Source organism: Variovorax sp. MSC1_012 (assembly GCF_023667525.1).
In the GTDB taxonomy this organism is placed as follows: Bacteria; Pseudomonadota; Gammaproteobacteria; order Burkholderiales; family Burkholderiaceae_C; genus Variovorax; species Variovorax beijingensis_B.
Genome location: NZ_CM174443.1, coordinates 3,260,852 through 3,314,831, shown reverse-complemented (window position 1 = coordinate 3,314,831; position 53,980 = coordinate 3,260,852). Strand labels below are relative to the sequence as shown.

General features: G+C 68.6%; 58 protein-coding genes and 1 riboswitch (2 of these 59 cut by a window edge). Of the genes, 23 read left to right on the top strand and 35 right to left on the bottom strand.

Translation table 11 applies throughout. The annotated features are described in order from the left end of the window. The 4 genes in view from L1081_RS15720 to L1081_RS15705 are tightly spaced (at most 57 nt apart) and all read right to left on the bottom strand, a layout consistent with a single transcriptional unit that may run on beyond the window. On the bottom strand, positions 1-252 hold the 5' end (the start) of the coding sequence (locus tag L1081_RS15720) for a DUF4136 domain-containing protein (RefSeq protein ID WP_489413013.1). 369 nt of this gene lie to the left of the window's left edge; the window shows 252 of its 621 coding nt (coding positions 1-252); it begins with the start codon at positions 250-252; the stop codon falls past the left edge of the window. A gap of 46 nt (positions 253-298) precedes the next feature. Continuing rightward, the gene (ttcA, locus tag L1081_RS15715) at positions 299-1,231 is read right to left on the bottom strand and encodes a tRNA 2-thiocytidine(32) synthetase TtcA (RefSeq protein WP_489413012.1); all 933 of its coding nucleotides are present in this window, start codon (positions 1,229-1,231) and stop codon (positions 299-301) included. Between the two features lie 57 nt (positions 1,232-1,288). Next, complete coding sequence (locus L1081_RS15710; protein WP_012746124.1) at positions 1,289-1,663, bottom strand: dihydroneopterin aldolase; 375 nt, start codon at positions 1,661-1,663, stop codon at positions 1,289-1,291. An 8-nt stretch (positions 1,664-1,671) separates the two neighbouring features. Beyond that, positions 1,672-2,460 (bottom strand): SDR family oxidoreductase, encoded by a 789-nt coding sequence (locus tag L1081_RS15705; RefSeq protein WP_489413011.1) that lies wholly within the window; start codon positions 2,458-2,460, stop codon positions 1,672-1,674. Between the two features lie 26 nt (positions 2,461-2,486). Between L1081_RS15705 and L1081_RS15700 the strand changes: the two genes are divergently transcribed. Together L1081_RS15700 and L1081_RS15695 are read left to right on the top strand one after the other, a co-directional pair. Further along, the gene (locus tag L1081_RS15700; protein ID WP_489413010.1) at positions 2,487-3,602 is read left to right on the top strand and encodes an SAM-dependent methyltransferase; all 1,116 of its coding nucleotides are present in this window, start codon (positions 2,487-2,489) and stop codon (positions 3,600-3,602) included. 613 nt (positions 3,603-4,215) lie between these two features. Beyond that, positions 4,216-5,079: a TauD/TfdA family dioxygenase gene (locus L1081_RS15695; RefSeq protein WP_489413009.1), complete on the top strand. Its 864-nt coding sequence runs from the start codon at positions 4,216-4,218 to the stop codon at positions 5,077-5,079. Positions 5,080-5,105: 26 nt separating this feature from the next. Here L1081_RS15695 and L1081_RS15690 read toward each other — a convergent pair whose 3' ends face one another. Beyond that, positions 5,106-5,609: a DUF5329 family protein gene (locus L1081_RS15690; RefSeq protein ID WP_489413008.1), complete on the bottom strand. Its 504-nt coding sequence runs from the start codon at positions 5,607-5,609 to the stop codon at positions 5,106-5,108. Here L1081_RS15690 and hisN point away from each other — a divergent pair. The 3 genes from hisN (at position 5,608) to L1081_RS15675 (ending at position 7,826) form a co-directional block, all read left to right on the top strand. Then, the gene (hisN, locus tag L1081_RS15685; protein WP_489413007.1) at positions 5,608-6,396 is read left to right on the top strand and encodes a histidinol-phosphatase; all 789 of its coding nucleotides are present in this window, start codon (positions 5,608-5,610) and stop codon (positions 6,394-6,396) included. The genes L1081_RS15690 and hisN overlap by 2 nt on opposite strands. A 265-nt stretch (positions 6,397-6,661) precedes the next feature. Beyond that, on the top strand, positions 6,662-6,856 hold the full coding sequence (locus L1081_RS15680) for a DUF2905 domain-containing protein (RefSeq protein WP_281147626.1): 195 nt from the start codon (positions 6,662-6,664) through the stop codon (positions 6,854-6,856). Positions 6,857-6,899: 43 nt separating this feature from the next. Continuing rightward, entirely contained in the window at positions 6,900-7,826 is a 927-nt protein-coding gene (locus L1081_RS15675) for an ROK family protein (protein ID WP_489413006.1), read from the top strand. A gap of 49 nt (positions 7,827-7,875) precedes the next feature. Here L1081_RS15675 and L1081_RS15670 read toward each other — a convergent pair whose 3' ends face one another. Continuing rightward, entirely contained in the window at positions 7,876-9,396 is a 1,521-nt protein-coding gene (locus L1081_RS15670) for an aminotransferase class I/II-fold pyridoxal phosphate-dependent enzyme (protein ID WP_489413005.1), read from the bottom strand. Between the two features lie 173 nt (positions 9,397-9,569). Here L1081_RS15670 and L1081_RS15665 point away from each other — a divergent pair, with 173 nt between their 5' ends. Continuing rightward, a complete protein-coding gene (locus L1081_RS15665; RefSeq protein ID WP_489413004.1) occupies positions 9,570-9,905 on the top strand; it encodes a hypothetical protein in 336 nt (111 codons plus the stop codon). Positions 9,906-9,918: 13 nt separating this feature from the next. Here L1081_RS15665 and otsA read toward each other — a convergent pair whose 3' ends face one another. The 4 genes from otsA to L1081_RS15645 form a co-directional block, all read right to left on the bottom strand. Further along, a complete protein-coding gene (gene otsA / locus L1081_RS15660; protein ID WP_489413003.1) occupies positions 9,919-11,304 on the bottom strand; it encodes an alpha,alpha-trehalose-phosphate synthase (UDP-forming) in 1,386 nt (461 codons plus the stop codon). Continuing rightward, entirely contained in the window at positions 11,301-13,223 is a 1,923-nt protein-coding gene (locus tag L1081_RS15655) for a glycoside hydrolase family 15 protein (protein ID WP_489413002.1), read from the bottom strand. Before L1081_RS15655 ends, otsA begins: the two co-directional genes overlap by 4 nt. Continuing rightward, entirely contained in the window at positions 13,220-13,996 is a 777-nt protein-coding gene (gene otsB / locus L1081_RS15650) for a trehalose-phosphatase (RefSeq protein ID WP_489416793.1), read from the bottom strand. Before otsB ends, L1081_RS15655 begins: the two co-directional genes overlap by 4 nt. Before the next feature lie 75 nt (positions 13,997-14,071). Then, the gene (locus L1081_RS15645; RefSeq protein ID WP_489413001.1) at positions 14,072-15,331 is read right to left on the bottom strand and encodes a multifunctional CCA addition/repair protein; all 1,260 of its coding nucleotides are present in this window, start codon (positions 15,329-15,331) and stop codon (positions 14,072-14,074) included. A gap of 161 nt (positions 15,332-15,492) precedes the next feature. On the opposite strand from L1081_RS15645, the gene L1081_RS15640 reads away from it, so the two are divergent. Next, a complete protein-coding gene (locus L1081_RS15640) occupies positions 15,493-16,218 on the top strand; it encodes an OmpW family outer membrane protein (RefSeq protein ID WP_489413000.1) in 726 nt (241 codons plus the stop codon). A gap of 21 nt (positions 16,219-16,239) precedes the next feature. On the opposite strand, the gene L1081_RS15635 is transcribed toward L1081_RS15640, so the two are convergent. From L1081_RS15635 to L1081_RS15625, 3 genes are all read right to left on the bottom strand, one after another. Beyond that, positions 16,240-16,923, bottom strand: coding sequence for a glutathione S-transferase N-terminal domain-containing protein (locus L1081_RS15635; protein ID WP_489412999.1), 684 nt, complete (start codon positions 16,921-16,923; stop codon positions 16,240-16,242). Positions 16,924-17,034: 111 nt separating this feature from the next. Next, positions 17,035-17,610: an MgtC/SapB family protein gene (locus L1081_RS15630; RefSeq protein WP_489412998.1), complete on the bottom strand. Its 576-nt coding sequence runs from the start codon at positions 17,608-17,610 to the stop codon at positions 17,035-17,037. A gap of 1 nt (position 17,611) precedes the next feature. Next, complete coding sequence (locus tag L1081_RS15625; RefSeq protein WP_489412997.1) at positions 17,612-19,615, bottom strand: transglycosylase SLT domain-containing protein; 2,004 nt, start codon at positions 19,613-19,615, stop codon at positions 17,612-17,614. Positions 19,616-19,651: 36 nt separating this feature from the next. Here L1081_RS15625 and L1081_RS15620 point away from each other — a divergent pair, with 36 nt between their 5' ends. Continuing rightward, positions 19,652-20,269 carry a 5-formyltetrahydrofolate cyclo-ligase gene (locus L1081_RS15620; RefSeq protein ID WP_489412996.1) on the top strand — a complete coding sequence of 206 codons (618 nt, stop codon included), beginning with the start codon at positions 19,652-19,654 and terminating at the stop codon, positions 20,267-20,269. A 117-nt stretch (positions 20,270-20,386) separates the two neighbouring features. Here L1081_RS15620 and L1081_RS15615 read toward each other — a convergent pair whose 3' ends face one another. Beyond that, positions 20,387-21,370, bottom strand: coding sequence for a LysR substrate-binding domain-containing protein (locus L1081_RS15615; RefSeq protein WP_489412995.1), 984 nt, complete (start codon positions 21,368-21,370; stop codon positions 20,387-20,389). Positions 21,371-21,535: 165 nt separating this feature from the next. Here L1081_RS15615 and L1081_RS15610 point away from each other — a divergent pair, with 165 nt between their 5' ends. Next, positions 21,536-21,856, top strand: a complete 321-nt coding sequence (locus tag L1081_RS15610) for a DUF2917 domain-containing protein (RefSeq protein ID WP_489412994.1) — start codon at positions 21,536-21,538, stop codon at positions 21,854-21,856. A 51-nt stretch (positions 21,857-21,907) separates the two neighbouring features. On the opposite strand, the gene L1081_RS15605 is transcribed toward L1081_RS15610, so the two are convergent. Beyond that, positions 21,908-22,312, bottom strand: coding sequence for a BLUF domain-containing protein (locus L1081_RS15605; RefSeq protein ID WP_489412993.1), 405 nt, complete (start codon positions 22,310-22,312; stop codon positions 21,908-21,910). 168 nt (positions 22,313-22,480) lie between these two features. On the opposite strand from L1081_RS15605, the gene L1081_RS15600 reads away from it, so the two are divergent. Then, entirely contained in the window at positions 22,481-23,173 is a 693-nt protein-coding gene (locus L1081_RS15600; RefSeq protein WP_489416792.1) for a cyclic nucleotide-binding domain-containing protein, read from the top strand. A gap of 24 nt (positions 23,174-23,197) precedes the next feature. Here the strand turns inward: L1081_RS15600 and L1081_RS15595 are convergent, their stop codons facing one another. Further along, positions 23,198-24,052: a DUF6279 family lipoprotein gene (locus L1081_RS15595; protein WP_489412992.1), complete on the bottom strand. Its 855-nt coding sequence runs from the start codon at positions 24,050-24,052 to the stop codon at positions 23,198-23,200. Between the two features lie 31 nt (positions 24,053-24,083). On the opposite strand from L1081_RS15595, the gene glmU reads away from it, so the two are divergent. After that, a complete protein-coding gene (glmU, locus tag L1081_RS15590; protein WP_489412991.1) occupies positions 24,084-25,514 on the top strand; it encodes a bifunctional UDP-N-acetylglucosamine diphosphorylase/glucosamine-1-phosphate N-acetyltransferase GlmU in 1,431 nt (476 codons plus the stop codon). 24 nt (positions 25,515-25,538) lie between these two features. On the opposite strand, the gene L1081_RS15585 is transcribed toward glmU, so the two are convergent. Then, positions 25,539-26,024: an Lrp/AsnC ligand binding domain-containing protein gene (locus L1081_RS15585; RefSeq protein WP_489412990.1), complete on the bottom strand. Its 486-nt coding sequence runs from the start codon at positions 26,022-26,024 to the stop codon at positions 25,539-25,541. A 140-nt stretch (positions 26,025-26,164) separates the two neighbouring features. On the opposite strand from L1081_RS15585, the gene glmS reads away from it, so the two are divergent. Then, positions 26,165-28,045: a glutamine--fructose-6-phosphate transaminase (isomerizing) gene (gene glmS, locus L1081_RS15580; protein WP_489412989.1), complete on the top strand. Its 1,881-nt coding sequence runs from the start codon at positions 26,165-26,167 to the stop codon at positions 28,043-28,045. 28 nt (positions 28,046-28,073) lie between these two features. On the opposite strand, the gene L1081_RS15575 is transcribed toward glmS, so the two are convergent. After that, positions 28,074-29,414: an amidohydrolase gene (locus L1081_RS15575; protein ID WP_489412988.1), complete on the bottom strand. Its 1,341-nt coding sequence runs from the start codon at positions 29,412-29,414 to the stop codon at positions 28,074-28,076. A 198-nt stretch (positions 29,415-29,612) separates the two neighbouring features. Between L1081_RS15575 and L1081_RS15570 the strand changes: the two genes are divergently transcribed. The 3 genes from L1081_RS15570 to L1081_RS15560 are packed head-to-tail and all read left to right on the top strand — an operon-like array spanning position 29,613 to position 31,510. Then, on the top strand, positions 29,613-30,737 hold the full coding sequence (locus L1081_RS15570) for a 3-deoxy-7-phosphoheptulonate synthase (RefSeq protein ID WP_489412987.1): 1,125 nt from the start codon (positions 29,613-29,615) through the stop codon (positions 30,735-30,737). Positions 30,738-30,745: 8 nt separating this feature from the next. After that, positions 30,746-31,102 (top strand): DUF2200 family protein, encoded by a 357-nt coding sequence (locus tag L1081_RS15565; RefSeq protein WP_489416791.1) that lies wholly within the window; start codon positions 30,746-30,748, stop codon positions 31,100-31,102. A gap of 36 nt (positions 31,103-31,138) precedes the next feature. Continuing rightward, positions 31,139-31,510 carry a DUF2845 domain-containing protein gene (locus tag L1081_RS15560; RefSeq protein ID WP_489412986.1) on the top strand — a complete coding sequence of 124 codons (372 nt, stop codon included), beginning with the start codon at positions 31,139-31,141 and terminating at the stop codon, positions 31,508-31,510. Positions 31,511-31,590: 80 nt separating this feature from the next. On the opposite strand, the gene L1081_RS15555 is transcribed toward L1081_RS15560, so the two are convergent. Next, on the bottom strand, positions 31,591-31,881 hold the full coding sequence (locus tag L1081_RS15555; protein ID WP_319429825.1) for a DUF1330 domain-containing protein: 291 nt from the start codon (positions 31,879-31,881) through the stop codon (positions 31,591-31,593). A gap of 55 nt (positions 31,882-31,936) precedes the next feature. Further along, positions 31,937-32,248, bottom strand: coding sequence for a hypothetical protein (locus L1081_RS15550; protein ID WP_489412985.1), 312 nt, complete (start codon positions 32,246-32,248; stop codon positions 31,937-31,939). A 156-nt stretch (positions 32,249-32,404) separates the two neighbouring features. On the opposite strand from L1081_RS15550, the gene L1081_RS15545 reads away from it, so the two are divergent. The 4 genes from L1081_RS15545 to L1081_RS15530 all read left to right on the top strand — a co-directional run bounded on the left by L1081_RS15545 (position 32,405) and on the right by L1081_RS15530 (position 36,275). Beyond that, positions 32,405-32,683 carry a GIY-YIG nuclease family protein gene (locus L1081_RS15545; protein ID WP_489412984.1) on the top strand — a complete coding sequence of 93 codons (279 nt, stop codon included), beginning with the start codon at positions 32,405-32,407 and terminating at the stop codon, positions 32,681-32,683. A gap of 101 nt (positions 32,684-32,784) precedes the next feature. After that, positions 32,785-34,026, top strand: coding sequence for a thiamine pyrophosphate-dependent enzyme (locus tag L1081_RS15540; RefSeq protein WP_489412983.1), 1,242 nt, complete (start codon positions 32,785-32,787; stop codon positions 34,024-34,026). After that, the gene (locus tag L1081_RS15535; RefSeq protein WP_489412982.1) at positions 34,023-35,045 is read left to right on the top strand and encodes a transketolase C-terminal domain-containing protein; all 1,023 of its coding nucleotides are present in this window, start codon (positions 34,023-34,025) and stop codon (positions 35,043-35,045) included. Before L1081_RS15540 ends, L1081_RS15535 begins: the two co-directional genes overlap by 4 nt. Continuing rightward, entirely contained in the window at positions 35,046-36,275 is a 1,230-nt protein-coding gene (locus L1081_RS15530; protein ID WP_489412981.1) for a 2-oxo acid dehydrogenase subunit E2, read from the top strand. It begins immediately after the preceding gene. Between the two features lie 21 nt (positions 36,276-36,296). Here the strand turns inward: L1081_RS15530 and L1081_RS15525 are convergent, their stop codons facing one another. The 14 genes from L1081_RS15525 to L1081_RS15460 form a co-directional block, all read right to left on the bottom strand. After that, on the bottom strand, positions 36,297-36,653 hold the full coding sequence (locus tag L1081_RS15525) for an NAD(P)H-dependent oxidoreductase subunit E (protein WP_489412980.1): 357 nt from the start codon (positions 36,651-36,653) through the stop codon (positions 36,297-36,299). Continuing rightward, positions 36,650-37,630 carry a precorrin-3B C(17)-methyltransferase gene (gene cobJ, locus L1081_RS15520; protein WP_489412979.1) on the bottom strand — a complete coding sequence of 327 codons (981 nt, stop codon included), beginning with the start codon at positions 37,628-37,630 and terminating at the stop codon, positions 36,650-36,652. Before cobJ ends, L1081_RS15525 begins: the two co-directional genes overlap by 4 nt. Beyond that, the gene (locus tag L1081_RS15515) at positions 37,627-38,421 is read right to left on the bottom strand and encodes a CbtA family protein (RefSeq protein ID WP_489412978.1); all 795 of its coding nucleotides are present in this window, start codon (positions 38,419-38,421) and stop codon (positions 37,627-37,629) included. The genes cobJ and L1081_RS15515 overlap by 4 nt, the downstream gene beginning before the upstream one ends. A gap of 14 nt (positions 38,422-38,435) precedes the next feature. Further along, on the bottom strand, positions 38,436-38,636 hold the full coding sequence (locus tag L1081_RS15510) for a CbtB domain-containing protein (protein ID WP_124960888.1): 201 nt from the start codon (positions 38,634-38,636) through the stop codon (positions 38,436-38,438). A 35-nt stretch (positions 38,637-38,671) separates the two neighbouring features. Beyond that, entirely contained in the window at positions 38,672-39,076 is a 405-nt protein-coding gene (locus L1081_RS15505; protein WP_489412977.1) for a cobalamin biosynthesis protein, read from the bottom strand. Continuing rightward, positions 39,073-39,810: a cobalamin biosynthesis central domain-containing protein gene (locus tag L1081_RS15500; protein WP_489412976.1), complete on the bottom strand. Its 738-nt coding sequence runs from the start codon at positions 39,808-39,810 to the stop codon at positions 39,073-39,075. The genes L1081_RS15505 and L1081_RS15500 overlap by 4 nt, the downstream gene beginning before the upstream one ends. After that, the gene (gene cobI, locus L1081_RS15495) at positions 39,800-40,600 is read right to left on the bottom strand and encodes a precorrin-2 C(20)-methyltransferase (protein ID WP_489412975.1); all 801 of its coding nucleotides are present in this window, start codon (positions 40,598-40,600) and stop codon (positions 39,800-39,802) included. The genes L1081_RS15500 and cobI overlap by 11 nt, the downstream gene beginning before the upstream one ends. Beyond that, a complete protein-coding gene (gene cbiE, locus L1081_RS15490; RefSeq protein ID WP_489416790.1) occupies positions 40,597-41,904 on the bottom strand; it encodes a precorrin-6y C5,15-methyltransferase (decarboxylating) subunit CbiE in 1,308 nt (435 codons plus the stop codon). Before cbiE ends, cobI begins: the two co-directional genes overlap by 4 nt. Before the next feature lie 14 nt (positions 41,905-41,918). After that, the gene (locus L1081_RS15485) at positions 41,919-43,016 is read right to left on the bottom strand and encodes a cobalt-precorrin-5B (C(1))-methyltransferase (protein ID WP_489412974.1); all 1,098 of its coding nucleotides are present in this window, start codon (positions 43,014-43,016) and stop codon (positions 41,919-41,921) included. Next, entirely contained in the window at positions 43,013-43,702 is a 690-nt protein-coding gene (locus L1081_RS15480) for a precorrin-8X methylmutase (protein WP_489412973.1), read from the bottom strand. Before L1081_RS15480 ends, L1081_RS15485 begins: the two co-directional genes overlap by 4 nt. After that, a complete protein-coding gene (locus L1081_RS15475) occupies positions 43,699-44,634 on the bottom strand; it encodes a CbiX/SirB N-terminal domain-containing protein (protein WP_489412972.1) in 936 nt (311 codons plus the stop codon). The genes L1081_RS15480 and L1081_RS15475 overlap by 4 nt, the downstream gene beginning before the upstream one ends. Then, the gene (cobM, locus tag L1081_RS15470; RefSeq protein ID WP_489416789.1) at positions 44,631-45,476 is read right to left on the bottom strand and encodes a precorrin-4 C(11)-methyltransferase; all 846 of its coding nucleotides are present in this window, start codon (positions 45,474-45,476) and stop codon (positions 44,631-44,633) included. Before cobM ends, L1081_RS15475 begins: the two co-directional genes overlap by 4 nt. Before the next feature lie 158 nt (positions 45,477-45,634). After that, positions 45,635-45,897, bottom strand: a riboswitch (cobalamin riboswitch). Positions 45,898-46,211: 314 nt separating this feature from the next. Further along, entirely contained in the window at positions 46,212-47,210 is a 999-nt protein-coding gene (locus L1081_RS15465) for a tripartite tricarboxylate transporter substrate-binding protein (RefSeq protein WP_489412971.1), read from the bottom strand. 66 nt (positions 47,211-47,276) lie between these two features. Beyond that, the gene (locus L1081_RS15460; protein WP_489412970.1) at positions 47,277-48,341 is read right to left on the bottom strand and encodes a tartrate dehydrogenase; all 1,065 of its coding nucleotides are present in this window, start codon (positions 48,339-48,341) and stop codon (positions 47,277-47,279) included. A 110-nt stretch (positions 48,342-48,451) separates the two neighbouring features. Here L1081_RS15460 and L1081_RS15455 point away from each other — a divergent pair, with 110 nt between their 5' ends. Beyond that, a complete protein-coding gene (locus L1081_RS15455; RefSeq protein ID WP_489412969.1) occupies positions 48,452-49,381 on the top strand; it encodes a LysR substrate-binding domain-containing protein in 930 nt (309 codons plus the stop codon). A gap of 26 nt (positions 49,382-49,407) precedes the next feature. Here L1081_RS15455 and L1081_RS15450 read toward each other — a convergent pair whose 3' ends face one another. Continuing rightward, complete coding sequence (locus tag L1081_RS15450; RefSeq protein WP_489416788.1) at positions 49,408-49,737, bottom strand: four-helix bundle copper-binding protein; 330 nt, start codon at positions 49,735-49,737, stop codon at positions 49,408-49,410. Between the two features lie 146 nt (positions 49,738-49,883). Between L1081_RS15450 and L1081_RS15445 the strand changes: the two genes are divergently transcribed. The 3 genes from L1081_RS15445 to L1081_RS15435 form a co-directional block, all read left to right on the top strand. Further along, entirely contained in the window at positions 49,884-51,191 is a 1,308-nt protein-coding gene (locus tag L1081_RS15445; protein ID WP_489412968.1) for a lytic murein transglycosylase, read from the top strand. A 113-nt stretch (positions 51,192-51,304) separates the two neighbouring features. Continuing rightward, positions 51,305-52,564: a putative Na+/H+ antiporter gene (locus L1081_RS15440; RefSeq protein WP_489412967.1), complete on the top strand. Its 1,260-nt coding sequence runs from the start codon at positions 51,305-51,307 to the stop codon at positions 52,562-52,564. A 43-nt stretch (positions 52,565-52,607) separates the two neighbouring features. After that, positions 52,608-53,980 carry the 5' portion of an alpha/beta fold hydrolase gene (locus tag L1081_RS15435; protein WP_489412966.1) on the top strand. The gene runs 292 nt beyond the window's last position, so only the first 1,373 of its 1,665 coding nucleotides appear in the window; it begins with the start codon at positions 52,608-52,610; its stop codon lies off the right edge, out of view.

The following is a 53,980-nucleotide window of genomic DNA, read 5'->3' as shown; positions in this document are numbered from 1 at the left end:
CGCGCTGTACTGCGGCCTGGCGTCGTCGCGGCGCAGTCCCACTTTTTCGAGCGCGGCGGCGGCCATGGCCTCGAGCGATTCCTGCCGGGCGGGGTCGGCCTGCTGCGAAGGCAGGCGCTCGAAGCGGTAGCTGGCGCCCGGCGCCACGGTGCTGAGCGACGAGAAGCTTTTCACGTCGCTGTCGACCACCCAGGAGGTGGCGCAGCCGCTCAGGCTTGCTATCAGAAGAAGAGCTGAAAACGCACGTTTCATGAGGATCTCCGGGCCCTGCGGCCCAAAATTCCCCTGGGTTGCCCGCTCAGCCCTGGAGGATGCGCAGGGCTGCAGGTGCCTGGGAGAGCAGGTCGAAAGAGGGCGTGTCGAAGGCCTTGTCGCCGTCTTCGTCGGCCACGCCGGTCGCCTTCAGACCCTTGAAGTCGTGCCGCGTTCCGTCGAGCAGGTGCGAGGGCACCACGTTCTGCAGCGCGGTGAACATGTTCTCCACGCGGCCGGGGTGCTTCTTGTCCCACTCGCGCAGCATTTCGCCGACCTGCTTGCGCTGCAGGTTTTCCTGGCTGCCGCAGAGCGTGCACGGAATGATCGGGAATTCGCGGTGCTGCGCCCAGCGCACCAGGTCTTTCTCGGCCACGTAAGCAAGCGGGCGGATCACGATGTGCTTGCCGTCGTCGCTCACCAGCTTGGGCGGCATGCTCTTGAGCTTGCCCGCGAAGAACATGTTGAGGAAAAAAGTCTGCAGCATGTCGTCGCGGTGGTGGCCGAGCGCGACCTTGGTGGCGCCCAGTTCGTCCGCCACCCGGTACAGGATGCCGCGGCGCAGCCGGCTGCACAGGCCGCAGGTGGTCTTGCCCTCGGGGATCACGCGCTTGACGATGCTGTAGGTGTCCTGGTTCTCGATGTGGAAGTCCACGCCGAGCTCGCTCAGGTATTTGGGCAGCACCTCTTCGGGGAAGCCGGGCTGCTTCTGGTCGAGGTTGACCGCGACGATGTCGAAGTGGATCGGCGCGCGGGCCTTGAGCTTGAGCAGGATGTCCAGCATCGCGTAGCTGTCCTTCCCGCCCGAGACGCACACCATGACCTTGTCGCCCTCCTCGATCATGTTGTAGTCGACGATCGCGCGGCCGACCTCGCGGCACAGGCGCTTCTCGAGCTTGTGCGTCTCGCGTTCGATCTTCAGGGAATTGGTGGTGGCGGCGCCGGCGACGGGCGCCTCGTCGATCCAGACGGCGTTCATGGGTGGGCTGCTTCGGTCAGGCAAATCGGGGGGAGGAGCACCCGATTTTGCCTTGGTTCACCATTCCCCGGCTTCCATGCGGATAGCCACCTCGCAGTCGTCGAAGATCTCGAGCTTGGCGATCTTCACCCGCACGCCGACCACACCGGGCAGCTGCAGCAGCCGCTGTGCGAGCTTGCCGATGAGGGTTTCGAGCAGGTTCACGTGCTCGGCCGTGCACTCGTCGATGATGATGCGGCGCACCTTGCGGTAGTCCAGCACGTGGTAGATGTCGTCGTCCTTCGGCAGCAGCGGCTGCGCGCCCAGGTGCAGCTCGGCATCGACCTGGATCGGCTGCGGCGCCGTCTTTTCCTGGTCGAGGATGCCCAGATTGGCGTCGAAGCGCAGCCCCTGCAGCGTGAGTGTCTGGCGGCCGATCGGGTTGGAAGGCATGGTGGGGCTCACATCAGCGAGAAGTCGCGGTCGAATTTCATGAGGTGCTGGCCGCCGTCCACCACGAGCGTGGTGCCGGTGATCGAGTTGTTCTCCAGCGCGAACTTCACCGTGGCCGCCACGTCGGCCGGCGTGGAAGAACGGCCCAGCGGCGAGAGCTTGTGCAGCTTCGAGAACCTGTCTTCGTCCAGCATGTGGCTGGGCAGCGTGAGGCCGGGCGCGACGCCCACCACCCGCACGCGCGGCGCCAGCGCCAGCGCCAGCATGGGCGTGGCCGCCTCGAGCGCGGCCTTGGAAAGCGTGTAGCTCAGGAAGTCGGGGTTGGGGTTCCAGAGCTTCTGGTCGAGCATGTGCACCACCGCGCCCTGCGCGTCGCCACGCAGCGCCAGGTGGTCGTGCAGCGCCTGCGCCAGCACGATGGCCGCACCGGTGTTGCTGCGCGCATGGCGCTCCATGAGCGCGTAGCTGAAGCTCGCGGCGTCGTCGTGCTCGAAGAGCGCCGCGCTGTGGACCACGGCGTCGACGCTGCCGAAATGCGCCGCCACGTGCGGCAGCAGGGCGCGGGTGGCGCCTTCGTCGAGCAGGTCGGCCTCGAACGGCGCCGAATTGCCCGACAGGGCCGCGCAATCGGCCGCCGTTTGCTCGGCCTCGGCGCGCGAGCTGCGGTAGTGCACTGCCACCTGCCAGCCGCCCGCGGCCAGCGCCAGCGCGATCTCGCGCCCCAGCCGGCGGCCGGCACCCGTGACGAGGACGGTGCGGCGGGCCGGCGTAACAGGAGGAAGGGGCGCTGTGCTCATGCGGGCAGAGAAGGGAGAATCGGCGGGTGACGACAAAAACGACGACAAACAGTTTACCCATCGCCCTCGATATCCTGATCGCCCGCTCGGTGGAACGCGCGGGCGGATGGATCGGCTTCGACCGCTTCATGGCGCTGGCCCTGTATGCGCCGGGGCTGGGCTACTACGCCAACAGCTCGGCCAAGTTCGGCCACATGCCGTCTTCGGGCAGCGACTTCGTGACGGCGCCGGAGCTCACGCCCATGTTCGGGCAGGCGCTCGCGGCGCAGGTAGCCGAGGCGCTTGAGAAGACCGGCACCGACACGGTCTGGGAATTCGGCGCCGGCACGGGCGCGCTCGCCGTGCAATTGCTGCACGCGCTCGACGAGATGGGCCGCGGCGACGTGCGCTACCGCATCGTCGACCTGTCCGGCACCTTGCGCGAGCGCCAGCAGCAGGCTCTGGTGCGCTACGCGGACCGCGTCGAATGGCTCGGCGAATTGCCCGAGGCGATGCAGGGCGTGGTGGTCGGCAACGAGGTGCTCGACGCGATGCCGGTGCAACTCTTGGCACGCGTGGGCGGCCAATGGTTCGAGCGCGGCGTGGTGCGCAATGCGCGCGCCGATGGCTGGGCCTGGGCCGATCGCGAAACCGCGCTGCGGCCGCCGTTCGAGGTGCCCGGCGAGCACGACTACCTGACCGAAATCCATCCGCAGGCCGAGGCCTTCGTCGCGACCCTGGCGGACCGCCTGAAGAAGGGTGCGGCCTTCTTCATCGACTATGGCTTTCCGGAGCGCGAGTACTACCACCCGCAGCGCCACATGGGCACGGTGATGTGCCACCGCGCGCACCAGGCCGATGGCGATCCGCTGTCGGATGTGGGCTACAAGGACATCACGGCGCACGTCAATTTCACCGGCATCGCGCTCGCGGGGCAGGAGGCTGGGCTCGAGGTGCTGGGCTACACCAGCCAGGCGAGGTTTCTGCTGAACTGCGGGCTGCTCGAACGGATGGGGCAGGGCAGCACGGCCGAAAGAGGAATGGCGGCTCGGCTCGTTCATGAGCATGAGATGGGGGAGCTGTTCAAGGTGGTGGGGTTTGCGGTGGGGGAGGGGTGGGAGGCGATGGGATTCCTGGAGGGGGATCGGAGTCACACGCTTTGAATTGTTTGTGTTCCGGGGCCGGGATTCCGCCCGGCGGCGGGCTCACTTTCTTTTGCTTCGCCAAAAGAAAGTAAGCAAAGAAAAGTCGACCCCACTGTCTGCGACCCCTTCGCTGCGCTACGGGGCAACCTGCGGTGCTCGGGTTTCGCGGGGTCTCGCAGAACTCGCTTCGCTCAAACAGCTGCGAGCCCTGATCCGCGAAACCCTGCGCTCCTCGGCGCAGCCAGAGGGGAGGGCAAGCCGAACGGGCCTTTGCTGCGCTCGTTGGTATTGGCTGTTGGTGTTGGTCTTGGGGCCGAGCGAAGCGAAGGCTGCCCGCTCCCACCCCTTCTGTATGCGCCGAGGAGCGCAGATGGAGGCGGGATCAGGGCCGCAGCTGTTTGAGCGAAGCGAGTTCTGCGGACCCCCGCCGGAATCGAGCACCGCAGGTTGCCCGCAGCGAAGCGGAGGGACGCAGACAGCAGGGGTCGCCTTTCTTTGCTTACTTTCTTTGGCGAAGCAAAGAAAGTGAGTCGCCCGCCGGGGCGAGTCCCGGCCCCGGAACTCAAAAGAACCATAAGCAACCAACAAAGATTTCTTTGAGAAAACCCTCGTCAAAACCTACATTGGCGCAATGACCGCCCCCCAGCACTTCGAAGTGCGCCCCTTCGATGCCCCCGTAGGCGCAGAAATCGTCGGCCTCGACATCTCCAAGCCCATCAGCGACGAAGACTTCGCACGCATCCACCGCGCGCACCTCGAGCACCACGTGCTCGTGTTCCGCAACCAGCAGATCACCCCCCCCGAGCACATCGAATTCAGCCGCCGCTTCGGCCCGCTCGAGATCCATGTGCTGCACCAGTTCCATCTGAAGAACCATCCCGAGATCCTGATCGTCTCCAACATCAAGGAGAACGGCGAACCCATCGGCCTGGGCGATGCGGGGGTCTACTGGCATTCGGACATCTCGTACAAGCCCCAGCCCAGCCTGGGCTCGCTGCTGCATGCGCAGGAGTTGCCGAGCGAAGGCGGCGACACGCTCTTTGCCGACCAGCATCTCGCGTGGGAAACGCTGTCCCCCGAGCTGCAGCAGCGCATCCTGCCGCTCAAGGCCGAGCACAGCTACCTCGCCAAGTACGAGGAGCTGCGCGCGAAGAACCCGTGGCGGCCCAAGCTCTCGCAGGAACAGATCGACCAGGTCGCGCCTGCGGTTCAGCCGGTGGTGCGCACGCATCCCGAAACGGGCCGCAAGGCGCTGTTCGTCAGCGAGCATTTCACGACGCGCATCGTCGGCCTGCCGCAGCAGGAAAGCGATGCGCTGCTGGCCGAGCTGTTCGCGCACAGCGTGAAGCCGCAATTCGTATATCGCCACCAATGGGCGCCGCACGACCTGGTGTTCTGGGACAACCGCTCGCTGATGCACCTGGCGGCCGGCACGCCCGACCATCTACGCCGCCGCCTGAACCGCACGACCATCGTGGGCGACACGCCCTTCTGACTGCTTTTTCCGCCGATGCAACGGGCTCAACCCGCGCCGGGCTTGCCGCCGCCCCGGCGCAACGCGCGCAACTCGGCGTTCAGGAATTCGTTGGCATCGCGCATCGAACCGTTCGGCATCTTGATCTTGTAGGCCTTGCCCGTCACTTCCGAGCGGGAGGCGCAGCGGTCGATGAAGTCTTCCGCCGTGGCGATCTCGTCTTTGAAGTGGTCGAACTTGGCCTGCATGTGCTTGGCGGCATCGGCGGCGTTGTGCTCATTGCCGTTGCGCATGAAGGTCATCGTCGTCATCTTCGAGACGCGCAGGATCAGCGTGTCGATGAGCTTTTGCTCCGACGGGGAAGGGGCGGCCTGGGCCGCTGCGGCCGCAAGGCCGAGCACAAGCGCCAACAGGGCGCGACGCGGAAGTCGAAATGAAGCCATGTGGTCGATGTGGCAATTTCCGGACCATGCTAGGGCGGTGGCCCCATGCGTGTCAAACCGGGCCCGGCTCGGGTCTAATCGCAGGTTTTGGCACGCTTGGTTTCCCATGAGCTCTTCCGCCCCCGATCTGCTGTCGATCGCCCATTCCCTGGCCGATGCCGCCGCCGCGCAGTCGATGCGCTATTTCCGCACGCCGCTGGACATCATCACCAAGGCCGACGAGAGCCCGGTGACGCTGGCGGACCGCGCCGCCGAAACGGCCATGCGCGAGATCCTTGCCGTGCGCGCCGCGGCGGACGGCATCTTCGGCGAGGAGCACGGCCTCGAGCGGCTCGACGCCGAGCGCGTCTGGGTGCTCGACCCGATTGACGGCACGCGCAGCTTCATCACCGGATCGCCGCTCTGGGGCACGCTGATCGGTGTGCTGCAGGGCTCGCGCGTGGTGCTGGGCATGATCGACATGCCGGTGCTCAAGGAGCGCTGGGTCGGCCAGGCCGGGCAGGGCGCCACGCGCGACGGCCAGCCGGTGCACGCGAGCAGCTGTACCGACGTGGCCAAGGCGCGCATCGTCACCACCTCGCCCGATATCTTTGCGCCGGCCGACTGGCAGGCCTTCGACCGGCTGAGCCGGCAGTGCGCAATGCGGCGCTTCGGCGGCGATTGCTACGGCTATGCCCAGCTGGCGGGCGGCACCATCGACCTCGTGGTGGAAACCGGCCTGCAACCCTACGACTACCTGGGCCCGGCCGGCGTGATCGAGGCCGCGGGCGGCGTCATCACCGATTGGCAGGGCCAGCCGCTCGGGCTGGAATCCGACGGCCGGGTGATTGCGGCCGCAACGCCCGAACTTCACCGACAAGCCATGGCCATCCTGGCGGCCTCTAGGGCCTGTTAACGCTATGGAAGGGGTCGCGAAGCTCGCCACAGCCCGCCCATCAAGGCGCGTGACGCCGTGCGTGCGTGCGCACGCACAAGGAACGCAACGCCGAGGGGCGGGCTGTGGCGAGCTTCCCTGCGGGTTGCTTCGCCAAGGGGCCGTCTGCGGCGTTGCCCGCGCTTGCAAGGCCAAAGCCTTGCTGCGCCCGGGCGCCTTGCATCCAGCCCCTTGGCGAAGCAACGCGATCCCCTTCCATAGCGTTAACAGGCCCTAGACTGTTCCCATGATCCGCTGGCTGATCGTCGTCGTCCTTGCCCTGGTGCTCATGAGCGGCCTCACGGCCTGGCTGCGCCGGTTCGGCTTCGGACGGCTGCCTGGCGATTTCGAATTCCGTGCCTTCGGCCGCGAATGGCAGCTGCCGATCTCGAGCACGCTGGTGCTCAGCATGATCGCGGCGCTGGTGGCGCGCTTCATCTAGCGCCGTTGATGAACCCAGAGACCCCAGAGAGAAGAACCACGCGATGAGAGCCTGCGTTGACATCGGCGGCACCAAGGTGGCCGTGAGCCTTTCCCCTTCGAGCGAGGCGCCGCTGGTCGGCCGCCGCAGCGAGCCGACGGCCAAGACCGGCGACAACGACGCCGTGGCGGTGCAGATCATGCGCATGATCGACGAGGTCTGCGCCGAGCAGGGCATCGCGCCGGCCGACATCGACCGCGTGGGCGTCTCCTCCACCGGCCCCTTCGAGCTGCGCGACGGCATGGTGGAACTGGCCACGCCCAACATCTGCGGCGGCATTGCCGGACCGGCGCGCGGCCTGCCCAACAACTGGATGACGGCGATCATCGAAGCCCCGCTGGTCCGGCGCTTCGGCCGCGTGCGGGTCGAGAACGACGCCGTGGCCGCGCTCGAGGCCGAGCGCCACTGGGGCGCGCTGCAGGGCATGGACCACTGCGCCTACGTGACCTGGAGCACCGGCGTGGGCGTGGGCCTGTGCGTGGACGGCCGCGCGTTGCGCGGCAAGAACGGCAATGCCGGCCATGCGGGCCACAGCTTCGTGGCGGACGACGCCAGCGGCGCGCTCTGCGGCTGCGGCAACCTCGGCGACGTGGAGGCGCTGGTGGCGGGCAACTCCATCGCCCGCCGCTTCGGACAGCCCGCGCCAGACCTGTTCGCGGCCGCCTCGGGCGGTGAACCGCATGCCATCGAGGTTGTCGATGCGCTGTGCCGCGTGATGGGCCGGTTGATCTACAACCTGATTGCCACGCTCGACCTCCAGCGCATCAGCCTGGGTGGCAGCGTGTTCTGGCACCACCGCGACTTTCTGCTGCCACGGCTGCAGGCGCAGGTCGACGGCAAGCTCAAGCCGCTCACGCGCGGCGTGCTGCTGGTGCCCGCGGGGCTCGGCGAAAAGGTCGGCGACTACGCCGCCCTGGCACTGCTCGACTGAGAAGGTGCGAATGAACCTGCTGCGCACCCCGATCTCGCACCTGCGGTCCTCACCGTACGCGAGTACGGTTCCGGTCCTCGACGCAAGCTCGGGGCGCTCGCGACGGTTCCTTCACACCTTCTGAGGCACTGCGGCTCATCAGCGTCTCGACGATCTGGCCCAGGCGGCGCAGACCCGTGTCGACCGTCTCGCCATACGGCCAGCCGCAGTTGATGCGCAGGTAGTGATCGAAGCGCGAGGAGTTGGAGAACAGCGTGCCGGGCGCCACCACGATCCGCTCCGCGAGCGCCGCATCGAAGACCCGCGACGACGACAGGCGCTCGGGCAGTTCCACCCACAGCTGCAGTCCGCCGGGCGGCAGGTTGATGCGCGTGCCGGCCGGAAAGTAGCCGGCGATCGCGTCGGCGGTCTGTTCACGCTGCGTCTTCAGGCAGCCGCGCAGATGGCGCAGATGGCGGTCGTAGGCGCCGGTGGCCATGAACAGGCCGGCCCCGCTTTGCGAGAGGCCTTCGTTGTTGCGGGTCTGCGCGTACTTGAGCATTTCCACCCGCGCATGCCAGCGTCCGGCCGTGATCCAGCCCAGGCGCAGGCCGGGCGCGAGGATCTTGTGCAGCGAGGCGCAGTGAATGACGTTGCCGCTGGCGTCCCAGGACTTGAGTGCGCGCGGCGGCGTCTGGGCATCGACGAGCTCGCTGTAGGTGTCGTCCTCGATCAGCGGGATCTCATGCCGCTCGCACAGCTGCGCGAGCCGCGCCTTGTGAGCATCGGGCATCACGCTGCCCAGCGGGTTCTGCAGGTGCGGCACCACCACCACGGCCTTGATGTTGTCGTAGGTGCGGATCGCGAGCTCCAGCGCTTCGATCGAGAGGCCGGTCTGCGGGCTGGTCGGGATCTCCAGCGCGCGCATGCCCAGGCTCTCGAGCACCTGCAGCAGGCCGTAGAAGGTGGGCGACTCCACCGCCACCGTGTCGCCCGGCTGCGCCACTGCACGCAGCGCGAGGTTGAGCGCCTCGATGCAGCCGTTGGTGACCAGGATGTCTTCCGGCGAGATCGCCATGCCTACGCGCAGGCTGCGCTGCGCGAGCACCTCCCGGAACTGTCGGTGGCCCTTGAGCGGCGCCGCGACCGTCAGCATGTCGGGCTGCTGGCGCAGCATGCGCGTCATCGCATTGCGCAGCGCCTCGGCCGGATACAGCTCCGGCGCGCCGCGCGCGATGGAAAAGTTGAGCTTCTCGGGAAGCTGCCGGCGGCGCGCCACGAAGTCCGACACCTTGGCGTGGATGCCCACGTACTGCGCCGGGTCGGGCGGCACGCCGGCCGGGGGCTCCTCCATCGGCGCGATGGCGAGGCGCCGCGGCCGGCGCACGAAGTAGCCCGAGCGGTCGCGCGCCTCGACCCAGCCGTCGCTTTCCATCGTGCGGCACAGCTGCAATGCGGTCGACAGGCTGATGCCGTGCAGGCGCATGAGGCTGCGTAGCGAGGGCAGCTTGTCGCCCTGCTTGAGCGAGCCGGTGTGGATCGCGTCCACGTAGTGCGCTGAGAGCTGGCGGTAGAGCGGTAGCGAGTCCATGGCGTCGATGCTCCCCTTATCGCGCATCCGAAAACAGATGCAGTTGCGAAGGAAAATGACCATAACAGATGCGCCGCGCTCACCGCTGTTCCGGTGCGAATCGCCTGGGCGTGTGCCTGTTTTCCGGGCGCCCGAATTCCTACGATGGGCGCACCCACTCCAGAAGGCGCGCCATGTCCCCCACCACTCTCGACCGACTGCCCGATACCGTCGTCCTGCAACCGGGCGAGGCCCTGCGCGCGGCGCTCGACCCCGCCACCTGGCTCGAGATGCTGGAGGGCCGTGCGCTGCTCGTGTCGCCGCCCTCGTGGTTCGGCGACACCGTATTCACCGCGAAGACCGTGCTGAACGAGGGCGACGTGCACCGGCTGGAACGCGGCGGCTGGATCGAACTGTCGGCGCTGGCGCCGGTGCGGCTGCGCGTGCATGCGCCACAGCAGGCACCGGCGGCTCGGCCCGCCGAGCCCCGGCCGGTGATGCGCCTCGTGCGGCTGTTGACCGGAAGCTAGGCCGCGGTTCTATTCACCGCTGCGTCGCGGCATGGCGCAGCGCCTCGAGAAAGCTGCGCCGCCACCAGTGGATGTCCTGCTCGCGGATGCGCGACAACAGCTTCTGGTGCCGCTCGCGCCGCTCCTCGAGCGGCATCTGCAGCGCCTGCTGCACGGTTTCGGCCGTGCCGTGCGTGTCGTACGGGTTCACCAGCAGCGCTTCCTTCAGCTGCTCGGCCGCGCCGGCAAAGCGCGACAGCACCAGCACGCCCGGGTCGGCCGGGTCCTGCGCCGCGATGTATTCCTTGGCGACCAGGTTCATGCCGTCGCGCAGCGGCGTCACCAGTCCGACCGCGGCGGCGCGGCACAGCCCCGGCACCCGCTTGCGCGCCACCATGCGGTGGATGTAGCGTACCGGCATCCAGTCGAGTTCGCCGTAGTCGCCGTTGATGGCGCCGCACAGCGATTCGAGTTCGCGCCGGATGTCGCCATAGGCATCGACCGTCTCGCGCGTGGGCGAGGCAATCTGGATCAGCGTGGCGCTGCGGCGGTTCTCGGGGTAGTTGGCGAGCAGTTCGCGAAAGGCGCGCACGCGCTGGGGAATGCCCTTGGAGTAGTCGAGCCGGTCGATGCCCAGCAGCAGCCGGCGCTGCGAATATTCGCGCTTCATGGTCTCGAACATGTCGCGCGACTCCTTCGCGTGCGTGAGCGCCGCGAATTCGTCGACGTCGATGCCGATCGGGAAGGCGCTGCAGCGCACCGTCTGGCCGTAGGCGCGGTACATCTCGTCGCCCAGGTATTCGCCGTGCGCCTCGTTGCGCACGTAGTGCTCGAAATGCTGCACGTCCTGCTGCGCCTGGAAGCCGATCAGGTCGTAGGCGAACAGCGAGCGCATGAGCCATTCGTGCTGCGGGACGGCCGCGATGATGATCTGCGGCGGCAGCGGAATGTGCAGGAAGAAGCCGATGCGCTGCCTGCAGCCCATGGCGCGCAGCTCGGCTGCCAGCGGCATCAGGTGGTAGTCGTGAATCCAGATGATGTCGTCGTCCTTCAGCATCGGCTTGAGCTTGCGCGCGAACAGCTGGTTCACGCGCCGGTAGCCGCCGATGAAGCCGGCTTCGAAGTGGGCGAGGTCGAGGCGGTTGTGGAACACCGGCCACAGCACGTCGTTGCTGTAGCCCAGGTAGTAGCTGTCGTGGTCCTCGCGGCTCAGGTCGATGGTGGCGAGGGTGACCTTGCCGGCCTGCAGCATGTGCAGTTCGCCTTCGCCCGTGGGGCCGTTCTCGACGATCTGGCCGCTCCAGCCGAACCACATGCCGCCGCTTTGCTGCAGGCTTTCGCCGAGCGCCACGGCCAGGCCGCCGGCCGCGGGCTTGCGCGGGTCGGCCACGCGGTTGGAAACAACGACCAGTCGACTCATATACAGGAGTCCCAGGGCGCCGAAAGCCGCACGGCCGCATTGATGATGCCGACCATCGAATAGGTCTGCGGAAAGTTGCCCCACATCTCGCCCGTGACCGGGTGCGTGTCTTCCGACAGCAGGCCGAGCGGGTTGCGCGCCGCCAGCATGGTCTCGAAGATCTGGCGTGCCTCGGCCCTGCGGCCGATCTTGGCGAGCGCGTCGATGCGCCAGAAGGTGCAGATGTTGAAGGCGGTCTCGGGTTTGCCGAAGTCGTCGGCCGCCTCGTAGCGGCGCATGTAGGGGCCGTCGCAGAGCGATTTTTCCATGGCGTCGACGGTGGAGATGAAGCGCGGGTCGCGTGCGTCGATCAGCCCCACCTCCACCATCAGCAGGATGCTGGCATCGAGCTCGTGGCCGCCGAAGCTTTCGGCAAAGGCCTGGCGCTCCTCGCACCAGGACTTGGCGAGGATTTCCTCTTTCATGCGCGCGGCGTGGCCGTGCCAGTAGGCGGCGCGTTCGGGCAGCGCCAGCGCGCGCGCGATCTTCGCGAGCCGGTCGCAGGCGGCCCAGCTCATGAGCGCGGAGCTGGTGTGCACGCGGGCGCGGGTGCGCAGCTCCCACATGCCGGCATCGGGCGTGCCGTAGACGCGGATCGCCTGCTCCCCCACGGCCTCGAGGTGCGGAAACTCGGCCGCACCCGCGCGGCTCAGCAGCCGGTGGTCATGGAAGGCCTGCGCCGCGCCGAGCACGATGTTGCCGTAGACGTCGTGCTGGAAGTGCTCCTGCGCCTGGTTGCCCACGCGCACCGGCCCCATGCCGCGGTAGCCTGCGAGGTTCTCGACCATCGACTCGGGCAGCTCGCGCTCCAACCCGATGCCGTACAGCGGCTGGATGTGCTCGCCGTGCGAGCCGATCACCACGTTGCCGAGCCAGCGCAGGTAGTCTTCCATGGTGCCCACCTCGCTCAGCGAATTGAGCGCCCGCACCACGAAGAAGGCATCGCGCAGCCAGCAGTAGCGGTAGTCCCAGTTGCGCTGGCTGCCCGGCGCCTCGGGAATGCTGGTGGTCATGGCGGCGACGATGGCGCCGGTGTCCTCGTAGAGCGAGAGCTTGAGCGTGATGGCTGCGCGGATCACCGCGTCCTGGTATTCGAACGGAATCGCGAGCCGCTTGCTCCAGGTGCGCCAGTAGGAAATGGTTTCCTGCTCGAAACTGCGCGCGGTGTCGGCAATGCCGTCGAGCAGGGTTTCGTCGACGCCGAACATGAAGTTGTACTCGCGCGAGAGCACGAAGGGCTGGCGCGAAAGGATGTGCGAGATCGATGCGTCGGTGTTGAGCCGCAGCGTCACATCGGGCCCCACGTAGCGGATGTGGTTGCTGCCGCGCGTGACCTCCAGCGGCCCCGAGGCGCCCCACTGAAAGCGCGGGTCGAGCGCCACGCGGACGCGCGGCGCGCCGGCAATCGGCCGCACGCGGCGCACCATCATCAGCGGGCGGAAGTAGCGCGAGCGGCTGTAGAAGCGCGGCGCGAAGTCGGTGATCTCGATGCCCTGGCCGGCGCTGTCGAACAGCTGCGTGCGCAGCACCGCGGTATTGGGCTCGTACCACTGCTTGCTGGAGGCGAAGTCCTCGATCTCGATGGCCCAGGCGCCGGCCTCTTCGCCCGGGTGCAGCAGCGCATTGAAGACCGGGTCGCCGTCGAAGCGCGGCAGGCAGCACCACACAGCGCGCCCGCGTGCATCGATGAGCGCGCTGTAGGCACAGTTGCCGATCACGCCCACGTTGAGCGAAGGCTCGGCCGGCGGCCCGAAGCCGCGCGGCGCACCAGAAGCTGCAACGCGCGGGTCGATCGGCGCGTGGTCGGCGGGCCCGGCCGCGCCGGAGATGGAAATGCCTGCGCGATCCTCGGGGGCCTTCGACAATTGCAGCTCGCTCATCCATCGCTCCTGGGGGATTCGTCTTTCTTGCGGGCCGGCGCGGCCAGCTGGTCGCGCAGCTGCACCAGCCATTCGTAGACCGCGCGCGGCGATTCGAGCCGGTGCAGCGCCAGGCTCGGACCCGAGCCGACCTTGATGCCGATGCCGCCGCGCGGCTGCACGACCGCGAAGCCGCTCTCGTCGGTGGTGTCGTCGCCGGCAAAGACCGGCAGGCGCCCCGCGAACGGCGCCTCCGTCATGAAGGCCTCGATGGCAATGCCCTTGTTGACCCCGGTGGGCTTGACCTCGAACACGAACTTGCCGTGCAGCAGCTCGAGCAGCGGCCGGCCCGCAATGGCGCGCGACATGGCATCGCGGCACACGGCTTCCAGCTGCGGTGCGAGCCGGTAGTGCAGCGCGATGGCCGCGTGCTTGCGCTCCACCAGCAGGCCTTCATGCACGCGGGCCAGTTCGTTGGCGATGTCCAGGATGGGCATGAGATCGGGTGCATGCTGCTCCTGCATGCGGCCTTGCGCGTCGCGCCGCTGCACGCCGTGCTCGCCCGCGGCGGGCAGGCGCAGCGGCGCGAGGAAGCGGTCGATGGCATCGATCTGGCGGCCCGACACCACGGCCAGCGCGCCGCCGAGCTGGTCGCGCAGGTCTTCGAGCAGGGCCACCAGGGCGGAAGGAACCTCGATCGCCTCGGGGGTGGGTGCGAGCGCGACCAGCGTGCCGTCGAAGTCGAGAAAGAGGGCTGTATCTCGGCCCAACGGAGGTGGCAACTGGGAGGACATTGGCATCGGTGAAAACCATAACACGGGCCTGGCATTTCCCGTGTCGGCCAAAGTCGGACGTCTGCGGCGGCGGCGTCAGTCCAGCGAGGCCGCCACGGCCTCCACGCGTGCGCGGCGGATCGCCTCGCCGATCTGCGGCCCGGCGGCGCCGGATTGCTGCGCCGCGCGCGCCACGGCCTCGGTGGGTACGCCCGCCGCGGTGGCGAGCACGGCAAGCAGCCGCTCGCGCTGCGGATAGGGCCGGTCCTCGAAGCCGAGCCGACCGCGCGCATCGCACTCGCAGGCCAGCAGCACGTCGGCAAAGCGCGCCGGCTTGCGAAACGCATCGCAGCGCTCCAGCAGGCGCACCAGCGCCGCGGCCGCGAGTTCGCCGCTGCGATGGATGTTGCCGTGCTCGCGCGCCACCACCTCGGCGAGTTCGCGGATCTCGACCGGCACGCGCCAGCGGTCGCACACCGCGTGCAGCAGCTCGGCGCTGCGCTTCTCGTGGCCGATGTGGCGCGGCAGCATCCCGGGCTCGGTCGTGCCCTTGCCGAGGTCGTGCATCAGGCAGGCAAAGCGCACCGGCAGCGAGGCCTGCAGCCTGGCGCTGGTGTCGATGACCATCATCAGGTGCACGCCGCAGTCCACCTCGGGGTGGTGGGCCTCGGGCTGCGGCACGCCCCAGAGCCGGTCGACCTCGGGCAGTAGCACCTCGAGCGCGCCGCAGGCGCGCAGCACCTCGAACATGCGCGACGGGCGGGTTTCCATCAGCCCGCGCGCGAGCTCCTGCCAGACACGCTCGGGCACCAGCGCATCAGCTTCGCCGGCTTCGACCATCTCGCGCATCAGGGCCATGGTCTCGGGCGCGACCGAGAAATCGTCGAAGCGCGCCGCAAAGCGCGCCACCCGCAGGATGCGCACCGGGTCTTCGCGAAAGGCGTCGGTGACGTGGCGCAGCAGCTTTTGCTCGAGGTCGCGCCGGCCATGGAAGGGGTCGGCGAGCTTGTCGGCGTCGGGCTCGAAGCGGCCGTCGGCGTCCACGAATTCCGCGGGCAGCGCGATCGCGTTGACCGTGAGGTCGCGCCGCGCCAGGTCCTGCTCGAGGGTGACGTCGGGCGAGGCGTGCACGGTGAAGCCGCGGTAGCCCGGCGCGCTCTTGCGTTCGGTGCGGGCCAGCGCGTACTCCTCGCGCGTCTGCGGATGCAGGAACACCGGAAAGTCGCGCCCCACGGGCAGGTAGCCGCGCGCCGCCATTTCCTCCGGCGTGGCGCCCACCACCAGCCAGTCGTGGTCCGACACCGGACGCCCGAGCAGCCGGTCACGCAGCGCGCCGCCGACGAGATAGGTTTTCATGCGCCCAGTGTAGGGATTACGCCAGATGGAAAAAATAGAACGACCGTTCGATAATTTCCAGGCGAATCGCACGATCGTTCGCCGATTTGCCCGAAAGGTAGCCGCTGTCGCAGTGGAGGCCGCGTGCTGCAGATTTTTAAACCAAAAGGAGTAATAACGTCATGAAGAAAACAATGCTTGCGCTGACGGCAGTGGGCGCGCTGGCGTCCGGAAGCGCCTGGGCGCAGAGCGCTGGAGACTGGGTGGTCGGCGCGGGCTGGCTTCATCTGGCGCCGCAGGACTCGAGCAAGCCGCTCACGCTGACGGCGCCGGTGCGCAGCGTGATGACGGGGTCGGGCGCATCGGTCAATGATTCGGACACGCTGGGCCTGAGCGCCGTCTATTTCATCGACAGCCACTGGGCCGTCGAAGGGGTGCTCGGCATTCCGCCGAAGTTCAAGCTCGACGGCACCGGCACGCTGGGCCGCGTGGGCGAACTGGGCGAAGCGCGCCAATGGAGCCCCACCATCCTCGGCAAGTATTACTTCAACGAGGGCACCGCCGCCTTTCGTCCGTTCGTGGGCCTGGGCGCGACCTACGTCTGGTACAGCGACATCGAGCTGACGCCGGGGCTGCAGGGCGCGCTGGGCAGCCAGCTGCGCCAGCGGCCGCTCTCCACCTCGACCACCGCCAAGCTCGACAGCTCGTTCGCGCCCGTGCTCAACGCCGGCGTGGCCTACCAGATCGACAAGCACTGGGGCGTGTCGTTCTCGATCTCCTACATTCCGCTGAAGACCAAGGCCAAGCTCACGACCACGACGCTCACCGGGCTGCCGGTCGCCACCAGCGAGGCCAGGCTCAAGCTGAACCCGATCGTGACCTACCTCTCGGCGACCTACCGCTTCTGAGGCGCCTGGATTCGAGGAGCTTCAGCGCCCCGTGCGGTAAGGCTCGTCGAACGCCACGAAGTCCTTCTCGGCCAGGGCATCGTCGATCCATGCCTTGACGCCCGGCAGCGCCTGCACGCGCTCGATGTAGGCGCTGATGGCCGGCGGCACCGGCAGCCCGTAGGTCTTGATGCGTGTGCCGACCGGTGCGAAGTAGCTGTCGGCAATGCTGAAGCCACCGAACAGCAGGGGGCCGCCGTGAGTATCGAGCAGGCCGCTCCACATCTGCACGATGCGCTCGAGGTCGGCCTGCAGGCCGGGGTTGTCCTTCAGCAGCCGTGCGCCGACCTCGGCCAGCGACGCCTCGATGTTCATGCCGCAGAGGCTGCGCAGGCTGCCGAAGCCCGAATGCATTTCGGCGCAGATGCTGCGCGCTCGGGCCCGGTCGGCTGCGGCGCGGGGCCAGAGCTGCTTCTCGGGAAAGGTCTCGGCCAGGTACTCGGCAATGGCGAGCGTGTCCCACACCACCAGGTCGCCATCGACCAGCACCGGCACCTTGGCCACCGGGTTGAGCGCGCCGATGGTCTTCTTGAACTGCGAGTCGGCCTCGAACGAATCGAAGCGGACCTTCACCTCCTCGAACGGGATGCCGGCCTGCTTCATGAGCACCCAGGGCCGCATGGACCAGGACGAGTAGTTCTTGTTGCCGATGTAGAGCTTGCGCATGGTGCGATCCTGCGGTTGGGATGGGAGAAAAACCTTCGATGCTAGCGGGGCCGTATCCGCGGATTGATGCCGAAGCCCGGGTGTATTGATGCGCTGCAGCGCATTTTTTCTTCAGCGCGGCGGCGGCTGGTCGTCTTCAGGCGAGGCGATCACGCGCGGCGCTGCGCCGGCCTTGTCTTTTTCTTCGATGCGCGGCGGTCCGACCATGCGCTCGACCATGTCGACCAGGCGCGGCACCAGCGCGAGCACGGCCAGCGCCAGCAGTGCGCTCAGGATGGCGGTGACTTCGCGGCCGAGCCCGCAGGCCATGCCGATGGCGGCCGTCATCCACAGCCCGGCGGCGGTAGTGAGGCCTTGCACCTGGTGCTCGTCCTTGCCCTGCTTGAGGATGGTGCCGGCGCAGAGAAAGCCCACGCCCGCCACCAGGCCCTGGATCACGCGGCTCATGTCGGCCGGCTCGATGCCGGTCTGCTGCGGAATCAGCACGAACAGCGCCGAGCCGATGGCCACCAGCATGTGGGTGCGCACGCCGGCCGCCTTGCCCTGCTGCTCGCGCTCGAAGCCGAGCATGAACCCGATGACCGCCGCAAGCATCAGCCGAACGACGATGCGCGTGAGCTGGGCGACGTCGCCCACGTCCGAGAATTCGGCCGCGATGGTGTCGAGCACCTGGCCGGCCCAGCTCATGTCAGGGAAGATCCTTGTTGGGTTCGGGTTCCGCCGCGTCGCGCGGGCCCACGCGGCCCAGGCGCTCCTTCAGCGACTGCGGGCGCCCGCTGATCAGCGCGGCGTAGTTGGTGGTGTTGGCCAGTACCTTCTTCACATAGTCGCGCGTTTCGTTGAAGGGCACGTTCTCGGCCCAGATCGCGGCTTCCATCACCGGGCCGTTGCGCCAGCTGCGCGGCCGGCCGGGGCCGGCGTTGTAGGCGGCCGCGGCCAGCGGCATGGAGCCGTCGAAGTCGTCGAGCGCGAGCTTCAGGTAGTTGGTGCCGATGGTGATGTTGGTCTCATGGTCGTTGATCTGCCCGGGCGTGAAGCCGGCCAGGCCGATCTTGCGCGCGGTCCAGCGCGCGGTGGCGGGCATGACCTGCATCAGGCCCGAGGCGCCGACGCCCGAGCGCGCATCCATGATGAAGCGGCTCTCCTGGCGGATCAGGCCGTAGACGTAGGCCGGGTCGAGCCCGATGTCCTGGCTCTTGCGCAGCACCGTGTCGTGGAAAGGCATGGGAAAGCGCTGCTCGACGTCGATCACGCCCTTGGTGCGCTCGCTGGTGTTGATGCAGCGGTCCCACACTTCGCGCTGGCAGGCGAAGTCGGCCGCGGCCAGCAGCGCGCGGTCGTCCATGCCGCCCTTGTCGTGCAGGTTGGTGGCGTAGTTCCATTCGCGCGTGCCCTCGGAGCGCAGGCCGACCGCAATGGCGTAGAGCGCGCGGTTGAGCGCGATGTTGCTGCGCGCAGCGCTCTTTTCTTCAGGCGTGAGCGGCGCCGGGCGCGTGGGCACCACGGTGCGCTGGCCGAGTTCCTCCAGCGCCAGCATCTCGTAGAAGCCACGGGTGCCCGCAATGCTCTGGTAGAGCTCGCGCGCCTGCGCGCGGCGGTCGTCGCCGCCCGCGGCACTGAGTGCGCGGGCCTTCCAGTAGACCCAGGTCGGCTCCAGTTGGGCGGTTTCGCTCATGGCGTTGATGGCGGGCGCCACTTCTTTCCACTGGCCGGTGCGCAGCGCGGCGCGCACGCGCCATCCGAGCATGTCGTCGGACAGGTCGCCGTTCTTCGTGACGTTGGCGAAGTAGCTGCCGGCCAGCGGCGAGAGCTTGCTCGCGGCCTGCCGGCCGATGGTGCCCCAGAGCCAGTTGCGCTCCTCGGCAGAAAGCATCGGGCCCCACTTGCTGTCGAGCTGGGTGGCGGCCTGCTCCGGGTCGGCCATGGCGATCTTGATGAGCGCCAGCACCACCAGCTCCTTGCGCGACTTGGCGGCCACGAAGGCGCGGCCGGCCAGGAACTTGGCCGCGCTGGCGTTGAGCTCTTCGAACAGCGGCAGCGCATCGGGCGCGGCAATGGTCACGGCGCCGCGCGCGGCCTGCGGGCGGTTGGCCTCCATGGCCAGGCGCGCCTTCTTCCAGGCGTCGTTGGGCGACAGCAGGCGGGCCGCGACCAGGCGGTCGGCCGCGGTGAGGCAGCCGTCGTCCGCCTCTTTCTGCGCGAACCAGTTGCGGCGCACCTCGTGGGCCTGGGCCTGGGTCGTGTTGCCGGATTGCAGGGCCTCGACCAGGATCGCGTAGCAGCGCACCTGCGGATCGTCGCCCATGCGAAAGCCCGCCAGCGCGGCAGAAAAGCCGTCCCAGTCGCGGCGCTGGCCCAGCAGCAGCAGCCAGTCGTTGCGCAGCCGGTCTTCCTGATAGGTGCCGGGGTAGCGGGCGAAGAAGTCCTGCACCTCGTTCGGCGCGGCTTCCTGCAGGCGGGCCTTGAGTTCCCAGTAGGCGGCCCAGGGTTCGAGCGCATGGCCCCGCGCCTGCGGCAGCAGGGCCGCGAGCCGGCCTTTGTCGCCGCGCTGGAAGGCCTGCTTCATCTGCATCAGAACGTCGTCGTTGCTGTTGGCCTGTGCGGCGGCGGGCTGCTGCGAAAGCAGTGCGGCGGCTGCCAGGACGGCGGAAAAGACCAGCGCGGACGCTGCATTGCGCGGGCGATGGCGCATGGGTGCCAAAATGCTTGGGAACTGCATCGGGGGATTATGGACAAGTCAAAGGATGCCGACACCTCGGCGACCACGAGTTTTCTCAAGGATCAGGTGAGAAAAGCACTGATCGAGCAGCGCCTGGCCATGCCCGACCGGCTCGCCAAGGCCGACCTGCTGCAGCGCGTGATGCGGATCTGGCTGGTCGGCCGGCCCGACACCGTGATCGGCGCCTACTGGCCGATCAAGGGCGAGTTCGATCCGCTGCCCGCGCTGCACCGCTGGAAGGAAGACGGCGAGCTGATCGACGAGCCGCAGCGCCGCCGCATCGGGCTGCCGGTGATGAACAAGGTCCACAAGACGCTGACCTTCCATGCCTGGTATCCGGGCTGCCAGATGGAGGAAGACGCCTACGGCATTCCCAAGCCCAAGGACACCGAGCTGATCGTGCCCACGCTGCTGTTCGTGCCCTGCGTGGGCTACAGCGCCGGCGGCTACCGGCTGGGCTACGGCGGCGGCTTCTACGACCGCACGCTGGCCGCGCTGGAGCCGCGCCCGTTCACGGTGGGGCTGGGCTTCACCAACGGTTTCCTCGAAGACTTCGAGCCCGAGGCGCACGACCTGCCGCTGGACGCCATCCTCAACGACAACGGCGTGGTCTGGCCAGTCGCTTGACTCTCCCCCAGTCTTCGCGCGCTTCGTGTCGCTTCGCCAACCCCCTCACCGGGGGCAACACCAGCGGCCCGGCAAAGCCGGTTCCGCGGTGTTCCCGGAAGGGGCACATCCTTTCCATCAATCAAGGTTGTCCACGGTGTCGGGGTCGGGCACCTCGCCGATGGTCTCGCGCGTGGTGATCGCCTGCACCTGCAGCCAGTCCCAGAAGGCCTTGATCTCGGGCCGCAGCGCATTGCGCGGCCCGGCGATGAGCCAGTAGCCCATCGGCGAATCCATGCGGTGCTGCGGCAGCACCTCCACCAGGTCGCCGTTGGCCAGGCTTTCGGCGATGAGCGAACTGCGCGCCAGCGTCACGCCCTGGCCGGTGAGCGCGGCCTGCACCATCTGGTAGGCGTAGTTGAAATAGAGCCAGCGCTTGGGCTGCGCGCGCTCCAGGCCATTGACCTCGAACCAGCGCCGCCAGGTCAGCCATTCGAGGTGCGTGCGGTGCGCGTCGCCGGCTTCGATCAGCGTGAAGCCGGTGATGTCGGCGGGCGTCCTGATGGGCGGGCTGCTCTTCAGCAGCCAGGGGCTCGCCACCGGCGTGAGGGTTTCGCCGAACAGCCGCACGGCGGTGGGCGGCATGACTTCGCGCGTGCCGTAGCGCAGCGCGATGTCGACGTCCGCCACCTCCAGGTCGACCGCCACGTCGCTGGCGTCGATGCGGATGTCGATCTCGGGGTTGTCGCGCTGGAAGGCCTCGAGCCGCGGGATCAGCCACATCGATGCGAAAGATGCAAAGGTGGTGAGCGACACGCTCTTGCGCCCCGCGCTCTGGCGGATCTGGCGCACGGCGGTGTCGATGCGCGGCAGCGACTGCTGCACCGCGAGCAGCAGCTGCGCGCCGGCGCTCGTGAGCTCCACCGCGCGCGTGTGGCGCAGGAACAGCGCCACGCCCACTTCTTCCTCGAGCGACTGGATCTGGCGGCTCACGGCGGACTGGGTGAGCGCCATTTCTTCGGCGGCTGCGCGGAAGTTGAGGTGGCGCGCCACCGCCTCGAAAGCGCGCAGGTGCCCCGCGGAAATGGGGCGGGAGCGCAGGTGGGTTTGCGAATGCTGCATGGAGGAGGGTGTGGGCGGCATCGATCGATTGATGCGATTTCGGAATCAGTAGGCTACCTCGTTTTCATTGGACTGCCAACGCCGTGCAAACGATCATTCATTCCCGAACTGCGCTATTGGCTCTGTCTTGTCATCGCACTTCGGCAACGCCCAAGGAGTTTCATCATGTCCACCGCCGTCTGCACCACCGAATCGCTCGCTTCCCTGCCGTCCTCTGCCCGTACCGCTTCCGCCGTTCCGCCGGCCGTGCGCCGCGGTGCCTGGCAGATCGCTCCCGGCGAGGCGATGAGCCTGAAGGCGCGGTCGGCCAGCGTTCTGCGGGTCAAGCAGGGCCGGGTCTGGGTTACGCCGGACGCCACGTCCGCCAGCGCCAGCGAAGACCTGGTGCTGGCCCCGGGCGAATCGCTGAACGTGGCCGCGGGCCAGCGCATCGTCATGGAAGCGTGGGATGGCTACGGTGCCACCTACTCGTGGGACCAGGCCTGAACGGTCATCCCTCCATGGACGCAAGGGCGGCTTCGGCCGCCTTTTTCTTTTTCAGCCGTTGATGTCGAAACTGGGGCGCAGGGCCAGGAAGTGCGCCAGCGCGGCTTCGCCGTCGAGCGCGCGGATGCCGGCCATGAGGTCGGGCCCTTCGCTTTCGGCCAGGCCCATGCCAAAGCCGCTGTAGCGGCGTGCCGCGAGCGGGCCGCGGCGGAAGACCTTGATGTCGATGTGCCGCGGGTCCCGTTCGATCCGGCGCATCAGCGTCTCGACTGCACCGGGCGGGCCTTCGAGGTGCTGGCAGAAGCGCATGCCGTCGAAGACCAGGAGGCCGGTGATGCCGTACTGGGCATTGCGTGCGCGGGCCTGGGTCACGATCGAGCCCACGGTGGCCGGCGGCAGGTCCGGCGTGAGCATGCTGCAATAGAAGACTTCGTGGAGAGCTTGCTTTTCTGTCATGCGTTCGGAAGCGAAAGGCATGCGAAGTGTATGAATCTCCCGGCCTGTGCGAAATGTCAAAAGACACAGGCCGCAAGCCTATAGTGGCGCGTGAAATTCGAGGACCACGCACCCCCCGCGTCGCCCCCCGTGGGGCCCCATCCCTGCGAGCGCTGCGCGCTGCGGAAGATGGAAGCCTTCCTGCCGCTGGCGCCGCAACAGCTCGAAGCCATCGCATCCTTCAGGGCCGGCTCCCGCCGCGTCGCGGCCGGTGCCACCATCATCGACGAGCACCGGCCGAGCGCCGAACTGTTCACGCTCTATGCCGGCTGGGCCTTCCGCTACAAGACGCTGAGCGACGGCCGGCGCCAGATCCTGAGCTTTCTGCTGCCCGGCGACTTCATCGGCCTGCAGGACGAGTTTGCCGACGGCCATACGCACGGCGTGGAGGCCGCCAGCGACGCCACGCTCTGCGTGTTTCCGCGCGGCAGGCTCTGGGAGCTGTTCCATGCCCAGCCGAAGCTCGGCTACGACATCACCTGGCTGGCCGCGCGCGAGGAAAAGCTGGTGGACGACAACCTGGTGACCACGGGCCGCCGCAATGCGGCCGAGCGCGTGGCCATGCTGCTGATGCACCTGTACCGGCGGGCCCAGCGCGTGGGCATGGTGCGCGACGGCTGGGTCGAGTTTCCGTTCAACCAGCAGCACCTGGCCGATGCGCTGGGGCTGTCGCTGGTGCACACCAACAAGACGCTGCGCAAGCTGCAGAGCCTGGGACTCTACAAGCTTGACGCAGGCTGGCTGCGCATCCTGGAGCCTCGCGCGCTCGAAGCGCTGGGGGATTATTTCGAGCGCCCGATGCGGCCGACACCGCTGATGTAGCGGCTGCCCGATGACTTCGCCGTACTAGCGCGCGGCCACCAGCTGCCGCAGGTCGTCCTGGTAGGCCTGCAGCCGGCGCACCGCCTGCTCCCGCTGGGCGGCGCTGGTGGTGTTGTGCAGCGCGGCCAGGTTGCGGCAGCCTTCCTGCAGCAGGGCCTGCTGGTGATCGCGCCAGGGGCCGGGCGGCGGCTCCGCGATGCGCATCACATAGGCATGGATGGCCGCGCGCGCCTCGGCCGCGGAGGGCTTGGCGGCATGGAAGCCGCGCAGCAGCTGCAGTGCCTCCTGCTGGCGCTGGCGGCGCTCGGCATCGGCCAGCCGCGGGTCGAACACCGATTGCGCCACCTGCCGCCGCAGCAGGTCGCGCTGCTCCGGGCTCAGCCGGCCATAGAAATCCTCCAGCCGGTCGAGGAAGCGGTCGTAGCGCTTTTCCTGCACATCGGCGGCGCTGCGCTCGAGCCATTCCTTGCGGTAGTCGGCATTGTTCTTTGCGTACTTGCGCTCGAGCTGCTGCAGCTGCGCCTCGGTCAGGCTCAATGCCAGCTCGGTGCCCGCCGGCTCGGCGCGCTCGGTGACCGCCAGCAGCCGCTCGCGGATCTGGTCCGCCATGCGGCAGGCCTGGGCCGCGGTGGCGTCGCGCGGCGCCAGGGCCTGGGCTTCCTGCAGCAGGCTGGCGATCCGCGGCAGCTCGTTCTGGCGGTGCCAACTCAGCAATTGCGCGAGCTCGTCGCGCACCTTGGGCGTCTGCGAGCCGTCGAAGTCGAGGTAGGTGTCGAGCCACCAATAGCTCACCTCGGGCAGGTTGTTGTAGGCCAGCCTGACCGTGCTGCAGGCCGCAAGCGCGGCGGCCGCCAGCAGCGCGCCGATAATCCGCGCCAACTTGGCGCAACGCATTCGGGTAGAAAGAAGCATGAATCAGATTCCGCAAGACAACCAGGGACCGGTCGACGTCGTCATCATGGCGGCCGGCAAGGGCACGCGCATGAAAAGCAGGCTGCCCAAAGTGTTGCACCGTTTGGCCGGGCGCGCATTGCTCGGGCACGTGGCCGATACCGCCGCGCGCATCGGCGCGCGCCATGTGGTGGTGGTGACCGGCCACGGCGCGGCCGAGGTCGAGGCCGCCATGGCCGGCAACGCCATCGGCGCGGCGCTGCAGTTCGCGCGGCAGGAGCCGCAGCTGGGCACCGGCCACGCGGTGCAGCAGGCGGCGCCGCTCCTGCCCGATGATGGCACGGTGCTGGTGCTGTCGGGCGACGTGCCGCTGATCGGCGAGGACACGCTGCGCGCGCTGATCGCCGCCAGCGGCGGCCGGCGGCTCGCATTGCTGACCATCGAGTTCGACGATCCCACCGGCTACGGGCGCATCGTTCGCGCCGAAGGGCAGGCGGGCGGCGAGGTCAAGGCCATCGTCGAGCAGAAGGACGCCACCGAGGCGCAGCGCGGAATCCGCGAGATCTACAGCGGCGTGATGGCCGTGCCCGCCGCGCTGCTCAAGGGCTGGCTCTCGCGGCTGGACAACCGCAATGCCCAGGGCGAGTACTACCTCACCGACATCGTCAAGCTGGCCGCGGCCGACGGCGTGCCCGTGGTCGCGCATGTCATCGCCGATGCGCTCCAGGTCGCCGGCATCAACAGCCCCGCGCAGCTGGCGGCGCTGGAGCGCGCCTGGCAGCTGCGGCAGGCCGATGCGCTGATGGCGCAAGGCGTGCGGCTGGCCGACCCCGCGCGCTTCGACCTGCGCGGCGCACTGGCCTGCGAAGCCGACGTCGAGATCGACGTCAACTGCGTGTTCGAGGGTTCGGTGTTCCTGGGCGAGGGCGTGCGCATCGGCGCCAACTGCGTGATTGCCAATGCGCGCATCGAGGCGGGCGCGGTGATCCATCCCTTCACCCACATCGACGGCGAAAAAGCCGGCGTGACCGTAGGCGAAAGGGCGCTGGTCGGCCCCTTCGCGCGGCTGCGGCCGGGCGCGCAGCTGGGCGCCGAGGTGCACATCGGCAACTTCGTCGAGGTCAAGAACTCGACGCTGGCCGCCGGCGCCAAGGCCAATCACCTGGCCTACCTGGGCGATGCCAGCGTGGGCCAGCGCGTCAACTACGGCGCGGGCAGCATCACGGCCAACTACGACGGCGCCAACAAGCACCGCACCGTCATCGAGGACGACGTGCACGTGGGCAGCAACTGCGTGCTGGTGGCGCCGGTCACCATCGGCGCGGGCGGCACCATCGGGGGCGGCTCGACGGTGAACAAGTCGACCGAGCCCGGCGCGCTCACCGTGGCGCGCGGCAAGCAGGTCAGCTTTGCGAACTGGAAGCGGCCGCAGAAACAGCCGAAGGCCTGATCGACGAAGGCCTGCCGCGGCGCCTCAGCGCGCGAGCGGCACCCTGGGCTCGAACTTCGCGCGCTTCAGGCTGAAGAAGGCCTTGACGTTGCGCACATTGGCGTCGGCCGTGAACAGGCGCTGCGCCAGCGCGCCGTAGTCCGGCATGTCGCGCGCCGCCACCACCAGCACGAAGTCCGGCCCCGGCGAGACGCGCCAGCATTGCTGCACGGCGTCGTCGGCAATCACGCGGGCCTCGAAGGCATCGAGGGCCGCGGCGTCCTGCCGGTCCAGCGAGATTTCGACCACCGCCTGCAGGCCGTGGCCCAGCACCGCCGCGAGCCGGTCGGGCGAGAGCAGTGCGACCTGGCGCTCGATGAGCCGCTCCTGCCGCAGGCGTTGAACCCGGCGCAGGCAGGTGGGCGGCGAAATGCCCACGTCGGCGGCCAGCCGCTGGTTGGTCTGCGAGGCGTCGCGCTGGAGCGCGTCGAGCAGGCGAATGTCTATTGCATCCAGGGAAAATGATTCCATATTGAATGGAATTATGGAATAAAAATCCAATCAATCAGATTGATGAAAGAAAAGTTTGAAAGCTGTCGAATTTCGATCGCATATTTTTCCGCCAGCTTCCTACCATCGAGCCTCTTCTTCAAATCCAAAGGCAGCTCACCATGTGCGGCATCGTCGGCGCAGCGTCCCATCGCAACATCGTTCCGGTCCTGGTCCAGGGCCTGCAGAGGCTCGAATACCGCGGCTACGACTCCTGCGGCGTGGCGGTCCATGCGGGCGGCCTCACGCGGGCGCGCACCACATCGCGCGTGGCGGACCTCGTCACGCAGGTGCGCGAAGACCATGTCGAAGGCCTGACCGGCATCGCCCACACGCGCTGGGCCACGCACGGCGCGCCCGCGGTGCACAACGCCCATCCGCACTTCAGCCACGGCCCCGGCGCCGATGCGCAGGGCGCGCGGCCGGGCCGCATTGCGCTGGTGCACAACGGCATCATCGAGAACCACGAAACCCTGCGCGCGGCGCTCGAAGCCAAGGGCTACGTGTTCGAGAGCCAGACTGACACCGAAGTCATCGCCCACCTCGTCGACAGCCTCTACGACGGCGACCTGTTCGAGGCCGTGAAGGCCGCGGTGCTGCAGCTGCACGGCGCCTACGCCATTGCCGTGATCTGCCGCGACGAGCCGCAGCGCGTGGTGGGCGCGCGCGCGGGCTCGCCGCTGATCCTGGGCGCGGGCAAGGAGGGCGGCGAGAACTTCCTGGCGAGCGACGCCATGGCGCTGGCCGGCGTGACCGACCAGATCGTCTACCTCGAGGAAGGCGACGTGGTCGACCTGCAGCCCGGCAAGTACTGGATCGTCGACCGCAACCACAAGCCCGTGCAGCGCCAGGTGCGCACCGTGCAGGCGCACAGCGGCGCGGCCGAGCTCGGCCCGTACCGCCACTACATGCAGAAGGAAATCTTCGAGCAGCCGCGCGCCATCGGCGACACGCTCGAAGGCGTGGCCGGCATCGTGCCCGAGCTGTTCGACGGCATCGGGCAGGACGGCGCCACCGGCGCCAGCGCGCACCGCGTGTTCAAGGACATCGACAAGATCCTCATCCTGGCCTGCGGCACCAGCTACTACAGCGGCTGCACCGCCAAGTACTGGCTCGAGAGCATCGCGAAGATCTCGACGCAGGTCGAGATCGCGAGCGAGTACCGCTACCGCGATTCGGTACCCGATCCGAAGACGCTGGTGGTCACCATCAGCCAGTCGGGCGAGACTGCCGACACGCTGGCCGCGCTCAAACATGCGCGCTCGCTCGGCATGGAACAGACGCTGACTATCTGCAACGTGGCCACCAGCGCGATGGTGCGCGAATGCAAGCTCGCCTACATCACGCGCGCCGGGGTGGAGATTGGCGTGGCGTCGACCAAGGCCTTCACCACCCAGCTGGCCGGTTTGTTCCTGCTGACGCTCGCCATCGCGCAGACCAAGGGCCGCCTGAGTGAAGCCGACGAGGCGCGCTACCTGAAAGAGATGCGCCACCTGCCCGTCGCGCTGCAATCGGTGCTCGCGCTCGAGCCGCAGATCATCGGCTGGGCCGAAGACTTCGCGCGCAAGGACAACGCGCTCTTCCTGGGCCGCGGGCTGCACTATCCGATCGCGCTCGAAGGCGCGCTCAAGCTCAAGGAAGTGACCTACATCCACGCCGAGGCCTACGCCGCCGGCGAACTCAAGCACGGCCCGCTCGCGCTGGTAACGAGCGAGATGCCGGTGGTGGCCGTGGCGCCCAACGACACCCTGCTCGAAAAGCTCAAGAGCAACCTGCAGGAAGTGCGCGCGCGCGGCGGCGTGCTCTACGTGCTGGCCGACGGCGACACCAGGATCAAGGGCAGCGAAGGCCTGCACGTGATCCGCATGCCCGAGCACTACGGCGCGCTATCGCCGCTGCTGCATGTGGTGCCGCTGCAATTGCTGGCCTATCACACGGCCTGCGCGCGCGGCACCGACGTCGACAAGCCGCGCAATCTGGCGAAGAGCGTGACGGTGGAGTGAGGGGCACGCGCGCCCACCATCCGAATCATCAGCGCACCCCGGTCCGTGCACGCGTCATCTGCGCCAGGGTCGCGCTGGTCAATGCCCTCACTCCGATACGCATCGCGGATTCATCGATGGTGAACAGCGGCGAATGATTTGTCGGGCCGGCGCGATCGGGGTAGGGCGAGGCGTTCAGGATCCAGAAGACCACCGGCACGCCCGTGCCGCCGAAGGCGCCAAAGTCTTCCGACCCCATCGAGGGCAGGATCTCCGCGACCTTGTCCTTTCCTGCTGCAGCCTTCAGGGCATCGACAAGCGCCAGCGTGGTTGGCGCATCGTTGACAAGCACGCCGTAGCCCCCGCCGGTGTCGATGCGCACATCGGCCTTGACCCCGTAGCTGGCCGCGATGTGCTCGGCCTTCATGCGGATCTGCTCGTGGGCGACTTTCTGGTTCTGCGCCGACAGCGCACGCACCGTGCCCGAGAGCTCGGCGGTCTCGGGCAGGATGTTGAAGCGGTTGCCGCTTTGCAGCATGCCCACCGTGGCCACGGTGGCACCGCCATCGATCGTCGGGTTGGTGCGATGGCTGACGATGTTCTGCAAGCCCAGGGCAATTTCCGCGGCCGCCAGCATCGGAGAGTTGGCGGCCCATGGCGCGGCGCCGTGCCCGCCGGCGCCATTGAGCTTGATGTTGAATACGTCGATGCTGGCCAGCATCGCGCCAGGCCGATAGGAGATGGAGCCCTTGGGCGCCTGCGCGCCGATGTGCTGGCCCAGCACGACATCGATCCTGGGATTCTCCAGAACCCCTGCCTTGACCATGGCCAGCGCACCGCTGGGGTCTTCTGCGCCAGGGCCGATCTCCTCGGCAGGCTGGAACAGGAAGACCACCGTGCCCGGCAGATCCTCTCGCATGGCCGAAAGCGCTTGGGCGGCGCCCAGCAGCATGGCAACGTGGGTGTCGTGGCCGCAGACATGCGACACCGAAACTTCCTGGCCGCGCCACGCAGCCTTGGCCGTCGAGCGAAACGGCAGATCGTTGCGTTCCTCCACGGGCAGCGCGTCCATGTCTGCGCGCAGGGCCACCACCGGCCCGGGCTTGCCGCCACGCAGCACCGCCTTGATGCCGGTCCTGGCGATGCCGGCCTGGACCTCGACGCCCGGGATCCTGGCCAACGCGGCGGCAATGTACCTGGCCGTTTCGACTTCTGCGTATGCAAGCTCGGGATGCTGGTGGAGGTGGCGGCGCCAGGCGATGACGTCGGGCTCGGCCGCGTCGGACAAGGCGAGCGCTCGCTCGAGCAAGGGCTGCGGCGTCGCTGCGCAGGCGCTGGCCATTGGAATGCCGATGGCCGCCGCACACAGGAATGATCTGAGGAGGTTCACTCTGCTTTTCCTTCTTGATGGGTATCCGTCGCCCCGGGGGCGGTTCAATGTAGGTGGGCACCTCCCGGACATTCTTCCTGAAACTACAAAGCACCTTTTCATGTCTTGATGCATGCTAGGAGGCTGTGCTTGCGGAACGCCGGGGCATCGTGAAAGAGGACAATCCGGCAAGCTCCGCTCGAAACCACTGCCACCACCATGCCCCGCCTCGACGACCCTCTCCACGATGCCGAGATCGGCTCCCGCGACAGCACGCTCGACACCACCCGGATCGACGACGTGCGCATCGGCGCCGTCCGTCCGCTCATCACCCCGGCCTTGCTGCAGGAGCGCGTGCCCGTGCGCGACAACACGCTGGCGCTGGTCGAAGGCAGCCGCGCGGCAATCGCCGACGTGCTGCACGGCCGCGATGACCGGCTGGTCGTCGTGGTGGGCCCTTGCTCCATCCATGACCACGACCAGGCCATCGAATACGCACAGCGCCTGAAGACCGTCGCCGACTCGCTGCAGGACGACCTCCTGATCGTGATGCGCGCCTACTTCGAGAAGCCGCGCACCACCGTGGGCTGGAAGGGCTACATCAACGACCCGCACCTGGACGGCAGCTTCGCGATCAACGAGGGACTGGAGCGCGCGCGGCGCCTGCTGCTCGAGCTGACCACGCTCGGCCTGCCGACCGGCACCGAGTTTCTCGATCTGCTGAGCCCGCAGTTCATTGCCGACCTGATCGCCTGGGGTGCCATCGGCGCCCGCACCACCGAGAGCCAGAGCCATCGGCAGCTGGCGTCGGGCCTGAGCTGCCCGGTGGGCTTCAAGAACGGCACCGACGGCAGCGTGAAGGTTGCGGCCGACGCGATCCTCGCGGCGCGCGCGCCGCATGCCTTCATGGGCATGACCAAGATGGGCATGGCGGCGATCTTCGAGACGCGCGGCAACGACGACTGCCACGTGATCCTGCGCGGCGGCAAGGCGCCCAACTATTCGGCCGCGGACGTCGCATCCAGCTGCGAGGCGCTGCTGGCAAACGGCCTGCGGCCCCAGGTGATGATCGATGTCTCGCACGGCAACAGCAGCAAGCAGCACCAGCGGCAGATCGTGGTCGCCGAAGACGTGGCGGCGCAGATCGCGGCCGGCGAGCGGCGCATCACGGGCCTCATGATCGAGAGCCATCTCGAGGAAGGGCGGCAGGACCTGAAGCCCGGCGCGGCGCTGAAGCACGGCGTTTCGATCACCGATGCCTGCATCGGCTTTGCGCAGACGGTGCCGGTGCTCGAGGGCCTGGCGTCGGCGGTCAAGGCAAGGCGGCGCCAGCCGAAAGCTTGAGAGCGGCCATGCCAAAGCATCGAATTTTCGCGATGGCGTTTGCGAAGGTCTATCCGATGTACGTCCAGAAGGCCGAGCGCAAGAACCGGACGAAGGAAGAAGTGGATCAGATCATTCGCTGGCTGACCGGCTATGACCAGGCGGGCCTGGAGCGGCAGATCGAGCAGGAGAAGGATTTCGAGGCCTTCTTTGCGGAGGCTCCAGCCATGAACCCGAACAGCGCGCTGATCAAGGGCGTTGTCTGCGGCGTCCGCGTCGAGGAAGTCGATGATCCGCTGATGCGGAAGATCCGTTACCTGGACAAGCTGGTCGACGAACTCGCGAAGGGCAAGAAGATGGAGAAAATCCTCCGGCAGCAGGACTGACCGCCAGGCATTGCATCCCATGACTCAATGGCCAGCATGAAAAGCTCTCACCCCCACCGCTGGGTCCTTGGGCTCGCGGCGGCGCTCATGGCCATCCTTGTTCCTTCCGCCGAAGCTTCCCAGTCGATGGGCTGCAACGGTTCGCTCGTGGGCAAGGGCGATTCGCCCGTGTCGTTGCTTCAAAAATGCGGCGAGCCGATCTATCGCCAGAGCGTCTGCGTGCCGATGCTGCAGCTCGGCTGGGTCGTGACGCCCTACCGTGCGGGCAGTCCCCAGGCGATTCTTGCGAACCAGTGCGTTCCCATGGAGGAATGGACATACGACCGGGGTCCTGGTGCATTCCTTGGCGTCGTTCGCATCTACAACGGCGCAATCGAATCCGTGCGCGACGGCGACCGCAGCCGGTGAAAGCCAGAACACCGGACATGCCCGCCGGCTTCTGGCTTCCTGCAAGCGAATGAACCCGAGCGCCCGATCCCCCGGATGTCTCAGACCCCTTCGATGATCCGCAGGTCCCGTTCGGCGCCGTCGCCCAGCGCGTCAAGCGCAGCCTGGTAGTCGGGACTGTCATGCACGGCCCTGGCTTGCTCGACGCTGTCGAACTCGATCAGCACGGTGCGTTGGGGCAGGCCGAACTCGTAGACCTCGGCGGGCAGGCCGCGCGCCAGGAAGCGGCCGCCGCCGGCAGTGATGGCCGGGCCGGCCAGTTTTGCGTAGGCCGCGAGTTTGTCGGCGTCGTTGACCGCACGGTACGCGCTGACCCAGTAGGCTTTTGCCATGGTGATTTCTTCTCTGTCTGTTGCTGAGCGAGCAATATAGCTTGCCCGTGCGCCCTCAGTCCCACGCAGGAAGTTCGTGCAACGCATCGTTGGGGCGGCCCACGATGTCGACGCCGGTGATGCCGGCTCCGCCCGGCAAGAGCTGGACATCGCAAATGACTTCCCAGGCATGGCTTTCGGTGCGCCGTGCAAGGCACACTTCCTCGCTGGCGGCAAGGAGTTCCACGCATTCGCCGATGCCGATCCGCCGTGCCGCGCCAAGAGAAAATTCGGTCGAACCGAACTCCTGCTCCACCACCGGGTGAATGGCGACGAGATCGATCTTCCCGTCGCTGAAGTGAACAGCGGTAATTGCATGCTGGGCCATGTTCAACCTCCATTCGTGGAGAGCCCTATAGCGTTTCGGCAACCGCCGTCGGCCTGGGCTCAGCCGCCCACTGTACGCCCGCAACGGCGTGTTCCCCTCGCCGTTGCGCCAAAGCCGACTCCGGCGAAGGGCGGCTGCGGCTGCACAATCTGCGCCATGCCCCGATCCCTGCACGACCTCGATCCTGTGCCCTACTGGCTCTATCTCCTGGAATGCGAAGGCGGCGTGTACTACACAGGGATCGCGCTCGACGTGGAGCAGCGCTTCTTTCAGCATGTGTTCGGGCTGGGCGCGAAATTCACGCGCGCGCGTCCTCCGCTGCGCGTGCTTGCAGCGCGCGCCTATCCAGACAAGAGCGCCGCGCTGCGGGCGGAGATCAGGGTCAAGGCATTGCCCCGCGCGCGCAAGCTGGCCTTCTTCGAAGCCGAGGCCTGAGGCGTCGGCAAGAAAAAATGCGCGGTTGACCGGCTGCGCTCCAGCCTGAAATTCGCTAGGCTTTGCTGGCGAGCGATCCCATCGAGCGCGGAGACAACGCAATGAGCCAGGGCGTATCTCTTCGTCTGCATGTGCCGGAGCCCACCGGGCGGCCAGGGCATGAGACCGACTTTTCCTATCTCCACCTGTCGCGTGCCGGCGAGGTGCGAAAACCCCCGGTCGACGCATCGCCGGCCGACACCAGCGACTTGGCCTACACGCTGGTGCGCGTGCTCGACGACGAGGGCCGCGCGGTCGGCCCGTGGGCGCCGGCGGCCGACCCCGAGCTGCTGCGCCGCGGCCTGCGCGCGATGATGAAGACGCGCGCCTTCGACGCCCGCATGCTGATCGCACAGCGGCAGAAAAAAATCTCGTTCTACATCCAGTGCCTTGGCGAAGAGGCCATTGCCACCGGCCACGCGCTGGTGCTGCAGCAGGGCGACATGTGCTTTCCCACCTATCGCCAGCAGGGCCTGCTGCTCGCGCGCGACGACGTGACGCTGCTGGAATTGATCTGCGAGCTGATGTCCAACGAGCGGGACCCGCTCAAGGGCCGGCAGCTGCCGGTGTGCTACTCGATGAAGCGGGCCGGCTTCTTCTCGATCTCGGGCAACCTGGCCACGCAGTTCATCCAGGCGGTGGGCTGGGGCATGGCTTCGGCAATCAAGGGCGACACGCGCATTGCCTCGGGATGGATCGGCGACGGCGCCACCGCCGAGTCCGACTTCCACACCGCGCTGACCTTCGCGCATGTGTACCGCGCGCCGGTGATCCTCAACGTGGTCAACAACCAGTGGGCGATCTCGACCTTCCAGGCGATTGCCGGCGGCGAGGCCACCACCTTCGCGGCGCGCGGCGTGGGCTGCGGCATCGCGTCGCTGCGCGTCGACGGCAACGACTTTCTCGCGGTGCTGGCGGCCTCGCGCTGGGCCGCGGAGCGCGCGCGCAGCAACCTCGGGCCGACGCTGATCGAATGGGTGACCTACCGCGCCGGCGCGCACTCGACCTCCGACGATCCCTCGCGCTACCGTCCGGCCGACGACTGGGCGCATTTTCCGCTGGGCGATCCGATCCCGCGCCTGGCGCAGCACCTGACGTCCATCGGCGCCTGGTCGCAGCAGGAGCATGAGCAGACGCAAGCCGACCTGGAGGCGCAGGTGAACACCGCACTGAAGGAGGCCGAACGCTTCGGCTCGATGGCCGACGGCCACGTCGCCGGTGCCGCGACCATGTTCGAGGACGTCTACAAGGAGATGCCCGAGCACCTGAAGCGGCAGCGCGAGCAGCTGTCGTCGGAGGGATGACGGCCATGGCCTCGATGACCATGATCCAGGCCCTGCGCTCCGCCATGGACGTGATGCTCGAGCGCGACGACAACGTGATCATCTACGGCCAGGACGTGGGCTACTTCGGCGGCGTGTTCCGCTGCACCGAAGGCCTGCAGGCCAAGTACGGCCGCTCGCGCGTGTTCGACGCGCCGATCAACGAGGGCGGCATCGTCGGCTCGGCCATCGGCATGGGCGCCTATGGCCTGCGCCCGGTGGTGGAAGTGCAGTTCGCCGACTACGTCTATCCGGCCTACGACCAGATCGTGTCCGAGGCGGCGCGCCTGCGCTACCGCTCGGCGGGCGACTTCACCGCGCCGATCACCATCCGCATGCCCTGCGGCGGCGGCATCTACGGCGGCCAGACGCACAGCCAGAGCCCCGAGGCGCTGTTCACGCATGTCTGCGGGCTGCGCACGGTGATGCCCTCGAATCCGCGCGACGCCAAGGGCTTGCTGATCGCCTCGATCGAGAACGACGACCCTGTGATCTTTCTCGAGCCCAAGCGGCTGTACAACGGGCCCTTCGACGGCCACCACGAGCGGCCGCTGGTGTCGTGGACGGCGCATCCGCTGGGCGAAGTGCCCGAGGGCTACTACACGGTGCCGCTGGAGTCGGCCACCGTGTTCCGCCCCGGCGCCGACCTGACGGTGATCAGCTACGGCACCATGGTCTTCGTCTCGGAGGCGGCCGCGCAGGAGACCGGCATCGATGCCGAGATCATCGACCTGCGCAGCCTGTGGCCGCTGGACCTGGAGACGCTGGTCGCCTCGGTCAAGAAGACCGGCCGCTGCGTGGTCGTGCACGAGGCCACGCGCACCAACGGCTTCGGCGCCGAGCTGGTGGCCCTGGTGCAGGAGCACTGCTTCCACTACCTGGAGGCGCCGATCGAGCGCGTGGCCGGCTGGGACACGCCCTATCCGCATGCGCAGGAATGGGCCTACTTTCCGGGGCCGGCGCGCGTCGGTGCGGCGATGCGCCGCGTCATGGAGAACTGAATGGCCACGCATGCAATCAAGGTGCCGGACCTCGGTGAAGGCATTGCCGAGGTGGAGCTGGTGGCATGGCGCGTGCAGCCCGGCGACACGGTGGCCGAGGACCAGGTGCTGGCCGACGTGATGACTGACAAGGCCACCGTCGAGATTCCCTCGCCGGTCGCGGGCCGGGTGCTCGCGCTCGGCGGCGAAGTGGGGCAGCAGCTCGCGGTGGGCGCGGAGCTGATACGGATCGACGTGGAGGCGCAGGGCGAGGCGGTGCAGGTGCCGGCCGCGCCCGCACGCGCGCCGGCGCCTGCACCGGCCGCGGCAACAGCCGCAGCGGCATCCGCACCGGTCGTGCGCACGCCACCCTCGGCCGGCAAGCCGCTCGCCGCACCCGCGGTGCGCCACCGCGCCGCGGCGCTCGGCATCGATCTGCAGCAGATTCAGGGCAGCGCCGCCAACGGCCGCATCCTGCACGAGGACCTCGACGCCTGGCTGCTCCGCCGGCAGCGCGCACAGGCGCCGAGCCCGTCGCGCTACGCGGAGCGCAGCGACGAGCAAGCCATGCCCGTGACCGGCGTGCGCCGCCGCATCGCGCAGCGCATGCAGGATGCGATGCGCCGCATTCCGCACTTCACCTATGTCGAGGAAGTCGACGTGACCGAGCTGGAACTGCTGCGCGCGCGACTCAACGAACGCTGGGGCAGCGAACGGGCGCACCTGACGCTGCTGCCGCTGCTGGTGCGCGCCATCGTGCTGGCGGTGCCGCGCTTTCCGCAGATCAATGCCCGCTTCGACGACGAGACCGGCGTGCTCACGCGCCATGGCGCGGTGCATGTCGGCATCGCGACCCAGACCGCGGTCGGCCTCATGGTGCCGGTGCTGCGCCACGCCGAAGCACGCGACCCCTGGTCCAGCGCAACCGAGATCGCGCGGCTGGCCGAGGCCGCGCGCGCGGGCCGCGCCACCCGCGACGAGCTGAGCGGCTCGACCCTGACCATCACCAGCCTTGGCGCACTGGGCGGCATCGCCTCCACGCCGATCATCAATGCGCCGGAGGTGGCGATCGTCGGCGTCAACCGCATCGTGCAGCGCCCGGTGATGAAGGATGGCGCAGTGGTCGCGCGGCGCATGATGAACCTGTCCTCCTCCTTCGACCACCGCGTGGTTGACGGCCAGCTGGCCGCGGAGTTCGTGCAGGCCGTGCGTACCTCGCTCGAATGCCCGGCGCTGCTTTTCGTCGAATAGCCGGCGTGCGACCGCAGCGCCTCAGGCGTCCGTGGCCGGCGCGAGGCCCGGTCCCTGGTGGAACACCAGGTCTTCCACCACCACGCCGCCCACCAGGTGCTGCGACAGGATGCGGTCCATGTTCTCCGGCGTCACGTTGTAGTACCAGGTGCCGTCGGGCTGCACGCACATCACCGGTCCGCCCTTGCAGGCCGCGAAGCAGCCGACGCGGCTGCGCTTGACGCGCAGCGCACCCTCGTTCAGGCCCGCGGCCTTGAACTTGTCGCCCAGGCTGTCGAACAGGTCCTGCGAGGCGCCGTCGGGGCTGCAGCGCGGTCCGGTGCAGACCAGCAGGTGGCGCTTGTAGGCGCCGATCTTCGGCTTGACCACCTCGCTCATTCCTGCACCTCCTCGATCGGCGCGGCCGCGGCGCTTTCTTCCTCGGCCGGTGCGGCCAGCACGGCCTCGATGTAGTCGGCGGGCAGGCGGTGCTGCGCCGCCAGCGCGGCGGCGCTCGCGCCCTCGGCGTGGTCGGCGCGCAGGTTGGCCATCCAGCCCAGCAGGCCGGTCGACAGCGAGCGGCCGGGCTTCTCGCCGCTGCGCGTGTTGCCGCCATCGTCCAGGTCGTACTTGTTGGCATAGCCGCGCGGCGTGACCATGAGGCCGTGCTGCACGAAGGTGTGGCTGTTGCCGATGAGCACGGTCGTCAGCATGCCGATGTCGCACTCGCTCATGTGGGCGAGCGTGGTGAACTCGATGCGCTCGCGCCGGCGGTAGGCCGACTTGACCACCGCCACCGGCGTGTCCGGCCGCCGGTGCCGCAGGAAGAGCTGCTGCGCCTGCACGATCTGCTGGGTGCGCCGTCCGCTCTTCGGGTTGTAGAGGGCCACCACGAAGTCGGCCGCCGCCACCGCATCGAGTCGCCGCGCGATCACGGGCCAGGGCGTGAGCAGGTCGCTCAGCGAGATCGAGCAGAAGTCGTGCGTGAGCGGCGCGCCCACCAGCGCCGCGCAGGCGTTGATGGCCGACGCGCCGGGCACCACCTCGACGGCGATGTCGGAGTCCGGCGTCCAGCCGGCCTGGAACAGCACCTCGTATGTCGGACCGGCCATCCCGTAGACACCGGCGTCGCCGCTGGAGATCAGCGCCACCTTCTTGCCCTCGCGGGCACATTCGAGTGCATTGACCGCGCGGTCGAGCTCCTCGGTCATGCCCTTGCGGATCACCTCCTTGCCCTCGAGCAGGTCGGCCACCAGCTTGATGTAGGTGCTGTAGCCGACCACCACGTCGGCTTCGGCGATCGCGGCCAGCGCGCGGCCCGTCATGTGGTCGTGATGGCCGGGGCCGATGCCGACCAGCGAGATCTTGCCGCTCATGGATTCACCTCCAGTGCCGGCGCAGTGCGCGAGGCACCGAACGCAGCGGCCAGCACCGGCCGCAGCCAGCGCTCGAATGCCAGGCCGCAGGCCACGCCCGTCGAGGCCCAGAAGCTCAGCGAGATCCAGGTGGTCACCCAGATGAAGCGCGCATCGAGTGCCCGCAGCGCGGCCTGTGCCTCGGCGCCGAAGCCCGCGAAAGGATCGCCCGCGGGTTGCGGCGCCCCCACCACGAAGGGCAGCGCCAGCCAGGCCGCAGCCGCGGGCCAGCGCAAGGCGCTGCGCAGGCCCGCGAGCGAGGTGCAGGCCAGCGCCGCGCCGGCCGCGGCCAGCACCCACCAGCCCTGGCGCGAGCCCAGCCGGGCCGCATCCATGCCGGGGATCTCGGCCGGCAGCCCGAGCGACGGCCAGAAGTGAAAGCTCAGCCAGCCGGCGGCGGACACCAGCAGCGCCAGCGGCAGCGAGCGCATGCGGGTGCCGCGCCAGAGGCAGACACCCATCGCCGCGAGCACCAGCAGCGCCATGCTGAAGGCATGCAGCATGTTGGCGACCCAGCTCCAGAAGCTGCGCTCGGCGCCGTCCTGGGGCTGCCACTGCACTTCATCCGCGGCAGCGCCGTGGGCATGCGCCGCGTCATGGCCGTGGTCCGACAGGGGCACGGCCTTCTGCGACTCGTAGCTTTCGGCCGCCTGGATGATCGGCGTGGCCTGCCACTGCTGCACGCCGGTCTGCACGCTGCCCACCAGCACGGCCACCGCGAGTGCGCACCAGATCAATCGTTGGAAGATCATGGAATGTTCCGTGCTCAGTGGCAGGGCTTGACCGTGACATGGCGCACGTCGTGTGCGGCGTTGTGGGCGAGCGGGCTTTCGGCAAAGGCGACGCCGTACAAAACGAACAGGCCCAGCGCCGCGGCGCCGGCCAGTTGCAGCAGCAGGCTGCGTGGCGTGCCGGCATGGGCGAAGCCGCCGGTGTGGGAGGTGGTGTGCGTGGAGGAAGCGTTCATTGCGGGTTCCATTCGAGGGTGAGGGTTGGGATTCATCAGGACATGCGCGCGATCGAAACCGTCGCGTGGCGCCCGTCGGCGCCGCGGTGCTTGTGCTTGGGGACGACCAGCGCGGCCATCGGCAGGCCGCCGCCGGCCAGCAGCGCGGCCGCCTCGCTGACCGAAGGCGTGCCGGTGTGGCGGCGCACCGTTTCCGACGGATGCGGCACGGGCACCTCGGCCAACTGCGCGGCGGGATAGAAGCGCAGCGCCCAGCCGTGGGCCGCGGCCAGCGCCAGCAGGCCCGGCTCGTCGGCCTTCAGGTCGATGCTGGCGGCCGCCGCCACCTGCGCGAGCTGCGCGCCGATGCCGGCCAGCGCCTCGTCGATCGCCTGCTGCAGCGTGGCCTGCGGCGTGCCGCGGTCGCAGCCCAGGCCGATGGCATAGCGCACGGTGCTCATTGCGGCGGCCGATAGACGACGAGCCGCTCGGCCAGCGCGCTCCAGCGTTCGGCGCTGACCTCGGCCTGCGTGATCCACAGCACGGCCTTGAAGCGTGCGAGGTCCACATCGTCGAAGCGCGCGAAGCGGTGGATATTGGCGGGCAGGGGAGTAGGGCGGGTCCACCAATCGGTGCTGCCCGCTTCCTGCACCACCGCGACCGGCTCGCCGTTCACGACGTGGGCCGAGACGCGCGTGATGTTGATCTTGGGCGCCTCCACCTTCCAGCCGAGTTCGCGGCCGAGGATGTCGACCGGAATCGTCTTGCCCACGTCCGAGGCGGTGGTCAGCACGGGCGTGGCGCCCAGCAGCGAAGCGACCTGCTCGGCCATCGCGTTGGCGCCGCCCACGTGGCCCGAGAGCACCGGAACCACGAACTGCGCGGCATCGTCGACCACCAGCACGCCGGGGTCCTCGTCCTTGGTCTTGAGGTGCGGCGCGATCAGGCGAACCACGGCGCCGAGCGAGACGAAGAACACGATCTGGTCGAAGTCCGCGAACAGCGCCGCGATCTCGTCGCGGAAAGCGCCCGCGTAGGCGCGCACCGGGTTGGGCAGGCCGGCCATGAGCGGCGCGAACTTCTCGGCCACGCACACGTTGGCCCCGGGCAGCAGGCGGGCCAGCCCGGCCGTCTGCTGCGCGCCGTGCTTGGTGATGGCCACCAGCACCACGCGGGGTACGGCTTCATTCGTCATTCGGGTTGTCGTCCTCTTCGATTTCGGTGCTGGTTTTCTTGCGGCAGCCGCGCACCAGTTCGCCGCGTTCGCGGCCGGGGTTCTTCACCAGCAGCAGCGACAGGTAGTTGACCTTGCTGCCCTTCAGGCTGGCGACGTCGTGCACGATGCGTTCGACCGGCGAGCCGGCTTTCTCGATGAAGCGGCTGTGCGCGAGCAGGCCGCGCCGCGCCAGCAGGTCGATCAGGTCGTCGAGCAGTGGCTTGACCTTCATGAGCACCAGCGTGTCGAAGTCGTCCAGCATCTTCTCGACCGCGGCAATGCCGTAGGCCGCCGGCACGATGGCCACGGTGTCGTCCTGCTCCGAGAGCGGCAGCTGCAGCCGCGCGCAGGCTGCGTTGAAGGAGGTGACGCCGGGCACCACCTCGATGCGCGCGGCCGGGTCGAGCTCGCGCAGCACGCGCGCCAGGTAGCAGAAGCTCGCGTAGGTGGAGGCATCGCCCTCGACCAGGAACAGCACGTCCTGCCCGGTCGCCAGCAGCGCCTGCACGGTCTCGGCGGCCTTCAGCCAGTGGCGCGCGAGCTTCTCGGCGTCGTGCGTCATCGGGAACAGCAGCGCCTGGTGCTGCGCGGGCGCCGAAAGCCCGGCGCGCAGCGCGATGTCGAGCGCGTAGCTTTCCTTGCGCAGGCTGCGCACGGGGTAGGTCCAGATTGCTTCGGCGCGCGTCAGCAGGGACCAGGCGCGGCGCGTGATCAGGTCCGGATCGCCCGGGCCGAGCGATACGCCGTGGAGCATGCCGGGTGCCGTCATGCCGCACCGCCCGTCAGCACGCGGACCTCAGTCCTTTGCGCACAGACCAGCCACACCGGGTTCTCCGCCGCGAGCCGGTGCATGTGCAGGATCGGCTTGCTGCGCGAGGCCTGCAGCTGCAGCACGTCCCAGCTCGCACCCTGCGCCTTCAACGCCTCGACCGCACCTGCGAGGTTCTCGATGGTCACGAAGTTCATCACCAGCCAGCCGCCCGGGCGCAGGCGCCGCAGCACCAGCGCGATGAGCTCGGCCAGTTCGCCGCCGGAGCCGCCGATGAAGACCGCGTCCGGGTCGGCCCAGGCCGCCAGGCCCTCGGGTGCCTTGCCGTGCACCAGGCTGTGGTTGCTGATGCCCATGGCCTGCCGGTTGCGTGCGACGATGGCGCTGTCGTCCTCGTTCTTCTCGATCGCGTAGACATGGCCGCGCCAGCACAACCGCGCCGCCTCCAGCCCGACCGAGCCGGAGCCCGCGCCGATGTCCCACACCACGCTGTCGGCGCGCAGCTGCATGCGCGCGAGCGAGACGGCGCGCACCTCGTTCTTGGTGATCAGGCCCTTCTCGGGATGGCGCTGCTCGAAGCTCGCGTCCGGCAGGCCGAACAGCACCTGCGGCGCGCGCAGCCGGGTGCGCCAGAGCAGCACCACGTTCGGGTCGGCAAAGCGCATCTGCGCCGCGGCAGCGATGCGCATGCCGCTGACCACGCGCTCCTCGGGCTGACAAAGGCGCTCGGCCACGGCCATCTCGAAATCGTCGGCCAGGCCTTCGGCCACCAGCATGCGCGCGATGCGGTCGGGCGTGTTGTCGGGGCTGGTGAGCACCGCCAGGCGGTCGTGCTGGCGGATGTCGCGCAGCAGTGCATAGAGGCCGTGCGCGGGCGGCGATCCCGGCAGCCAGTCGCCCGCGTCCTTCGCATGCACGGAGGCGAACTTCATCTCCTGCCACGGCAGGCCGAGCCGCGCGCAGGCCAGCTGCAGCGTCGATACGTTGGGAATGACTTCGATCGCCTCGATGCACAGGCGCGCGGCCAGGAAGGCCGCAATGCCGTGGCACAGCGGATCGCCAGTGGCCAGCACGACCACGCGCCGTTCCTCGGCCTGTGCGGCGCGGATCCATTCGGGCACCTGCGACAGCGCGCCGGCGAGGTCGCGCTGCACCGCGCCGGGCGCGATGTGCGGCGCGAACAGCGCCAGCGTACGTGCGGCGCCGATCACCAGCTGCGCCTGCTGCAGATGGGCCATCGCGCCGTGGCTGAGGCTCGCATCGCCGTCGTCCAGCACGCCGAGGATGCGGCATTTGTTGGTCATGTTGTTGTAGGTGTTCACGAGGCCTCCGCGATCTTTCGGCCTTCGAAGTCGCAGACCAGCACCTTCAGTTCGAACTGGTCGGGGTAGCGCGTGCGCAGCGTCTGGATGACGCGCTGCGCGAGCGCCGTGTGAAAGGCGGTGCCGAGCCCGAGCGCGTCCATGCGCTCGCCGGCATAGCGCGCGGTCTCGTTGCCGCGGATCGCATCACACACATCGGGCGGCGCGCCGAGTCCGGCGGCCAGGTCGGCCAGCAGGCCGGTGTCGACCTCGGCCCGGCCTGCGTGGGTGATGGTCTCGCCCTGTGCGATCTTGGTGAGCTTGCCGACCATGCCGCCGATCACCACTTTCCGGATCCCGGCCTTGACCGCGGCGCCCATCGCATAGCGCAGGAAGTCGCCCATCTGCACGAAAGCCGGCTCGGGCAGTTCCGGCATTTCGGCCATCACGAATTTCTCGGTGCGTCCGCCGGTCGTGAGCACGACCACGCCGTGGCCCAAGGTGCCCGCCACCTGCACGCCCTGCACCACGCTCGCGCGGTAGGCGGCGGTGGAATACGGCTTGACGATGCCGGTCGTGCCCAGGATGGAAATGCCGCCGAGGATGCCCAGGCGCGCGTTGAGCGTCTTCCTGGCCATCTCCTCGCCCTGCGGCACGGAGATGGCAACTTCGAGGCCGACCTCGTCGAGCAGCGCCGTACCCACCGCGCGCACGTTGGCCTCGATGTTGCGGCGCGGCACCGGGTTGATGGCGGGGCCGCCCACGGCGAGCCCGAGGCCCGGCATGGTGACGGTGCCCACGCCGGCGCCCCCGGCCAGCACCACCTGGCCCGCGAGCTCGGGCAGCAGGCGCACGTCGGCCGTGAGATGGGCCTTGTCGGTGCAGTCGGGGTCGTCGCCGGCGTCCTTGATGACCATCGCATGCGCGCTCGCGCCGTCGACGCGGCCGTCGTGCACCGCGAAGCGCACGAGGTCGCCGTTGGGCAGCAGGCACTCGACGTGGTCGGGCACCTGGCCCGTGACCAGGCCGATCACCGCCGCGCGCGCCGCCGCGGCCGAACACGCACCGGTCGTGAAACCGGTGCGGGTGCCGCGGGGCGCGCCCTTGTCCATCATGCGGCGTGTTCGCGCGCCTCGGCCAGGCCCAGCAGCGCGTGGATCGCGGCCACCACCAGCGTGGAGCCGCCCTTGCGCCCGCGGATCACAATCCAGGGCACATCGTTTTCGAGCGCGACCAGGTCCTTCGACTCGGCCGCCGACACGAAGCCCACCGGCATGCCGACCACCAGCGCGGGGCGCGCGCCCTCTTCGTGGATCAGCCGCACGATCTCGATCAACGCGGTCGGCGCATTGCCGATGCCGACGATCGCGCCGTCGACCAGCCCGAGCCGGTGCGCCTTGCGCATCGCCTGCACTGCGCGCGTGGTGCCTTCGGCCATCGCCTGCGAAATCACGTCCGGGTCGCTGATGAACTGGTGCGTGCCCATGCCGAAGTGGGCCAGGCGCGGGGCCGAGAGGCCGACGCAGATCATCTCGACATCGGCCAGCACGCGGCTCGCGCGCGAGCGGATGGCGGCAATGGCGGCGTCGACCGCTTCAGGATGGAAGTCGGTCAGGCCATTGAAGTCGAAGTCGGCGTTCGCATGGATCATGCGGCGCACCACGGGCCACTGGTCGGCGGTGTAGGCATGCGAGGCCACCTCGCGGTCGATCACCGCGAAGGAATCGTGCTCGATGGCGCGGCCCGCCGCGGTGAGCTGCTCGGTGACGACGTTGGCCGCCGGGGCGTGCGTCGGCTTCATCGCAGCGCCGGCACCGGATCGTGCGCATGGGTGTGGCCATGCGCGTGGTCGTGATCATGGTGGTGGTCGTGATCGTGGCCATGCGCCGCCGCGTCGCCATGGTGATGGCCACCCAGCCCGTGTTCCACCGCGAAGTCGCGGAACTTGCAGCCGTCGCAAGGCATGAGCGCGGCCGGCGCGCCGCGCCGCAGGTCGTCCACGCGCTGCTCCAGCAGCGCAAAGATCTCGGGCTCGAAGCCGAAGTAGCGCGTGGAGACAAAACGGATCGTCGGGTATTGCGCCTTCAGGTGCTCGACCTGGCGCGCGATCCGTTCGACCAGCGTGCCGTTGAACAGGTAGTACGGCAGCACCACCACCTGCTTCATGCCCAGCAGGCTCTGGCGCTGCACGGCCCGCTCCAGGCGCGGGTAGGTGATGCCCGTGAAGGCAAGGTCGACCAGCTCGTGGTCGGTCTCCTCCATCAGCCAGCGCGCCATCTTGGCCATGTCGCCGTTGGCCTGGCGGTCCGACGAACCCCGCCCCAGGATCACCACGCCGGTGGTGGTCGGGTCGGGCATGTCGAGCGCCTGCATCGCGCTCTTGAGGCGGCGCCGCAGGATCGCCAGGATCGGGTCGCAGGCCGTGAGGTGCGGCGCATAGAGGAACTGCACCATCGGGTACTTGAGCCGGGCGCCGTCGATGGCCTGCGGGATGTCCATCTTCACGTGGCCCGCGGCATTGAGGATGAGCGGCACCACGATCACGCGCCGCGCACTTTCGGCGGCGCGGCGCAGGCCCTCGCTCATCGTGATCTCGGAGAACTCGATGAAGCAGACCTCGATGCGCCAGCCCGGCTGCCGCTCGCGCCATTGCGCGGCAAAGGCCTCGATCTCGTCGTTGCCGGATTTTTCGCGCGAGCCGTGGCCCACCAGCAGAATGGTTTCGGAGTTCATGGCAGTTCCTGGCGCAGGGTTTCGGCGGGAACGCTCGCGCGCCTGAAGCGGTGCGTGAAGCTCGCGTCGTAGAGCTTGGATTTGGCGAGCGTGGTCCACTGCCGCGCGCCCAGCGTGGGGCTGGCGATGATCATCGACTGGGTTGCGATGCGGGCCTCGCGGCACAGCGCCTGGATGGTCGCGACCGTGCCGCGCACGATCTTCTCTTCGCCGGGCCAGCTCGCCTTGTGGACCACCACCACGGGCGCATCGGGCGACCAGCCGGCGGCCGTGAGCGCGGCCGTGACCTTGCCCAGCAGCGTGATGCTCAGGAAGATGCACAGCGTGCTGTGGTGCGCGGCCAGCGCCTCGAGCGACTCGCCTTCGGGCATCGGCGTGCGGCCTTCGACGCGCGTGAAGATCACCGTCTGCGTGACCTCGGGCAGCGTGAGGCTTTCCACCGCCGAGGCCGCCGAGGCCATGGCCGAAGACACGCCCGGCACCACGCCGATCGGCACGCCCGCCGCATCCAGCGGCTGCACCAGTTCGATCAGCGCGCCGTAGAGTCCCGGGTCGCCGGTCTGCAGGCGCACCACGGTCTCGCAGCGCGCGGCCTGCGCGATCAGCCAGGCCGACATCTGCTCGAGCGTCATGTCCTTGCTGTCGGCAATGGCGCAGTCCGGCCGCGCCCAGCGCATCGCGGTTTCGCTCACCAGCGAGCCCGCGAACAGGATCGCCCCGGCGCGCTCGACGAGGCCGCGGCCCTTGACGGTGATGAGTTCCGGATCGCCCGGGCCCGCACCGACGAACCACACGGTTCCCGGTGCCGGCGCACTGCCTGGAGCGATGGCTCGCTCGTTCATCATGATGATTCCTCCGCGCCCGCCGCGCGATAGATGGTCGGTAGGACCGGGCGGAGGGGAGAAATCGGAGGGGCGTGAGTGGATGCGGTTCCGGCGGATGCACACCTGCATCGAGCCGGACGCCATGCGCCGCCCGCCGATCCTCGCCCACCGCAAGGTCATGCGCTGGTCGTCAGGCCGGTCTCCGGGCTCACGAGCGGAGAGCCATCGGCTCTCCAGCAAAACCGCCTTCCCATGCCGTTCGCGGCACAGTGGCGCGGGACCGAATCCCGGGGCCTTGCTTCTGACTCGTTTACCGTTGCGGGGGCAGCGTCGGCATTGCGCGGTGTTCTCTCCACCGCCGCGCACCGACTTCCCGTTTCACCCTGGCCACCCCGCCGTTGATACGGGGCGCCAGGACACCTGACAACGCGCGCAAAGTGTATCAGCCGCGATATGCGCACGCCTCAACTCATCTTGCTCCGCAGGGCTCAGATCGTTCGCCAGGCGCCTGAACTCGGCCTGGTAGCAGGGCAGCATCAGTGCCGCCGTGAGCGCGTGGACGTCGCCTCGGCGCGCAAGGTGCTCGTTGCACGCCGCGATGCTTCGATAGATGCCGAGCGCCTGTGCGACGCGGTCGTTCCTGCTGTTGCTGCTCATCGCCGGCTCCTTGTGGTGCGCCGTGGATGGCGCCGCAAGGCAACTCTAGGGACTGGCGAGCGCAGCGGGGAGTAACAAGATCGTCGTGAATCCGGCCTACTCGACCGCGACCTTCCCCTCCTTGACCAGCCTCGCGAACTTCGCCGTCTCCTCGCGGATGCGGGCCGCCATCTCGGCGGAGCTGTCGCCGATCGGCTCGGCGCCGATGGCGCGCATCCGCTCGGCGAACTCCGGCGACCTGATGATCCTCGTCATCTCGGTGTGAAGCTTCGAGGTGATGGCCTTCGGCGTGCCCGCCGGCGCCAGCACGCCGAACCAGGTGCCGATGTCGAAGCCTTTCAGGCCGGCCTCTTCGAGCGTCGGCACGTCGGGCAGCACGGCGGAGCGCTTCGCGGTGGTGACGGCCAGCGCGCGCAGCTTGCCGCCCTTGATGTGCTGCAGCACGGGCGTGATGGTGTCGAAGGACATGTCCACCTGTCCGCCCAGCAGGTCGGACGTGAGCGGGCCGCTGCCCTTGTACGGCACGTGCAGCAGCCTGACGCCGGTGCTGGCCTGGAACTGGGTGCCGATCAGGTGCTGTGCCGTGCCGTTGCCGTTGGAGCCGTAGGCCAGTTCCTTGGACGAGGACTTGGCAAGCGCGACCAGTTCGGCGACCGACTTGGCCGGCGTGAGCGAAGCGTTGACCACCAGCACATTGGGCACCATCGCCACCGTGGTGATGGGCGCGAAGTCTTTCTGGAAGTCGTAGGGCAGCTTCTTGTAGACGCTGGTCGCGATGGTGTGGTGCACCGCGCCCATCAGCAGCGTGTAGCCATCGGGCCTGGCCTTGGCGACGTAGTCGGCGCCCAGCGTGGCGCCGGCGCCGGGCTTGCTTTCGACGATCACCGGGTGGCCCAGGCTCTTCGAGAGCGCATCGGCCAGCGCGCGGGCCAGCACGTCGGTGGTGCCGCCGGAAGGAAAGGGCACGACCAGGCTGATCGGCTTGGCCGGCCATGGCTCCTGGGCGGCGGCCCAGGGCGCGATGCAAAGGCCGAGGGCCGCCAGGGCGGTTCCCGCGAGGGCGCGGCGCCCGATGGCGAATGGTTGCTTCAACATGTCTTTGTCTCCTGGCTGACGGTCTGCGCCGTTCTTCTTGCGGTTGCGGTGTGAAAGGGATGTTCTCTATGCGAGCCGCGCGCACACGGCCTGCGTGACCTGCGCCGTGGTGGCGCTGCCGCCAAGGTCGCGCGTGTGCAGCGCGGGGTCGGCCGTCACGGCTTCGACCGCCTGCATGACGCGCCGCGCGGCCTCGGCCTCGCCCAGGTGCTCCAGCATCATCACGACCGACCAGAAGGTGCCGACCGGATTGGCCAGGCCCTTGCCCATGATGTCGAAGGCGGAGCCGTGGATCGGCTCGAACATCGACGGGTAGCGCCGCTCGGGGTCGATGTTGCCGGTGGGGGCGATGCCCAGGCTGCCCGCGAGCGCGGCGGCCAGGTCGCTGAGGATGTCGGCATGCAGGTTGGTGGCGACGATGGTGTCGAGCGAGGCCGGCCGATTGATCATGCGCGCGGTCGATGCGTCGACCAGTTCCTTGTCCCAGGTCACACCGGGAAACTCCTTCGAGATCTGCAGCGCGATCTCGTCCCACATCACCATCGCGTGGCGCTGGGCATTGCTCTTGGTGATGACCGTGAGCAGCTTGCGGGGCCGCGACTGCGCCAACCTGAACGCGAAGCGCATGATGCGTTCCACGCCCGCGCGGGTCATCATCGACACGTCGGTCGCGGCTTCGATCGGGTGGCCCTGGTGCACGCGGCCGCCGACGCCCGCGTACTCGCCTTCGGAGTTCTCGCGCACGATCACCCAGTTCAGGTCGTCCGGGCCGCAGCGCTTGAGCGGGCCATCGATGCCGGGCAGGATGCGCGTCGGGCGCACGTTGGCGTACTGGTCGAAGCCCTGGCAGATCTTCAGGCGCAGGCCCCAGAGCGTGATGTGGTCGGGAATGTGCGGGTCGCCCGCCGAGCCGAACAGGATCGCGTCCTTGCCGCGCAGCGCGTCGAGGCCGTCGTCCGGCATCATCACGCCGTGCGCGCGGAACCAGTCGCCGCCCCAGCCGAAGTTCTCGAACTCGAAGCTGAAGCTGCTGCCGGCCGAGGCCAGTGCTTCGAGCACTTTCTGGCCCGCGGGAACGACTTCCTTGCCGATGCCGTCTCCGGGGATGGTTGCGATCTTGTACGTCTTCATGGCGATGCTTGCGGGAGGTTGGAAAGAGCTTCGACTGTAGGAAGCAGGAGCCCGCGGAATCGGCGCTAAAGTGAAGCCATCGTTAACCTGAATTCAACAGTGTGGCCACGATGAGCAGCGCCATTCTTCCGGCCGATCTCGGCTTCTTCTCCACCCTGGCCAGCGCCGGCAGCCTCAGCGCCGCCGCGCGGGAGCTGGGCATCACCACACCCGCGGTCAGCAAGCACCTGGCGCTGATGGAATCGCGCGCGGGCGTGCTGCTGGTCAACCGGTCGACGCGCCGCATGAGCCTCACGCCCGAGGGCGAGCTCTACCTGGAGCATGCGCGCCGTATCCTCGGCGAGATCGACGGCATGGAGGAATTGCTGGGCGTGTCCCGCGCGACGCCCCGCGGCCTGCTGCGCGTGAATGCCACGCTGGGCTTCGGGCGCAGCCATGTCGCCCCACTGATCTCGCGCTTCGTGCGCAAGCATCCGGCCGTGGAGGTGCAGCTGCAGCTGTCGGTCAATCCGCCGGCGCCGAGCGAAGACCTGTTCGATGTCTGCGTGCGCTTTGGCGCGCCGCCGGACAGCCGCGTGGTGGCAAGGCACATCGCATCGAATCGCCGGCTGCTGTGCGCATCGCCCGCCTACCTGGCGGCGCGCGGCATGCCCAAGGTTCCGAATGACCTGGCCAGGCACAACTGCATCGGCATTCGCCAGGGCGAGGAAGCCTATGGCGTCTGGCGCCTGACAAGCGGAAGAGGGCGCCATGCGCGCACCGAGTCCGTCAAGACGCGCGGCAACCTGGCGACCAACGACGGCGAGATCGCCGTGAACTGGGCGCTCGAAGGCCACGGCGTCCTGATGCGGGCCGAGTGGGACATCAACCGCTACCTGCGCAGCGGCCGCCTGGTGCAGGTGCTGCCGCAGTACTTCACGCCCGATGCGGACATCTACGCCGTGTACCCGCAGCGGCACCAGCTGGCCGCGCGCGTGCGGGCATTCGTCGATTTCCTGGCGCTTTCATTCACGCAGCAGACGGCGTCCGGCAAGGCATAGCCGGATGCGAGGTCCGCTGCAGCAGTTCAGCGGGTCATGGCGCGGCACGCAGCCGCGCAATCCCGGCATGCCTTGGCGCAGGCCTGGCAGTGTTCGTGTTTGTGCCCAGCGCATTCCTCGCCACAGGCTTCGCAGATGTCGGCGCACAGCGCGCAGATGGCTTTCGCATGCTCGCTGCCACGCGCCATGGCGGCCGCGGCAAACTGGCAGGCGGCCGCGCAATCCATGTCGAGCGCAATGCACCGGGCCATCATCTGGACGTCGGACTCCTTCAGGCAGGACGCGGCGCAGTGATGGCATGCGGTGGCACAGCCGTTGCATGCCTCGATGCATGCGGTGTAGGTTTCATGTGGCATGGCTGTCCCCTTGAGATTCTTCGAGCCGCGGAGGGCCGCGGCTAGCGGTTCATGCTCGCTGGCCGGCCCATCGCAGGTGTAGGAAAGGGGCGCGTTGGCGCGTGAGAACGGCTTGCCGCCGTGCAGCACGGGTGAAAATCCAAAAAATGCATCAAGCCAGCAGCACCTCATTCCTGCAGTCCACCCGGCGCGTCATCGCGGCCGCGGCCCTCGCGGCGCTTGTCGCAGGCTGCGCTTCCGGGCCATCGGGATCGACAACGCAGTCGCCCGGCTCGACAGCGGGTGCGCGGCCCGCAACCGCGCCCGCGGGCCCGGATGCGGCCGCGCTCGAGCAGCAGCGGTTTGCCAAATGGGTTGCGGACTTCCGCGCTACCGCACGCGCATCCGGCATCCGCGAGGCCACCTTGCAAAGCGCCTTCGACCAGGTGCAGTTTCTTCCGCGGGTGATCGAGCTGGACCGCGCCCAGCCCGAGTTCACGCGCACGGTCTGGGACTATCTCGACAACACCGTCTCGCCCCAGCGCATTGCAACGGGCCAGGACAGGCTGCAGCAGGTTCGCGCCGAGGTCGACGCGGCCGCCGCGCGTTATGGCGTGCCGGGCACCATCGTCGTCGCCATCTGGGGCATGGAGAGCAACTACGGCGGCAACTACGGCAGCACGCCGGTCATCGATGCGCTGGCCACGCTGGGCTTCGAGGGCCGGCGCGAAGACTGGGCGCGCCGCGAGCTGCTTGCGGCGCTGAAGATCCTCGACAGCGGCGACATCGCGCGCGACCGCATGATCGGCTCATGGGCGGGCGCCATGGGCCAGACCCAGTTCCTGCCATCGAACTTCCTGGCCTACGCGGTGGATGCCGACGGCGACGGACGGCGCGACATCTGGGGCAGCATGCCCGACGTGGTGGCCTCGACGGCCAACTTTCTTTCGCGCTCGGGCTGGCAGGCCGGCATGCCGTGGGGCGTGGAGGTCCGGCTGCCGGCGGGCTTCGACTACGGCCGCGCCGACATGGCCGTGCGCCAGCCGAGCGCGCAGTGGGCAGCCGAGGGAATCACGACGATGGACGGCCAGCCGCTGCCGGAGTTCGCCGATGGCTCGGTGCTGCTGCCCGCTGGCGCGCAAGGGCCGGCTTTCCTGGTCGGGCCGAACTTCCGCGCCGTGCTGCGCTACAACAACTCGACCAACTACGCGCTCGCCGTGGGCCTGCTCGCGCAGCGCCTTGGCGGCGGCCCCGACGTGCAGGCGCCATGGCCAAGAAGCCTGTCGGCGCTCTCGCGCAGCCAGATCGTCGAACTGCAGACCGCGCTCACCCGGCGCGGCTTTGCCACCGGCGCGGCCGACGGCGTCATGGGGCCGGCCACGCGCGAAGGGCTGCGCCGCTACCAGCGCAGCGTGGGGCTGCCCGCGGATGGCTATCCGAGCGCGGAGCTGCTGCAGCGCCTGCAGCAGCCCTAGCCAGCGGGCCCGTTAAACTGGGGCCGGGTGCGGGGCCGCTTGCTTCTTGTCGGTGGCGCCGCAGGTTCATGCGATGGTCGGGCCGCCACGCGGATCAGCCACGCCACCCTCCCATGCAAGAGCCCACCATCCAGTACGTTGCCGCAGCCATCTTCGCCGTGGCGCTCCTTCACACCTTTGCCGCCAAGCAGTTCGAACGGCTGTCGCACCGCTTTCCCCGGCACGCCGGCCTGTTCCACCTGCTGGGCGAGGTGGAAGTCGTGTTCGGCTTCTGGGCCATCGTGCTCGTTCTTGCGATGGCCCTGCTGGTCGGCGGCGAGCAGGCACTCGGCTATGCGGAGTCGCGAAACTACACCGAACCCCTGTTCGTCTTCGTCGTGATGGTGGTGGCCGCCTCGCGGCCCGTGCTGCGCACCGTCATGTCGGGCGTGAGCCTCATTGCGCGCGTGCTGCCGCTGCCCACGCCCGTTGCAGCGGCATGGCTCGGGCTGGCCGCGGTGCCGCTGCTGGGCTCGCTGGTCACGGAGCCCGCGGCCATGACCATCGCGGCGCTCATGCTCGCGCCGCAGATCTTCAGGCCGCAGGTGCCCGAAGCGGTGAAGTACCTCGCGCTGGGCGTGCTGTTCGTCAGCGTGTCGATCGGCGGCACGCTCACGTCGTACGCCGCGCCGCCGGTGCTGATGGTGGCCTCGACCTGGCAGTGGGACAGCGCCTTCATGCTCGCTACCTTCGGCTGGAAGGCCGCCGTGGCCGTGCTCGTCAACGCCACGGTGGCCACCTTCGTGCTGCGCAAGCACCTGCCCGACGCATCGGCCGCGGACGCAGCGCTCTCCGAAGCGCCCGTGCCGGCCGCCGTGGTCCTGACGCACCTGGTGCTGCTGGCCGGCATCGTGCTGTTCGCACATCATCCGGTCGCGTTCCTCGGGCTCTTCCTGATGTTCCTCGGGTTCACGCAGGCCTACGAGCGCCACCAGAGCCCGCTGATCATCAAGGAGGCGCTGCTCGTCGGCTTCTTCCTGGCCGGACTGGTGGTGCTTGGCGGCATGCAGCAGTGGTGGCTGGAGCCGGTCGTATCGAGCCTGCAGCCGCTGGCCTTGTTCTTCGGCGCGCTGGGCCTTACGGCCATCACCGACAACGCGGCGCTCACCTACCTGGGCTCGCTGATCACGAACATCTCGGACGAATCCAAGTACATGCTCGTGGCCGGCGCGGTGGCCGGCGGCGGGCTGACGGTGATTGCCAACGCACCCAATCCCGCGGGTGTCGCACTGCTCAAGCGCGGCTTCTCCGACGAGACCATCGGCGCCGGCGGACTGCTGCTGGGTGCGCTCGGACCCACGCTCGTGGCCGCCGCGGCCTTCATGCTGTTGTAGCGATGGCACCGCGCCGCGCGCGGGATCGAAAGGAGATGAGAACATGCGCACGTTCTTTCGCATGGGCCCGGCCGCCGGCGCGGTGCTCGTGGCGGCCCTGGCCATCGGCGGCTGCGCTTCGCACGGCGACGCCGTTTCATCCAGAAGCGCGAGGGCCGAGCCGCCGCCCACCGATTGCCGCGCCTGGGTGGGTGTCGACCGCAACCACGAGCTGCCCGGCTACCGGCTGCCGCAGTCCGATGGCCGCACCGTCTGCGTGCCGTTCGGCGTCAACGCCTACCGCCCGCCCGCGGGCTATGCCGGGAGCGACTACTACGTCGACGAATTCACCGATGCGCGGCTGAAGGAGCGCTGGCGCGCCTGCAAGGCCGATGCCGCCTGCTTCGCGCGCATCGATGCGCAGATGCAGCGCTGGCTGCCGCCGAACAAGGCGCGCTCGACGCGCTCGACCGGCGTGGTCGATCCCTCCGGCAGGATCGACCCGGAGGGCACCGTCGACCTGCGGCAGATCCGGCGCCCGGCCTTCTTCGCCAAGGCGCCCTATGCCGAGGCCATTGCGCGCGCCGATGCCAGCACTTTCGTGGCCGAGTTCACCGTGCCGCGCGACAGTTTCGAGCGCCTTGACCTCAAGATGGCCGATCCGGTCAAGCTGCGCGGCTGGTACATCGAAGGCCGCGGCGTCGACGACGGCAAGGGCGGCAGGATGCGCGCGCTGGCGATCATGGCGCCGGGCGGCGGCGGGCAGCTCACCGCGATCCAGCACCCCGACGAAAAGCCCTACCGCATCGACCCGGCCACGGGCCGGGCGGTCGACGTCAAATTCCCGAACGCCACCACCGAGACCATGGGCCAGCGCTGGTGGCGAGAGAACCTCGATGCGCTGCACCAGGCGGGCTTCGACGTGCTGGCCTACGACCGGCGCGGCGAGGGCATCTCGGGCGGCTTCAGCGACACCCACACGCTGGAGCAGGGCGAGGACGTGTTTCGCGTGCTCGCGCAGTTCGACACCGGCGACGGCCTGCGGCTTCTCACGCCGGACGGCCGCGTGCTCGAAGGCAAGGAGGCGGCCGGCAAGCTGCTGGGCGGCATGAAGTCGACGCGCATCCCGATCCTGCTCGGCGGCTATTCGCGCGGCTCGATGTCGACGGCCTGGGCCATGGCCAGGAATTTTTCGGGCGCGTGCAGCTATGACATGCTGGTGCCCGAATGCCAGCCGCCCAAGGGGCTTGCGAACATCAAGGGCGCCATCCTGCTGGCGTCCTTCGCGAGCGGCGCGGGCTACCTGCCCGCGTCGCCCGACCTGGCCGACCGCAACCTGTTTCTTGGCGGCATGGCGGCGGACCATCACATCATGTTCTATCCGAACTCGGCGCCGCTCGCGGGCATGCACAAGTGGCCGGCCGCCTTCTTCGGCAA

Coding starts and splice junctions, on each gene's coding strand:
- ttcA (WP_489413012.1), bottom strand. CDS start 1,231: ATGAACGCCGTCTGGATCGACGAGGCGCCCGTCGCCGGCGCCGCCACC.
- L1081_RS15710 (WP_012746124.1), bottom strand. CDS start 1,663: ATGCCTTCCAACCCGATCGGCCGCCAGACACTCACGCTGCAGGGGCTG.
- L1081_RS15705 (WP_489413011.1), bottom strand. CDS start 2,460: ATGAGCACAGCGCCCCTTCCTCCTGTTACGCCGGCCCGCCGCACCGTC.
- L1081_RS15695 (WP_489413009.1), top strand. CDS start 4,216: ATGACCGCCCCCCAGCACTTCGAAGTGCGCCCCTTCGATGCCCCCGTA.
- hisN (WP_489413007.1), top strand. CDS start 5,608: ATGAGCTCTTCCGCCCCCGATCTGCTGTCGATCGCCCATTCCCTGGCC.
- L1081_RS15690 (WP_489413008.1), bottom strand. CDS start 5,609: ATGGGAAACCAAGCGTGCCAAAACCTGCGATTAGACCCGAGCCGGGCC.
- L1081_RS15680 (WP_281147626.1), top strand. CDS start 6,662: ATGATCCGCTGGCTGATCGTCGTCGTCCTTGCCCTGGTGCTCATGAGC.
- L1081_RS15675 (WP_489413006.1), top strand. CDS start 6,900: ATGAGAGCCTGCGTTGACATCGGCGGCACCAAGGTGGCCGTGAGCCTT.
- L1081_RS15670 (WP_489413005.1), bottom strand. CDS start 9,396: ATGGACTCGCTACCGCTCTACCGCCAGCTCTCAGCGCACTACGTGGAC.
- L1081_RS15665 (WP_489413004.1), top strand. CDS start 9,570: ATGTCCCCCACCACTCTCGACCGACTGCCCGATACCGTCGTCCTGCAA.
- otsA (WP_489413003.1), bottom strand. CDS start 11,304: ATGAGTCGACTGGTCGTTGTTTCCAACCGCGTGGCCGACCCGCGCAAG.
- L1081_RS15655 (WP_489413002.1), bottom strand. CDS start 13,223: ATGAGCGAGCTGCAATTGTCGAAGGCCCCCGAGGATCGCGCAGGCATT.
- otsB (WP_489416793.1), bottom strand. CDS start 13,996: ATGTCCTCCCAGTTGCCACCTCCGTTGGGCCGAGATACAGCCCTCTTT.
- L1081_RS15645 (WP_489413001.1), bottom strand. CDS start 15,331: ATGAAAACCTATCTCGTCGGCGGCGCGCTGCGTGACCGGCTGCTCGGG.
- L1081_RS15640 (WP_489413000.1), top strand. CDS start 15,493: ATGAAGAAAACAATGCTTGCGCTGACGGCAGTGGGCGCGCTGGCGTCC.
- L1081_RS15635 (WP_489412999.1), bottom strand. CDS start 16,923: ATGCGCAAGCTCTACATCGGCAACAAGAACTACTCGTCCTGGTCCATG.
- L1081_RS15630 (WP_489412998.1), bottom strand. CDS start 17,610: ATGAGCTGGGCCGGCCAGGTGCTCGACACCATCGCGGCCGAATTCTCG.
- L1081_RS15625 (WP_489412997.1), bottom strand. CDS start 19,615: ATGCGCCATCGCCCGCGCAATGCAGCGTCCGCGCTGGTCTTTTCCGCC.
- L1081_RS15620 (WP_489412996.1), top strand. CDS start 19,652: ATGGACAAGTCAAAGGATGCCGACACCTCGGCGACCACGAGTTTTCTC.
- L1081_RS15615 (WP_489412995.1), bottom strand. CDS start 21,370: ATGCAGCATTCGCAAACCCACCTGCGCTCCCGCCCCATTTCCGCGGGG.
- L1081_RS15610 (WP_489412994.1), top strand. CDS start 21,536: ATGTCCACCGCCGTCTGCACCACCGAATCGCTCGCTTCCCTGCCGTCC.
- L1081_RS15605 (WP_489412993.1), bottom strand. CDS start 22,312: ATGACAGAAAAGCAAGCTCTCCACGAAGTCTTCTATTGCAGCATGCTC.
- L1081_RS15600 (WP_489416792.1), top strand. CDS start 22,481: ATGGAAGCCTTCCTGCCGCTGGCGCCGCAACAGCTCGAAGCCATCGCA.
- glmU (WP_489412991.1), top strand. CDS start 24,084: ATGAATCAGATTCCGCAAGACAACCAGGGACCGGTCGACGTCGTCATC.
- L1081_RS15585 (WP_489412990.1), bottom strand. CDS start 26,024: ATGGAATCATTTTCCCTGGATGCAATAGACATTCGCCTGCTCGACGCG.
- glmS (WP_489412989.1), top strand. CDS start 26,165: ATGTGCGGCATCGTCGGCGCAGCGTCCCATCGCAACATCGTTCCGGTC.
- L1081_RS15570 (WP_489412987.1), top strand. CDS start 29,613: ATGCCCCGCCTCGACGACCCTCTCCACGATGCCGAGATCGGCTCCCGC.
- L1081_RS15565 (WP_489416791.1), top strand. CDS start 30,746: ATGCCAAAGCATCGAATTTTCGCGATGGCGTTTGCGAAGGTCTATCCG.
- L1081_RS15560 (WP_489412986.1), top strand. CDS start 31,139: ATGAAAAGCTCTCACCCCCACCGCTGGGTCCTTGGGCTCGCGGCGGCG.
- L1081_RS15555 (WP_319429825.1), bottom strand. CDS start 31,881: ATGGCAAAAGCCTACTGGGTCAGCGCGTACCGTGCGGTCAACGACGCC.
- L1081_RS15550 (WP_489412985.1), bottom strand. CDS start 32,248: ATGGCCCAGCATGCAATTACCGCTGTTCACTTCAGCGACGGGAAGATC.
- L1081_RS15545 (WP_489412984.1), top strand. CDS start 32,405: ATGCCCCGATCCCTGCACGACCTCGATCCTGTGCCCTACTGGCTCTAT.
- L1081_RS15540 (WP_489412983.1), top strand. CDS start 32,785: ATGAGCCAGGGCGTATCTCTTCGTCTGCATGTGCCGGAGCCCACCGGG.
- L1081_RS15535 (WP_489412982.1), top strand. CDS start 34,023: ATGACGGCCATGGCCTCGATGACCATGATCCAGGCCCTGCGCTCCGCC.
- L1081_RS15530 (WP_489412981.1), top strand. CDS start 35,046: ATGGCCACGCATGCAATCAAGGTGCCGGACCTCGGTGAAGGCATTGCC.
- L1081_RS15525 (WP_489412980.1), bottom strand. CDS start 36,653: ATGAGCGAGGTGGTCAAGCCGAAGATCGGCGCCTACAAGCGCCACCTG.
- cobJ (WP_489412979.1), bottom strand. CDS start 37,630: ATGAGCGGCAAGATCTCGCTGGTCGGCATCGGCCCCGGCCATCACGAC.
- L1081_RS15515 (WP_489412978.1), bottom strand. CDS start 38,421: ATGATCTTCCAACGATTGATCTGGTGCGCACTCGCGGTGGCCGTGCTG.
- L1081_RS15510 (WP_124960888.1), bottom strand. CDS start 38,636: ATGAACGCTTCCTCCACGCACACCACCTCCCACACCGGCGGCTTCGCC.
- L1081_RS15505 (WP_489412977.1), bottom strand. CDS start 39,076: ATGAGCACCGTGCGCTATGCCATCGGCCTGGGCTGCGACCGCGGCACG.
- L1081_RS15500 (WP_489412976.1), bottom strand. CDS start 39,810: ATGACGAATGAAGCCGTACCCCGCGTGGTGCTGGTGGCCATCACCAAG.
- cobI (WP_489412975.1), bottom strand. CDS start 40,600: ATGACGGCACCCGGCATGCTCCACGGCGTATCGCTCGGCCCGGGCGAT.
- cbiE (WP_489416790.1), bottom strand. CDS start 41,904: ATGACCAACAAATGCCGCATCCTCGGCGTGCTGGACGACGGCGATGCG.
- L1081_RS15485 (WP_489412974.1), bottom strand. CDS start 43,016: ATGATGGACAAGGGCGCGCCCCGCGGCACCCGCACCGGTTTCACGACC.
- L1081_RS15480 (WP_489412973.1), bottom strand. CDS start 43,702: ATGAAGCCGACGCACGCCCCGGCGGCCAACGTCGTCACCGAGCAGCTC.
- L1081_RS15475 (WP_489412972.1), bottom strand. CDS start 44,634: ATGAACTCCGAAACCATTCTGCTGGTGGGCCACGGCTCGCGCGAAAAA.
- cobM (WP_489416789.1), bottom strand. CDS start 45,476: ATGAACGAGCGAGCCATCGCTCCAGGCAGTGCGCCGGCACCGGGAACC.
- L1081_RS15465 (WP_489412971.1), bottom strand. CDS start 47,210: ATGTTGAAGCAACCATTCGCCATCGGGCGCCGCGCCCTCGCGGGAACC.
- L1081_RS15460 (WP_489412970.1), bottom strand. CDS start 48,341: ATGAAGACGTACAAGATCGCAACCATCCCCGGAGACGGCATCGGCAAG.
- L1081_RS15455 (WP_489412969.1), top strand. CDS start 48,452: ATGAGCAGCGCCATTCTTCCGGCCGATCTCGGCTTCTTCTCCACCCTG.
- L1081_RS15450 (WP_489416788.1), bottom strand. CDS start 49,737: ATGCCACATGAAACCTACACCGCATGCATCGAGGCATGCAACGGCTGT.
- L1081_RS15445 (WP_489412968.1), top strand. CDS start 49,884: ATGCATCAAGCCAGCAGCACCTCATTCCTGCAGTCCACCCGGCGCGTC.
- L1081_RS15440 (WP_489412967.1), top strand. CDS start 51,305: ATGCAAGAGCCCACCATCCAGTACGTTGCCGCAGCCATCTTCGCCGTG.